Source organism: Corynebacterium sp. HMSC061H03, from assembly GCF_001838215.1.
Lineage (GTDB): Bacteria > Actinomycetota > Actinomycetes > Mycobacteriales > Mycobacteriaceae > Corynebacterium > Corynebacterium jeikeium_D.
In genome coordinates this window covers 1-56019 of record NZ_KV836051.1, presented here as the reverse complement: position 1 = coordinate 56019, position 56019 = coordinate 1, and the positions used below count along the sequence as shown (strand labels likewise).

At 58.5% G+C, this 56019-nt stretch carries 57 protein-coding genes and 1 tRNA gene; 29 read left to right on the top strand and 29 right to left on the bottom strand.

All coding sequences use genetic code 11. From position 1 onward, the window contains the following. The first annotated feature begins 142 nt into the window (after positions 1-142). A complete protein-coding gene (gene mscL, locus HMPREF2787_RS02615; RefSeq protein WP_038626335.1) occupies positions 143-559 on the top strand; it encodes a large-conductance mechanosensitive channel protein MscL in 417 nt (138 codons plus the stop codon). A gap of 298 nt (positions 560-857) precedes the next feature. Here mscL and HMPREF2787_RS02610 read toward each other — a convergent pair whose 3' ends face one another. From HMPREF2787_RS02610 to HMPREF2787_RS02585, 6 genes are all read right to left on the bottom strand, one after another. Then, positions 858-1355 (bottom strand): MogA/MoaB family molybdenum cofactor biosynthesis protein, encoded by a 498-nt coding sequence (locus tag HMPREF2787_RS02610; protein WP_224786613.1) that lies wholly within the window; start codon positions 1353-1355, stop codon positions 858-860. Positions 1356-1497: 142 nt separating this feature from the next. Next, positions 1498-2817, bottom strand: a complete 1320-nt coding sequence (locus tag HMPREF2787_RS02605; RefSeq protein WP_070858304.1) for a S1C family serine protease — start codon at positions 2815-2817, stop codon at positions 1498-1500. Between the two features lie 158 nt (positions 2818-2975). Then, positions 2976-4532: a sensor histidine kinase gene (locus HMPREF2787_RS02600; RefSeq protein ID WP_070858303.1), complete on the bottom strand. Its 1557-nt coding sequence runs from the start codon at positions 4530-4532 to the stop codon at positions 2976-2978. Then, positions 4532-5224, bottom strand: coding sequence for a response regulator transcription factor (locus HMPREF2787_RS02595; protein ID WP_005511429.1), 693 nt, complete (start codon positions 5222-5224; stop codon positions 4532-4534). The genes HMPREF2787_RS02600 and HMPREF2787_RS02595 overlap by 1 nt, the downstream gene beginning before the upstream one ends. Positions 5225-5464: 240 nt before the next feature. After that, positions 5465-5638 (bottom strand): 50S ribosomal protein L32, encoded by a 174-nt coding sequence (gene rpmF / locus HMPREF2787_RS02590; RefSeq protein WP_005511439.1) that lies wholly within the window; start codon positions 5636-5638, stop codon positions 5465-5467. A gap of 21 nt (positions 5639-5659) precedes the next feature. After that, positions 5660-5926 (bottom strand): type B 50S ribosomal protein L31, encoded by a 267-nt coding sequence (locus HMPREF2787_RS02585; protein ID WP_005511390.1) that lies wholly within the window; start codon positions 5924-5926, stop codon positions 5660-5662. Between the two features lie 474 nt (positions 5927-6400). Here HMPREF2787_RS02585 and rpmB point away from each other — a divergent pair, with 474 nt between their 5' ends. The 7 genes from rpmB (at position 6401) to HMPREF2787_RS02550 (ending at position 10925) form a co-directional block, all read left to right on the top strand. Next, entirely contained in the window at positions 6401-6637 is a 237-nt protein-coding gene (gene rpmB, locus HMPREF2787_RS02580) for a 50S ribosomal protein L28 (protein ID WP_016423274.1), read from the top strand. Positions 6638-6640: 3 nt separating this feature from the next. Then, positions 6641-6805: a 50S ribosomal protein L33 gene (gene rpmG / locus HMPREF2787_RS02575; protein ID WP_005511413.1), complete on the top strand. Its 165-nt coding sequence runs from the start codon at positions 6641-6643 to the stop codon at positions 6803-6805. Positions 6806-6808: 3 nt separating this feature from the next. After that, on the top strand, positions 6809-7114 hold the full coding sequence (gene rpsN / locus HMPREF2787_RS02570) for a 30S ribosomal protein S14 (RefSeq protein WP_005511414.1): 306 nt from the start codon (positions 6809-6811) through the stop codon (positions 7112-7114). 14 nt (positions 7115-7128) lie between these two features. Beyond that, the gene (gene rpsR / locus HMPREF2787_RS02565; protein ID WP_005511410.1) at positions 7129-7380 is read left to right on the top strand and encodes a 30S ribosomal protein S18; all 252 of its coding nucleotides are present in this window, start codon (positions 7129-7131) and stop codon (positions 7378-7380) included. A gap of 165 nt (positions 7381-7545) precedes the next feature. Continuing rightward, on the top strand, positions 7546-8481 hold the full coding sequence (locus HMPREF2787_RS02560; RefSeq protein WP_070858302.1) for an AEC family transporter: 936 nt from the start codon (positions 7546-7548) through the stop codon (positions 8479-8481). A 54-nt stretch (positions 8482-8535) separates the two neighbouring features. Beyond that, on the top strand, positions 8536-9261 hold the full coding sequence (locus tag HMPREF2787_RS02555; RefSeq protein WP_070858301.1) for a TIGR03089 family protein: 726 nt from the start codon (positions 8536-8538) through the stop codon (positions 9259-9261). A 53-nt stretch (positions 9262-9314) separates the two neighbouring features. Beyond that, on the top strand, positions 9315-10925 hold the full coding sequence (locus HMPREF2787_RS02550; RefSeq protein WP_070858300.1) for an FMN-binding glutamate synthase family protein: 1611 nt from the start codon (positions 9315-9317) through the stop codon (positions 10923-10925). Between the two features lie 24 nt (positions 10926-10949). Here the strand turns inward: HMPREF2787_RS02550 and purE are convergent, their stop codons facing one another. From purE to HMPREF2787_RS02530, 4 genes are all read right to left on the bottom strand, one after another. Then, complete coding sequence (gene purE / locus HMPREF2787_RS02545; protein WP_070858325.1) at positions 10950-11426, bottom strand: 5-(carboxyamino)imidazole ribonucleotide mutase; 477 nt, start codon at positions 11424-11426, stop codon at positions 10950-10952. Positions 11427-11557: 131 nt separating this feature from the next. Beyond that, positions 11558-12847: a 5-(carboxyamino)imidazole ribonucleotide synthase gene (locus HMPREF2787_RS02540; RefSeq protein ID WP_083326634.1), complete on the bottom strand. Its 1290-nt coding sequence runs from the start codon at positions 12845-12847 to the stop codon at positions 11558-11560. A 30-nt stretch (positions 12848-12877) separates the two neighbouring features. Beyond that, a complete protein-coding gene (locus tag HMPREF2787_RS02535; protein ID WP_070858299.1) occupies positions 12878-13339 on the bottom strand; it encodes a YdbT family protein in 462 nt (153 codons plus the stop codon). A 6-nt stretch (positions 13340-13345) separates the two neighbouring features. After that, on the bottom strand, positions 13346-14203 hold the full coding sequence (locus HMPREF2787_RS02530; RefSeq protein ID WP_070858298.1) for a biotin--[acetyl-CoA-carboxylase] ligase: 858 nt from the start codon (positions 14201-14203) through the stop codon (positions 13346-13348). A gap of 126 nt (positions 14204-14329) precedes the next feature. On the opposite strand from HMPREF2787_RS02530, the gene HMPREF2787_RS02525 reads away from it, so the two are divergent. The 3 genes from HMPREF2787_RS02525 (at position 14330) to HMPREF2787_RS02515 (ending at position 17961) form a co-directional block, all read left to right on the top strand. After that, on the top strand, positions 14330-15970 hold the full coding sequence (locus HMPREF2787_RS02525) for an acyl-CoA carboxylase subunit beta (RefSeq protein WP_070858297.1): 1641 nt from the start codon (positions 14330-14332) through the stop codon (positions 15968-15970). A gap of 105 nt (positions 15971-16075) precedes the next feature. Then, positions 16076-17704 (top strand): acyl-CoA carboxylase subunit beta, encoded by a 1629-nt coding sequence (locus tag HMPREF2787_RS02520; RefSeq protein ID WP_016423283.1) that lies wholly within the window; start codon positions 16076-16078, stop codon positions 17702-17704. Continuing rightward, complete coding sequence (locus tag HMPREF2787_RS02515; protein WP_048733631.1) at positions 17701-17961, top strand: acyl-CoA carboxylase epsilon subunit; 261 nt, start codon at positions 17701-17703, stop codon at positions 17959-17961. Before HMPREF2787_RS02520 ends, HMPREF2787_RS02515 begins: the two co-directional genes overlap by 4 nt. A gap of 142 nt (positions 17962-18103) precedes the next feature. Here the strand turns inward: HMPREF2787_RS02515 and HMPREF2787_RS02510 are convergent, their stop codons facing one another. Together HMPREF2787_RS02510 and HMPREF2787_RS02505 are read right to left on the bottom strand one after the other, a co-directional pair. Further along, positions 18104-18640 (bottom strand): hypothetical protein, encoded by a 537-nt coding sequence (locus tag HMPREF2787_RS02510; RefSeq protein WP_070858296.1) that lies wholly within the window; start codon positions 18638-18640, stop codon positions 18104-18106. 2 nt (positions 18641-18642) lie between these two features. Next, positions 18643-18855 carry a helix-turn-helix transcriptional regulator gene (locus HMPREF2787_RS02505; RefSeq protein WP_048733637.1) on the bottom strand — a complete coding sequence of 71 codons (213 nt, stop codon included), beginning with the start codon at positions 18853-18855 and terminating at the stop codon, positions 18643-18645. A 158-nt stretch (positions 18856-19013) separates the two neighbouring features. On the opposite strand from HMPREF2787_RS02505, the gene HMPREF2787_RS02500 reads away from it, so the two are divergent. Continuing rightward, a complete protein-coding gene (locus HMPREF2787_RS02500; protein ID WP_016423286.1) occupies positions 19014-19616 on the top strand; it encodes a Maf family protein in 603 nt (200 codons plus the stop codon). A 65-nt stretch (positions 19617-19681) separates the two neighbouring features. On the opposite strand, the gene HMPREF2787_RS02495 is transcribed toward HMPREF2787_RS02500, so the two are convergent. Then, positions 19682-20740, bottom strand: a complete 1059-nt coding sequence (locus HMPREF2787_RS02495) for a Cj0069 family protein (RefSeq protein WP_070858295.1) — start codon at positions 20738-20740, stop codon at positions 19682-19684. Between the two features lie 364 nt (positions 20741-21104). On the opposite strand from HMPREF2787_RS02495, the gene HMPREF2787_RS02490 reads away from it, so the two are divergent. The 3 genes from HMPREF2787_RS02490 (at position 21105) to HMPREF2787_RS02480 (ending at position 24715) form a co-directional block, all read left to right on the top strand. Continuing rightward, entirely contained in the window at positions 21105-21989 is an 885-nt protein-coding gene (locus tag HMPREF2787_RS02490) for a sulfurtransferase (protein ID WP_069359651.1), read from the top strand. 420 nt (positions 21990-22409) lie between these two features. Then, the gene (locus HMPREF2787_RS02485; protein WP_070602780.1) at positions 22410-24197 is read left to right on the top strand and encodes an acetyl/propionyl/methylcrotonyl-CoA carboxylase subunit alpha; all 1788 of its coding nucleotides are present in this window, start codon (positions 22410-22412) and stop codon (positions 24195-24197) included. A 116-nt stretch (positions 24198-24313) separates the two neighbouring features. After that, entirely contained in the window at positions 24314-24715 is a 402-nt protein-coding gene (locus tag HMPREF2787_RS02480; RefSeq protein WP_042388876.1) for a hypothetical protein, read from the top strand. 30 nt (positions 24716-24745) lie between these two features. Here HMPREF2787_RS02480 and cobF read toward each other — a convergent pair whose 3' ends face one another. Together cobF and HMPREF2787_RS02470 are read right to left on the bottom strand one after the other, a co-directional pair. Beyond that, on the bottom strand, positions 24746-25594 hold the full coding sequence (gene cobF / locus HMPREF2787_RS02475) for a precorrin-6A synthase (deacetylating) (RefSeq protein WP_016423291.1): 849 nt from the start codon (positions 25592-25594) through the stop codon (positions 24746-24748). After that, entirely contained in the window at positions 25545-25826 is a 282-nt protein-coding gene (locus HMPREF2787_RS02470) for a cg0963 family protein (RefSeq protein WP_016423292.1), read from the bottom strand. Before HMPREF2787_RS02470 ends, cobF begins: the two co-directional genes overlap by 50 nt. A gap of 275 nt (positions 25827-26101) precedes the next feature. Here HMPREF2787_RS02470 and HMPREF2787_RS02465 point away from each other — a divergent pair. Beyond that, positions 26102-26174, top strand: a tRNA-Arg gene (locus HMPREF2787_RS02465). A gap of 197 nt (positions 26175-26371) precedes the next feature. After that, entirely contained in the window at positions 26372-27232 is an 861-nt protein-coding gene (locus HMPREF2787_RS02460) for a siderophore-interacting protein (RefSeq protein WP_070602779.1), read from the top strand. Positions 27233-27246: 14 nt separating this feature from the next. On the opposite strand, the gene HMPREF2787_RS02455 is transcribed toward HMPREF2787_RS02460, so the two are convergent. Continuing rightward, positions 27247-27822, bottom strand: a complete 576-nt coding sequence (locus HMPREF2787_RS02455) for an RDD family protein (RefSeq protein WP_016423294.1) — start codon at positions 27820-27822, stop codon at positions 27247-27249. A gap of 281 nt (positions 27823-28103) precedes the next feature. Between HMPREF2787_RS02455 and HMPREF2787_RS02450 the strand changes: the two genes are divergently transcribed. Continuing rightward, entirely contained in the window at positions 28104-28739 is a 636-nt protein-coding gene (locus tag HMPREF2787_RS02450) for a hypothetical protein (protein WP_048733659.1), read from the top strand. 185 nt (positions 28740-28924) lie between these two features. Here HMPREF2787_RS02450 and gcvT read toward each other — a convergent pair whose 3' ends face one another. The 6 genes from gcvT to HMPREF2787_RS02420 all read right to left on the bottom strand — a co-directional run bounded on the left by gcvT (position 28925) and on the right by HMPREF2787_RS02420 (position 36811). Continuing rightward, positions 28925-30097: a glycine cleavage system aminomethyltransferase GcvT gene (gene gcvT, locus HMPREF2787_RS02445; protein WP_070858294.1), complete on the bottom strand. Its 1173-nt coding sequence runs from the start codon at positions 30095-30097 to the stop codon at positions 28925-28927. 279 nt (positions 30098-30376) lie between these two features. Continuing rightward, a complete protein-coding gene (locus tag HMPREF2787_RS02440) occupies positions 30377-32029 on the bottom strand; it encodes a solute symporter family protein (RefSeq protein ID WP_016423297.1) in 1653 nt (550 codons plus the stop codon). 2 nt (positions 32030-32031) lie between these two features. Next, positions 32032-32409: a DUF485 domain-containing protein gene (locus tag HMPREF2787_RS02435; RefSeq protein WP_070437585.1), complete on the bottom strand. Its 378-nt coding sequence runs from the start codon at positions 32407-32409 to the stop codon at positions 32032-32034. Positions 32410-32635: 226 nt separating this feature from the next. Further along, a complete protein-coding gene (locus tag HMPREF2787_RS02430; protein ID WP_070858293.1) occupies positions 32636-35089 on the bottom strand; it encodes an HAD-IC family P-type ATPase in 2454 nt (817 codons plus the stop codon). Positions 35090-35130: 41 nt separating this feature from the next. Next, positions 35131-35883, bottom strand: coding sequence for an enoyl-CoA hydratase (locus tag HMPREF2787_RS02425; protein ID WP_048733677.1), 753 nt, complete (start codon positions 35881-35883; stop codon positions 35131-35133). A gap of 61 nt (positions 35884-35944) precedes the next feature. Further along, positions 35945-36811: an aldo/keto reductase gene (locus tag HMPREF2787_RS02420; RefSeq protein ID WP_070858292.1), complete on the bottom strand. Its 867-nt coding sequence runs from the start codon at positions 36809-36811 to the stop codon at positions 35945-35947. A gap of 184 nt (positions 36812-36995) precedes the next feature. Here HMPREF2787_RS02420 and HMPREF2787_RS02415 point away from each other — a divergent pair, with 184 nt between their 5' ends. From HMPREF2787_RS02415 to HMPREF2787_RS02400, 4 genes are all read left to right on the top strand, one after another. Beyond that, positions 36996-37262 carry a helix-turn-helix transcriptional regulator gene (locus HMPREF2787_RS02415; protein WP_048733683.1) on the top strand — a complete coding sequence of 89 codons (267 nt, stop codon included), beginning with the start codon at positions 36996-36998 and terminating at the stop codon, positions 37260-37262. After that, positions 37262-37831, top strand: a complete 570-nt coding sequence (locus HMPREF2787_RS02410; protein WP_070858291.1) for a hypothetical protein — start codon at positions 37262-37264, stop codon at positions 37829-37831. Before HMPREF2787_RS02415 ends, HMPREF2787_RS02410 begins: the two co-directional genes overlap by 1 nt. 74 nt (positions 37832-37905) lie before the next feature. Continuing rightward, positions 37906-38811, top strand: coding sequence for an ABC transporter ATP-binding protein (locus HMPREF2787_RS02405; RefSeq protein ID WP_070858290.1), 906 nt, complete (start codon positions 37906-37908; stop codon positions 38809-38811). Further along, on the top strand, positions 38808-40073 hold the full coding sequence (locus HMPREF2787_RS02400) for an ABC transporter permease (protein WP_070858289.1): 1266 nt from the start codon (positions 38808-38810) through the stop codon (positions 40071-40073). The genes HMPREF2787_RS02405 and HMPREF2787_RS02400 overlap by 4 nt, the downstream gene beginning before the upstream one ends. A gap of 119 nt (positions 40074-40192) precedes the next feature. On the opposite strand, the gene HMPREF2787_RS02395 is transcribed toward HMPREF2787_RS02400, so the two are convergent. After that, positions 40193-41179: a ribokinase gene (locus HMPREF2787_RS02395; protein WP_070858288.1), complete on the bottom strand. Its 987-nt coding sequence runs from the start codon at positions 41177-41179 to the stop codon at positions 40193-40195. A 108-nt stretch (positions 41180-41287) separates the two neighbouring features. On the opposite strand from HMPREF2787_RS02395, the gene HMPREF2787_RS02390 reads away from it, so the two are divergent. After that, complete coding sequence (locus HMPREF2787_RS02390; protein WP_070858287.1) at positions 41288-42769, top strand: carboxyl transferase domain-containing protein; 1482 nt, start codon at positions 41288-41290, stop codon at positions 42767-42769. 56 nt (positions 42770-42825) lie between these two features. Here the strand turns inward: HMPREF2787_RS02390 and HMPREF2787_RS02385 are convergent, their stop codons facing one another. Both HMPREF2787_RS02385 and HMPREF2787_RS02380 read right to left on the bottom strand, forming a co-directional pair. After that, positions 42826-43185 (bottom strand): FKBP-type peptidyl-prolyl cis-trans isomerase, encoded by a 360-nt coding sequence (locus tag HMPREF2787_RS02385; protein WP_005511805.1) that lies wholly within the window; start codon positions 43183-43185, stop codon positions 42826-42828. A gap of 216 nt (positions 43186-43401) precedes the next feature. Next, entirely contained in the window at positions 43402-44697 is a 1296-nt protein-coding gene (locus tag HMPREF2787_RS02380; RefSeq protein ID WP_083326633.1) for a citrate synthase, read from the bottom strand. Positions 44698-45421: 724 nt separating this feature from the next. Here HMPREF2787_RS02380 and serC point away from each other — a divergent pair. The 3 genes from serC to HMPREF2787_RS02365 all read left to right on the top strand — a co-directional run bounded on the left by serC (position 45422) and on the right by HMPREF2787_RS02365 (position 48829). Continuing rightward, a complete protein-coding gene (serC, locus tag HMPREF2787_RS02375) occupies positions 45422-46558 on the top strand; it encodes a phosphoserine transaminase (RefSeq protein WP_048733705.1) in 1137 nt (378 codons plus the stop codon). A gap of 222 nt (positions 46559-46780) precedes the next feature. Next, entirely contained in the window at positions 46781-47908 is a 1128-nt protein-coding gene (sepH, locus tag HMPREF2787_RS02370; protein ID WP_083326632.1) for a septation protein SepH, read from the top strand. 24 nt (positions 47909-47932) lie between these two features. Then, positions 47933-48829 carry a DUF6928 family protein gene (locus tag HMPREF2787_RS02365; protein WP_246818292.1) on the top strand — a complete coding sequence of 299 codons (897 nt, stop codon included), beginning with the start codon at positions 47933-47935 and terminating at the stop codon, positions 48827-48829. Positions 48830-48832: 3 nt separating this feature from the next. Here HMPREF2787_RS02365 and HMPREF2787_RS02360 read toward each other — a convergent pair whose 3' ends face one another. The 3 genes from HMPREF2787_RS02360 to HMPREF2787_RS02350 all read right to left on the bottom strand — a co-directional run bounded on the left by HMPREF2787_RS02360 (position 48833) and on the right by HMPREF2787_RS02350 (position 52063). Continuing rightward, a complete protein-coding gene (locus HMPREF2787_RS02360) occupies positions 48833-49705 on the bottom strand; it encodes a TrmH family RNA methyltransferase (RefSeq protein ID WP_070858286.1) in 873 nt (290 codons plus the stop codon). A gap of 9 nt (positions 49706-49714) precedes the next feature. Next, positions 49715-51229, bottom strand: coding sequence for an NCS2 family permease (locus HMPREF2787_RS02355; protein WP_016423312.1), 1515 nt, complete (start codon positions 51227-51229; stop codon positions 49715-49717). 141 nt (positions 51230-51370) lie between these two features. Then, a complete protein-coding gene (locus tag HMPREF2787_RS02350) occupies positions 51371-52063 on the bottom strand; it encodes a DUF3027 domain-containing protein (protein ID WP_224433761.1) in 693 nt (230 codons plus the stop codon). Positions 52064-52086: 23 nt separating this feature from the next. Here HMPREF2787_RS02350 and HMPREF2787_RS02345 point away from each other — a divergent pair, with 23 nt between their 5' ends. Next, positions 52087-53247, top strand: a complete 1161-nt coding sequence (locus tag HMPREF2787_RS02345) for a glutaminyl-peptide cyclotransferase (RefSeq protein ID WP_070858285.1) — start codon at positions 52087-52089, stop codon at positions 53245-53247. Between the two features lie 122 nt (positions 53248-53369). Further along, the gene (locus HMPREF2787_RS02340; RefSeq protein ID WP_016423315.1) at positions 53370-53864 is read left to right on the top strand and encodes a DUF2771 family protein; all 495 of its coding nucleotides are present in this window, start codon (positions 53370-53372) and stop codon (positions 53862-53864) included. 72 nt (positions 53865-53936) lie between these two features. Here HMPREF2787_RS02340 and HMPREF2787_RS02335 read toward each other — a convergent pair whose 3' ends face one another. Next, positions 53937-54368, bottom strand: a complete 432-nt coding sequence (locus HMPREF2787_RS02335) for a cold-shock protein (protein WP_005511873.1) — start codon at positions 54366-54368, stop codon at positions 53937-53939. Between the two features lie 871 nt (positions 54369-55239). On the opposite strand from HMPREF2787_RS02335, the gene HMPREF2787_RS02330 reads away from it, so the two are divergent. Continuing rightward, positions 55240-55860: a transglycosylase family protein gene (locus HMPREF2787_RS02330; RefSeq protein ID WP_016423316.1), complete on the top strand. Its 621-nt coding sequence runs from the start codon at positions 55240-55242 to the stop codon at positions 55858-55860. Positions 55861-56019 lie beyond the last annotated feature (159 nt).

Sequence of the window (56019 nt, the reverse complement as noted above, 5' to 3'; positions counted from 1 at the left end):
AAATTACGATTAGAACTAAGAAGAGTGGCACTGCCGGACAGAGCACTGCCCTGTTTCTGAAATCGTATGGGCCTGCATTGAGCAACGCGATGACTCACAGGTCTCGTTTGGTTTGTTCCGTTTCTACAGAAGGAAATTTCCTATGCTTAAGGGCTTTAAAGAGTTCATCATGCGCGGCAACGTCATCGATCTGGCGGTCGGTGTTGTCATCGGTGCTGCGTTCACCGCAATCGTCACTGCTTTCACCGAAAGCCTGCTCGAGCCGCTGCTGAACACCATCGGTGGCGCTGAGGTCACTGGCCTTGGCTTCGAGATCATCAGCGGCAACCCGTCGACCTACCTTGACTTTGCAGCTGTCATCACCGCAGTAATCAACTTCCTGCTGGTCGCAGCGGTTGTCTACTTCGTCATCGTTGCTCCGATGAACAAGTTCAACTCGATGCGTGAGGCTCGCCTGGAGACCTCCGCTGAGCCGGAGGTCACCGAGGCTGACCTGCTGACCGAGATTCGTGACCTGCTGGCAGAACAGAACGGCAAGCCGAAGTCGGAACTGAACTAGCCTCGAGCTGTTAGTTGAGACCTTCCGACAAGAAGCTAACTAACGCCTTTGCACAGCGCTCATCCCCAATGGGGTGGGCGCTGTTTTGTCCAGTAGTCCGCGTCAAAACCACGAGCATCCTCCGGAGATTCATCGTGATAGCGCACTGTGCGCGCGGTTTTCGCACTGCGCGACTGGGCAAAGTTTTTCGCCGGTGCACCTGCGCGACGACGTTGCCTACGACTGCCACTGCGCGGCGCAGCTTGCTCGGGCTGATTGGGTTGATTGGGCTGATTGGGCTGATTGGCGTCGCCCATTCCTAGACGCTCCAGCGGCAGAGATCATCAAGCACATGAGAGACCAGCGGGAGAATTGTCGCCATGCCATCGCGCACTGCAGCGCGCGACTCCGCGAGATTGATAATCACCGTCTGACCGGACACACCAGCCAACCCGCGTGACAGCCCCGCATCCAAGGCGCCAGCTCCCATACCGGAGTTACGAATAGCCTGCTCAATGCCCTGCAGTCGTACATCGAGAACTTTGCGAGTGGCATCCGGGGTCTTCGCACGAGGCCCAACGCCAACGCCTCCCACCGTGACGACCAAATCCGCGCCACCAACAACAGCGGTATCAAGCGCCTTCCGGATCTCACGCTTCACAGCGCCGGTGCTGACCACGGCATCGACCGAGTAGCCGTCTTCTTCCAACAGCTCAACCATGAGCGAAGCCGCAGCATCCGGGTTCTCGAAATGATCGCCCACGAGGACTACAAACGCATTTCGGACCTGGCCGTCGTCGTTGATAAGACGCTCCATCTCAGCGAGGTTAACGTCACTTGGCTCAGTACTCACAGTTTCACTCATCTGCTCTAACTCGCTTTCTCCCACAGCTCTACGCTCGAAGTTTCACTCGAAAATCTTTTACAGATGGTGAGCTACTACTCCACCACGCTGCTTATCAATCCTGAGCTTCTGCCAAGGTGACATCGACTGTTCGCTCGTTGCCGCCTCGCTCATCTGTAACTGTAAGTGTGACAGAATCCCCGATCCGATGCGAGCGGATAGCCGCAATTAGCGCAACGCCGTTGTCAAGTGTGCGGTCATCAACCTTGGTAATCAGGTCACCGTCTTTCAGTCCCGCTTTGTCAGCTGGGCCGCCTGGCGTTACCTCCCGCACCAGTGCACCACGTGCAATCGGACGCGAATCAATCTGGGCACCAATGACAGGCATCCGGGCCTTACCGGAATCAATGAGGTCTTCCGCTATGCGACGAGCCTGATTAACCGGAATAGCGAAACCAAGGCCAATGCTGCCCGCTTGCTCCGATCCCGCACTGTTAGAGGCAATCACACTGGGCACACCGATAAGGTTGCCTTCCATATCCACTAGCGCTCCACCGGAATTACCCGGATTAATCGCCGCGTCGGTCTGGATTGCATCAATTACCGAAGACTGACCGTCTTCACCCGCGGCGGTGACCGGACGATTCTTGGCGGAGACAATGCCCTGTGTGACAGTGGAGGTCAGTCCCAGTGGCGAGCCAACGGCCACCACTTCCTGGCCAACCTGGACCTGCGAGGAATTGCCCAGTGAAATTGGGCGCAGCCCGTTAACACCTTCAATTCGAATAACGGCGATATCAGTAGCTGCATCCCCTGCAACCAGAGTTGCCGGGTGCGTCGTGCCGTCGGCCAGCAAGACTTCCATTTGTGCGTCCGGGCCAGCGCCTGCGACGACGTGATTATTCGTCAGGACCAGACCGTCGGACGACAGAATGGACCCTGAGCCCGACGCTGTGCCCCGCTCCGAGGCAGTGGTGATGGAGACGACACTGGGAAGGACCTTCTGCGCGACCTTCTCCACGGACCCCTCAGCTGCTGCTACCTGGCGGGTTTCCGCAGGCTTATCCAGCGCATTGTCCGCGGGGGCCGACGACTGCGAGTTGTGAACTACCCATGCGCCGACACCGCCGCCAATACCGGCCGAGCACAGCATTAGGGCAGCGACTGCCAGCGCCCCCATGCCCTTAGCCCCCTGGGCACCCTTCGTCTTCTGCTGATTGGCCGCAACGTCCCACTCTGAACCGCCTCCGTAAGCGCCGTTCGGCTGAGACGGGATGGTGTTGTAGTGGGAATTCTCCCAGCCGCGCTCATTGACAGAAAACTGGCTTGTCTCACCAGCATCCCCCATGGCACGGTTCTCGCTGAAGGTGTGAGATTGCGAGGAGTAGTGTCCCCGCTCATCTCCTCGCGAGGAATCGTTGAAAGAGTTGCTCATACGTAATACCTTGCACTGTCTGTCTAACAATTGGCTGAGAGCAGTCTGCGGTCTCGCCGATAATTCCCCGAATGAAACACCTAATCCCCGCCACGCACTTCCTTAAAAGGCCGCACGCAGCGGGGATTACATCGACTTTGACGTGGGGCTATGCGTTTCTAGCTAGGCTCTTGAGCTGAATCGGAGTCTTCATCTCTTCCGCTGTACGGGCTGCCCGGCAGCGTCACCCGCATCAAAGCACCGCCATCTTCGGATTCATCGGCAGTAATTGTGCCCCCGTGTCGGACGATGACTGACTTCACAATGGCCAACCCCAGGCCGGATCCAGGCATAGACCGTGACTGAATGGAACGGTAGAAACGCTCGAAGACCTTGTGACGATCTTCCTTCGGGATTCCCGGCCCCGAGTCCGCCACCGTGAACTCAGCGACAACCTCGCTGAGGGGCGTCAGACGAACCCGCACGGTGCCATTTTCTGGCGACCATTTTGCAGCGTTGTCCATCAAGTTCAAAACTGCGCGGCCAAGCCCCGCCGGATCCCCGTAGACATACCACGGAGTAGTCTGCACGTCGAAAGTGATATCCGGCCGACGACGTTCAACACGCGCCAACGACGTGGAAATGATCTCATCGACATCGACATGCTCAATAACCTGTTGCGGGCCATCTTCGCGTGCCAAATCAACGAGGTCACCAACCAATGTCGACAACTCTTCCAGCTGTGCGATGACGTCAGCTTCCAAATCCGCGCGATCCGCATCCGAGATTGCCGCTCCCGAGCGGGAGGCCATCATCAGCAGCTCAATATTTGTTCGCAACGACGTCAGCGGAGTCTTCAACTCATGACCAGCATCTGCGACCAGCTCCGCCTGCTTAATGCGCGATGCTTGAAGTGCAGCCAACATCTCGTTGAAACTGCGAGTAAAGCGTGCAAGCTCATCGTCCCCCTCCACGGGGATTGGGCGCAGCTCATCGGTCTCCGTTACTCGCTCCGCGGCAATGCGCAACCGAGTGACCGGACGCAGACCAGTTGTTGCCACAGTAATACCTGATCCGATGGCGAAGAGAATTCCGATAGCAGAAATACTCAGCAGCACTGCACCGAGCGATTTCAAGACTGACTGCGTCGAGTTCAAGTCCTGCGAGAGAATCAGCGTCGCACCATCTTCGGCGCGGACGGCATATACACGACGGCCGTTGTACTCATCGGTACGAATCGATTCCTGTCGATTCCCTCGCAACACTGCGAGTTCCGGGCCACCAATAGAGATTGAGCCGCCGCCCTTACCCGCCACACTGCCGTGAGCAAAGTACACCGCGTCCAAATCGGGGTTCAGAATCCTGTTTGAGTCCGCCTCAAAAGAGGGACCAATGGCAAACTCCGACGCATACGGGGACATAAGCAGTTTTTCCGCCTGGCTACGGAGGTTACTATCCACTTCGCGGTACAGCGTTGCCTGCACAGTAAAAAACGCAGCCAACGTCATCAGCCCCACAGACATCGCCACAATGAGCGCCGTCAAAATGGTCAGCCGCCAACGCAGTGAAGGGATACGCGAACTCCGGGGCAGATCAACGAGGGGCTCCCTTACCGTCCTCTCAGCATCCGCGGACTTCTCTTGCTTTTCACCGGCACCTTGTCCAGGAGTGACCTCGGTGGCGGAACGCTGATCTGATTGCACGCCACCGCCGGTCGAACGACGACGGCGCAACATCACGGTGCGGTCTCCCGCATCACATAACCGACACCACGCACGGTGTGAATCAGACGCGGCTCTCCCTCTGCCTCAGTCTTGCGACGCAGGTAGCCAATGTAGACCTCAAGCGCATTGCCGGACGTCGGGAAGTCATATCCCCAGACGTCCTCCAAAATGGCGGTACGGGAGAGTACACGCCGAGGGTTGCTCATCAGCAATTCCAGCAGCGCAAATTCTGTACGAGTGAGACTAATGCGGCGTTCACCGCGGAAGACCTCACGAGTTTCCGGGTCAAGGGAGAGATCCTCAAACTGCAGAGTTGCGGCATCCTCCATCGCAGGCACTTCCAAAGCAGAACGACGAAGGAGTGAACGCACACGAGCGAGTAGCTCTTCCAATGCGAAAGGCTTAGGCAGGTAGTCGTCTGCGCCGGCATCAAGACCAGCTACGCGCTCGGAGACCGAATCACGTGCAGTCAACATCATGACCGGCAAATCATCGCCTTCGCTGCGAAGCCGACGGCAAACATCGAGGCCGTCGAGCTTCGGCATCATGACATCCAGAATGGCTAAATCCGGACGATCCTTGGCAATCTTTTCCAAGGCCTCTGCGCCATCCTCGGCGAGCTCGACCGTGTAGCCATTAAAAGTCAACGATCGCCGCAACGCTTCGCGTACCGCTTGATCGTCATCAACTACCAAAATCTTCATACTGCCCATTGTGCCTTGAAAATATAAGGTAAGTGTAAATGTGACACAGATTCTTCGTGAGAGAGCTCGCAAAAACTGGGCATAGAAATCAAAAACCTCACCCCATCGCCAAGTACAAGCGATGGGGTGAGGTTTAAAGAGCTCTTTATCAACTGTTCCTTACACACTGAACGCGCTCTGGGCGCTCGAGGCGCTCCGCGGTTCAGCGAGGAACGTTGTCAGCATCCTTAAAGATGCGCGTTAGAACTTCTCGACGTCAACCAGGCCGAGCTGAACAGCCTTGGCGATGCGACGAGGAACGTTGTAGACGCGGCCGTTTACCTTGACTTCCTGGAGAGCGACGTTGTTGCTCTTCCACTGGGAACGGCGAGCGCGGGTGTTAGCACGCGACATGCGACGCTTTGGTACTGCCATTTTCTTATTCCCCTCCTATTCTTAGTTCTTCTTCGCGCGGCGAATGCGGTTACCGTAACGACGCTGGAACTTCTCGACGCGACCAGCGGTGTCCATGACACGCTGAGCACCGGTCCAGAACGGGTGCGACTCGCTGGTGACGTCAACGACGATCAGCGGGTACTCGTTACCGTCTTCCCACTCGACAGTGCGGTCGGAGGTGGCGGTGGAACGGGTAAGGAAAGAGTGACCCGTGCCTGCGTCCTTGAAAACCACCGGGTGGTAATCAGGATGGATGTCCTTCTTCATTAATTCTCGTTTCCCTCAGGATTGAACTTCAGGTCGCTTTCACCCAGCTAACAGCGGGAGAATCGTGCCTGAGTTGGGTACGAACACGACTTACAATGACACGCACCAGGTCAATATTTCTACAAACCGGCGTGTGACACTCGATGGAATATTACAGGCTCTAGCCCGAAAATTAAAAAAGGCCCCTGCACTAACGCCCGTCGTCAAGCGGGAGCCCGTCAACAAGCACGAACTTTATGACGGCATTAGAGAGTTGCGCCACGAAAACCACAGTGGAACAGCGATTAGGTTATCCCGCAACTCGTGTGTAAACTGTTCTCTCGCTGTTGTCTAGTTATTCGTTTACGCGCTCAGCGTCGAGTGTCAATGGGCAGCGCCCCGGAAAAGGCCAGGTGGAATCCTCGGTTACTCAATAATCCGGCGTGGCGCACCAGTGATGTCGGCATTGGGCGGCAAGGAAGCAAAGGAATCCCTATGTCGGCGATTTGCCAGGTTACGGGACGCAAGCCGTCTTTCGGCAAGACCGTGTCCCACTCCCACCGGCGCACGTCGCGCCGTTGGAACCCCAACGTGCAGCGTAAGAAGTTCTACCTCGCCTCTGAGGGGCGTCACATCACTCTGAATGTGTCCCCGAAGGGTCTGAAGACCATCGACAAGTACGGTATCGAGGCTGTTGTTGCTCAGATTCGTGCACGTGGGGAGAAGATCTAAAAAATGGCACGTAATGACATTCGTCCAATCATCAAGCTGAAGTCCACTGCGGGCACCGGTTACACCTACGTGACCCGTAAGAACAAGCGCAACACCCCGGACCGTATCACCATTAAGAAGTACGATCCGGTTGTCCGCAAGCACGTCGAATTCCGCGAGGAGCGCTAATTCATGGCTAAGAAGTCCAAGATTGCCAAGAACGAGCAGCGCAAGGAAATCGTCGCTCGTTATGCAGAACGTCGCGCTGAACTGAAGCGCATCATCAAGTCCCCGCACTCCACTGACGAAGAGCGCATGGACGCACAGTACGAGCTGAACCGTCAGCCGCGTGACGCGTCCCCGATTCGCGTCCGCAACCGTGACGCTGCAGATGGTCGCCCGCGCGGCTACCTCCGCAAGTTCGGTCTGTCCCGTGTCCGCGTTCGTGAGATGGCCCACCGTGGCGAACTCCCGGGCGTCCGTAAGTCCAGCTGGTAAGTCGAGGAGCACCAATGAAGCGCAATCACTCTAACAAGAAGGCGCGGATGGAGCAGTCCCGCCGCCCGAAGAAGAACCCACTCAAGGCCGCAGGCGTTGAGAAGGTTGATTACAAGGACATTAACCTGCTCCGCCAGTTCATCTCTGACCGTGGCAAGATTCGTTCTCGCCGCGTCACCGGTCTGACTCCGCAGCAGCAGCGCCAGGTCGCTACCGCTGTGAAGAACGCCCGCGAGATGGCACTCCTGCCGTTCACCAGCCGCTAAAGATGGCTGGTCGGCGGGAGCCGATCATTCGAATACCCGCCGAAAGGCCTTATTTACGCGCTGGCCGCATGACGATACATGCGATAACAGCGTAAAACGGACTCAGTCCTTCCCCACCGAGGGGATTGGATTGGGTTCGTTTTTTATTGTCTAAAATATGCACTTATGCCCGCTCTCACCGAAATATTCACCGGCTTTGGTTCCGTCGCAGTACTGATCATTGTTGGCTGGCTGTTTGGGCGCAGTGAGATCGTCGATAAGCGGGCATCTTTCACCCTGAACATGGTCGTGTTCTGGATCGCGATGCCGTGCATGCTCGCGCACACGCTCGCGACGGCGGATTCGGCGAACATCCTCGGTTCGGCGTTTGGTGTCGCGGCACTGTCTGCCTTGACCACGGCGGCGTGCTACCGAATCTTTGTGGCACCCATGTTCAAACAGCGCGGCGCTGATGCTGTGGTCGGCGCGATGTCGTCAAGTTACAACAACGTCGCTAATCTCGGTGTGCCCATCGCGGTCGCAGTACTTCACGACGCTACCGCCGTCGTCCCGGCCCTTATTTTTCAGATTGCTTTTTATGCGCCCGCTTCCATGACGGTGCTGGAGATCCTCACTAACCGCGGTCGCTTTCGACCGCGCAATGTCATCATGGCTCCGCTGAAAAATCCTATTTTTCTGGCAGCGATGGTGGGGCTTGCGATTAATGCGTTTGATATCGAAGTACCTCAGTTCGTGGCGCATCCGGTGGGGCTATTGGGGCAGGCGGCGGTGCCTATGGCACTTCTGGCCTTCGGTATCAGCCTGCATGGTATGCCGTTCATGGAGGCAGGCCACTCCCCTCGTCGCGCCGTCGTAGTGGCGTCGACTCTGAAGCTTTTCCTCCATCCAGCGCTCGCTCTGCTGTTCGGCCATTTCGTCTTTAGACTCAGCGGGCATGCGCTACTGGCAGCCGTGATTATCGCCGGTTTGCCGACTGCTCAAAATGTCTACACATTCGCATCCCGCTTCGGCCGGAACCTTGAGCAGGCACGCGATTGCGGCGTCATTACGACAATCGCCTGCTTGCCGACGGTTCTGCTGTTCACCCTGCTGTTGAGTTAGGTGGCTAGGTCTTTACGCCGACGGCATCGCGCAATTCTCGTTACCCTTGGAGACGTGGAGATTCTGAAGACACTTCTCGAGGCCGACCCATCGGTGCCTCGTTTGACCTGTTATGACGAAACTACTGGCGGTCGTACCGATTTGTCGGCGCAGACCCTGGACAATTGGGCCTGCAAGATTGCCAACATGTTGCACGATGAGTTCGACCTCGTCGCCGGGGACCAGGCATGGATTGATCTACCACTAATCTGGCAGTCCGCCTGTATCATTCTTGGCTGTGAGCGCGCTGGTGTCACCGTTAGTGATGAGGAACCGCTGGTTGTTTTTACCACCGTCACTAACGTCAGCACGTGGGAAGAGAAGTTCCCAGACGCCTATATCGCAGTGCTTACCGACGACCCCTTTGGCCGAGGTGTCGTGGAATGCGGTGATGATATTCCACCGGGAGTCATTGACTTCGGTCCGGAAGTCCGTTTCCACCCTGATGCGTACCTGGGTTCCGGACCCGATTCCGATCAAACCCCCGTTATTGGGGAAAAGTCTGCTGCAGAACTGCTTTCGTTAGCTGGTGGCTACGCTGAAGAGATGCAGCTCACACCCGGTTCCCGCATTGTTTCCGAGGGCTGGCTGGACTCCAATTCTTCGCAGGTCAGCGGAGATAGATGGGCACGTAATGTGCTGTCGATTTGGGGTCAGGGAGGTGCTGCTGTCGTCGTGCGCGAGGGCGATAGCGAGCGTGTCGCTGCTATCGCTACGGCCGAAAAAGCCCGTGTGATTTAGTCGCGGCTGTCCCGCCGAGAAGCGCTCTAGGTAGTCGCGATAACCTGGAAACCGTGATTACCCGACCATATATTCTTGCGATTCTCGCCCTCATCAACGTCTTGGGCGCACTGGCTGTATGGGATTTGAGCCCATGGTGGTGGATTCTGATGGCCTTCATCCTCTTCCTGGATGTTGTGGCTATCTATGACATGCTTCAAAAGAAGCACTCCATCTTGCGGAACTTCCCGGTCATCGGCCATCTGCGCTACTTGGGCGAGACCATTCGCCCCGAGATGCAGCAGTACTTTATCGAGCGCAACTTCGACGGCGCACCATTCGACCGCGATACTCGTACCGTGGTCTACGAGCGTGCGAAGGGGCTGTCATCAAAAAAGTCCTTCGGTACTGAACGCAAAATTAACGCCCCCGGCTACGAATACGTCCGCCACTCCATGGCACCGAGCCAGCACGTCATCGAAGATCCCCGCGTAGATATTGGCGGTCCGGACTGCACCCAGCCATACTCCGCGTCTATCTTCAATATTTCAGCCATGAGTTTTGGCTCGCTGTCCCCTAACGCTGTCATGGCAATGAATAAGGGCGCGAAACTGGGCAATTTCGTGCAGGACACTGGCGAGGGCGCTATCAGCCCTTATCACCTGAAGTACGGTGCGGACATCTACTGGCAGCTGGGTTCCGGCTACTTCGGGGCGCGTACGGAGGATGGCGACTTCGATCCGGAGCTGTTCCGCGAAAAGGCTAAGATTCCGCAGGTCAAGGCTACCTATCTGAAAGTTAGCCAGGGGGCAAAGCCAGGACTCGGTGGCATGCTGCCAGGCCACAAGGTCAATGAGGAGATTGCCGCTACTCGCCACGTGCCAGTTGGCAAGGGCGTCATGAGCCCGCCGTACCACCGTGTCTACTCCACCCCGCGTGAACTTGTTCGATTTATGGGCACCATGCGTGAGCTCAATGGTGGCAAGCCGGTCGGTTTCAAGCTGTGTGTTGGCTCCCAGCTCGAGTTCCTTGCCGTGTGCAAGGCCATGCTGGAAGAGAACATCACACCGGACTTCATCATCGTCGACGGCGCTGAAGGCGGCACCGGTGCCGCGCCGCTGGAATACTCCGACCGCGTTGGCCTGCCGCTTACCGACGGCCTGATTCTCGTCCATAACGCGCTCGTAGGTGCCGGTCTCCGCGATCGGATCAAGCTCGGTGCATCCGGCAAGGTCATTACTGGCTTCGACATTGTTAAGCGCATGTGTATTGGCGCTGACTTTGTGAACTCAGCTCGCGGCATGATGATGGCCACCGGCTGTATTCAATCTCAGCTATGTCACACCAACACCTGCCCGGTGGGTGTGGCTACCCAGGATCCGAGTCTGTGGAAGGCTCTGGATGTCGACGACAAGGGTCAGCGTGTGGCCAACTATCACAATGCCACGGTCGCAGAAGCGGCTAGCCTGTTGGCATCGATGGGTCTCAATAGCTTCTCTGAGCTGGGGCCGTCCCACCTGCTGCGGCGTACAAATGAGCAGGTTGGTGAGACCTACGCGGAGCTCTACAACTGGCTGCAGCCGGGCGAGTTGCTCAGCGGCACCCGTTTCCACAACTGGGCCGAGGCCTGGGAGACCGCCGACCCGGACACGTTCCACTACCCTGCAGTTCATATGCGTGGATAGTTCGCGGCGAGCTGGCTGGACGCACTACTCGCCCATCAACTTCTTGCGCAGGCGCTCGTCCTTTGCCAGGACTTCATCACGCATCTTGGCCTGGTAGTTCTCCATCGCCACAATGAGCTCCGGGTAACCAGCCGAGAGAATACGCACAGCCAGCAAGCCAGCATTCTTAGCGCCGCCCACGCCGACGGTTGCCACCGGAACGCCGCCCGGCATCTGAACAATCGACAGCAGCGAGTCGACGCCCTCCAGGTTCTCGAGTGCACGTGGCACACCAATCACTGGCAGCGGAGTGGCTGAGGCAACCATGCCCGGCAGGTGCGCAGCGCCACCGGCGCCAGCAATGATGCAGCGCAAGCCCTTGTCAGCGGCGGACTTTGCGTAATCAATCATGCGTTCCGGAGTGCGGTGTGCAGAGACCACGCCTACCTCAAACGGAATTCCGAACTCAGCCAAGACCTGAGCGGCCGGCTCCATGGTCGGCCAATCCGAGTCCGATCCCATAATCAGACCGACCAGCGGACCGGTTGCGTTTGCCAGTTTCGGGCTTGGCACCTGGTTTGCTTCAGCCAATGTTGTCTCCTTGAGATAGCAATCTAGTTTTTAACAGCGCTGGTTCTTATGAAGCGCTAGATTTATGCCGTGTAGCCGTCGGCCCACACGCCATCCACGATGTAACCAGCGGCAAGGTTGGCAATTCGACGAGTCTCCGTGATGCCCTCCGAGCTTGCGTCATAACCACACAGGTTGACGTGACCCAGCTTACGTCCTGGGCGCCAATCCTTGCCGTACCAGTGAATCTTCACCGATGGGAAGCGGCGCCATACCTCAGCAAAGCGCTGCGAAATCGGCACATCCGAGGCCTCATCGCCACCAAGCGTATTGACCATCACCGTCACCGGCGCAGTCGGGCGAGTGGAGCCCAGCGGCATGTCAGCAACTGCACGCAGATGCTGCTCAAACTGGCTGGTCTCGCAGCCGTCCTGTGACCAGTGACCAGTGTTGTGCGGCCGCATGGCCAACTCGTTGACGTAGATCTCCGGGTTGCCATGGTCATCGACGGTCTCGAACAGCTCAACTGCTAGTGCGCCGGTGACGCCCAATTCGGAAGCGATTTTCACACTGAGCTGTTCGGCCGCGCTCGCAAGCTCGCCGGAAAGCCCCGGCGCCGGGCAGATTGCCTCAACACAGATGCCGTCACGCTGCACAGACTCGAGGACCGGCCAGGCCTTGACCTCACCCGAAGGCGTGCGCGCACACATGGCCGACAGCTCGCGAACCAGCGCGACCTTCCGCTCGGCCATCAGCGGCACGCCCTTGCCCAACAGTTCGTCGACAAGCGTGCGCAAATCCTCGTGCCCCTTCGGGAACCACACGCCGTGACCGTCGTAACCGCCACGGCGGGCCTTCAGGCAGACGGCACCGTCAACGCGGTCAAAGAAGGCCTCGGCATCCTCAACGGACTCGATGGCGGCGTAGGCCGGAACCGGAGCGCCCAGTTCCTCCAAGCGCTGGCGCATCAGCAGCTTATCCTGCGCGTACAGCAACGCCGACGGCTGAGGCTGAACCGAGTAGCCCATCTCGGTCAGCTTGTTGAGGAATTCGGTGGGAACGTGCTCATGGTCGAAAGTCACGGCCTGCGCACCAGCGACAGCGCGTTCAACGTCCTCCCAGACGTGGTAGTCGCCGATGATAACGTCCGCACACACCTGCGCTGCGGAAGCATCCGGGGAACCGGCGAGCAAACGGATGGACTGTCCCAGCTCAATGGCCTCAGTCTGCATCATGCGAGCCAGCTGACCGTCACCAATCACCGCCACAACCGGCACGCCATCAGCATGCGCGGGATGCTGCGCAGCAGTTAGCGCTGCAGCGGAATCAGAAGTGGAATTAGTGGAGTTTTCAGGGGTATCCGAAGCAATCACACCCCTGATTGTAGGTTATGACCCAAGATTCTAAGTCAACCGGGAGACCAACTTAGCCACCTTGCGGGAGCTGGGAATATCTTCCACAGCCAGTGGCGGGCCGAAACTGCGGGTCTGCAGATACAGCACGCCGCCCTTGCGATTGACCGCGCGCACCGAACGTAGATCAATCGAGACCACCTGCGGGCGCAGAATTCCACGTCGCAGAATAATTCGCCTATCAGTCAGTACAAACCGCTCCCCCAGCCAACTTAGTACCGGACGAACAACACGCCAGAGAATAAGCCCCAGCCACGCGAAGAGCAGCAGCTGACGCACACCTTGCAGATCTCCCGGGGCAATCGCAGGGCCGTCGATAAAACCGATCAGCAACCAGCAGACGCCAGTGATAACCATGAGCTCCAAGAGCGGCCACACCAGCCGACCAAAAGTTGGATTGGTGTCCAGCAGAATTGCCTCGCGCGTGTCCAACTCATCATCGGGAAAGGCCATCCAGCACTACCTCCGCTCCGAATCAGTCTGCGGGGACGCATAGCCGCCATCAGTGGCACGAACATGGAACACGTCACCGGCCGCAACAAAGTGACTTGTGCCAGCTTCATCGGTGACGATCAATTCGCCGTCGGCACGCACGCCAACCGCCTTGCCCACCAGCACACGATCCCCCGGCAACTCCACGCGCACGTTCGAACCGATGGTCGCGCACACCGCTTCGTAGTCCCGCAGCAGCTCAGCATCGCCCTTTCGCCACTGTGCTTGACGACGTCCCAGCGCACGCAGCACACCAGCTGAGATGTCATCGCGGTCGAGGTTTTCCGCTCCCGCCAGGTATAGCGAAATGGCGTGCGGCACAGGCAACTCATCTTCCTGCAGAGAAACGTTGATGCCAATCCCCGGAATGAGCGCTGGTGGTGCCAGCGAAGCAGCCTCCACCAGAATTCCGCAGAGCTTACGACCGTCAACCAGGACATCGTTCGGCCACTTCAGGGAAACGCGTTCAGGCGCAAGACCCGCAACGTCCACAACCGCATCGACAACTGCGAGGCCCGCGACTAACGGCAACAGACCCAGTTGCTCCGGCGCGAGGCCTTCCGGGCGCAGCAGCGCGCTGAGTGCAATGGACGCACCCTTCGGGGCCGTCCAACTACGACTCAGTCGACCGCGACCTGCGGTCTGCTCTGAGGCGATGAGCGCACTTAAATCTGCCGCCTGCCCCAGTGCCGTCTGTTTCCGAAGATCGGCGTTGGTCGAACCAGTGGTTTCGACAACCTCAATGGAGCTCCAGCCCGGCGCGGCTGCGCGCACACGCGTGGCGTCAAGAGACTTGCGGGAAGCAACAATTCTGGGGTCGGTCATGCACAGCAGTCTAGCGCCATGGCCGGATTCACTGAGTCGTGACCTTTCTCAAGGGCTCGACAGCGTGAGAATCATCACAGCTCGCCTGCTTTACTATTTTCCTTCTCAAACACTACATTCCATAACATGACTATTTCCTCACGTTTGGCGGTGGAACAACACACCACCGCTTTTCTCAATGAAGACCTTCTACGCCGACGCACTGCTGCACTGACTCCAATGGGGTCGCGAGGCTACGACAAGCTCAAACTGACTGAGCGTATGAATGCCCGCGAACGCATTGACTACCTGCTGGACGAAGGGTCTTTTGTCGAATTCGATGCGCTAGCCCGCCACCGCACTACCGCATTTGGAATGGAAGCCAAACGCCCCGTGACTGACGGAATTATCACCGGCTGGGGAACCATAGACGGCCGTGAGGTCTGCATCTTCTCTCAGGACGGCACAATCTTCGGTGGTGCACTCGGAGAGGTCTACGGCGAAAAAATGGTCAAGATTCAGGAGCTTGCCATCACTACCGGCCGCCCCCTTATCGGCATGTACGAAGGTGCCGGCGCCCGCATCCAAGATGGCGCAGTGTCACTGGATTTTATTGCCCAGACGTTCCACCACAACGTTCGCGCCAGCGGCGTCATTCCGCAGATTTCAGTCATTTTTGGTGCCTGTGCGGGCGGAAATGCCTACTCCCCAGCGCTGACGGACTTCGTTGTCATGGTGGAGGAAAACTCCCGTATGTTCGTCACCGGCCCTGACGTAATTGAAACAGTCACTGGCGAAAAAATCAGCCAGCACGAGCTTGGCGGCGCCGACACCCATATGGAGATCGCCGGAAACTCCCACTACACCGCCACTAGCGAGCAGGATGGACTCGACTGGGTCTGCGATCTGCTCGACTACCTCCCCAACAACACAACCTCCCCCGCGCCCAGCTGGGATTCCGATGCCAGTGACGAGATCACCGACACCGATTGCACCCTCGACAGTCTCATTCCCGACAGCCCATCCACGCCGTACGACGTGCATGAAGTCATCTACGCGCTTTGCGACGATGCGGAGTTCCTGGAAATCCAGGAAAACCGGGCAGCCAATGTCGTGATTGGCCTTGGCCGTCTCAATGGTCAATCTGTCGGGTTTGTCGCTAATCAGCCCATGGAATTCGCGGGCTGCCTAGATATCGATGCAGCGGAGAAGGCCGCGCGATTCGTCCGTACCTGCGATTGTTTCAACATTCCACTCGTCTTTCTCGTAGACGTACCCGGCTTTCTCCCCGGTTCAAATCAAGAACACCAGGGAATTCTGCGCCGTGGCGCCAAATTACTCTATGCGTATGCAGAGGCAACCGTTCCTAAAATCACCGTCACCATGCGCAAAGCCTATGGCGGCGCGTATTGCGTGATGGGATCAAAGGGACTCGGCGCGGATGTAAATCTGGCTTGGCCGACGGCACAGATCGCCGTGATGGGCGCCTCTGGCGCAGTACGCTTCCTCCATCGTGCCGAGATTCGAACCGCCACCGAAACAGCTCTCGCAGCAGACCCAGCGGCCGATAGATTTGGCACTCCCGAGAGTGTGAAAGAACTCATTGCTGAACTGGAAATGGGATACGAGCAACACATGCTCACGCCTTATCGTGCCGCCGAACGGGGGTTAATTGATGAAGTCATCCTCCCCTCCGAGACACGAACTCGGGTGATAAAAAATCTGCGCCTTCTAACTTCAAAGAAAGTACCGTGGCCTGCGCGCAAGCACGGCAATATTCCACTGTAAGAGCAGGCTTTTTGCTGTACAACGAGCTAGCCATTACCCCTACTTTTGTTAACAGCGATTGCCCCCAACTACCTCCCCCCGTTTTCGAAACGTAAACTAGTTGGCATGACGACTGCCGCAAATACATCAACCGGTGAAACCCCGGATTTGACCACTACTGCTGGAAAACTGGCCGATCTGCGAGCCCGTCTCGCAGAGACCCAGGCTCCAATGGGCCAGGCCAGTATTGACCGCGTCCACGACAAGGGCAAGATGACCGCTCGTGAGCGCATCGAGTTCCTCTTGGACGAGGGCTCGTTCGTGGAGGTTGACGCTCTCGCACGTCACCGCTCCAAGAACTTCGGCCTCGACGCCAAGCGCCCCGTCACTGATGGTGTTGTGACAGGCTACGGCACCATCGATGGCCGCCAGGTCTGTGTCTTCTCACAGGACGGCGCCATCTTCGGTGGCGCGCTCGGTGAAGTCTACGGTGAAAAGATTGTCAAGATCATGGATCTGGCCATCAAGACCGGTGTCCCAATTATCGGCATCAACGAGGGTGCGGGCGCCCGCATCCAGGAGGGCGTTGTTTCCCTCGGCCTCTACTCCCAGATCTTCTTCCGGAACACCCAGGCATCGGGCGTCATCCCACAGATTTCCCTGATCATGGGCGCCTGTGCTGGTGGCCACGTCTACTCCCCGGCTCTGACCGACTTCATTGTCATGGTCGATGGCACTTCCAAGATGTTCATCACTGGCCCGGACGTTATTAAGACCGTCACTGGCGAAGAGGTCACACAGGAAGAGCTGGGTGGCGCTGGTACCCACATGAGTACCTCCGGTACTTCGCACTACACCGCCGCTGATGACGAAGACGCTCTGACTTTCGTTCAGGAATTGGTCAGCTACCTGCCTTCCAACAACCGAGCTGAGGCTCCGCGCATGGAGGCTGAGCCTTTCGAGGGCTCCATCGCTGACAACATCACTGAGACTGACCTCGAGCTCGACACGCTGATTCCGGACTCCCCCAACCAGCCGTACGACATCAAGGACGTCATCACCCGTCTGGTCGACGACGAGGACTTCCTGGAGATTCAGGAGGACTACGCACAGAACGTGGTCATCGGCTTCGGTCGCGTGGAGGGGCGCTCGGTCGGTTTCGTCGCCAACCAGCCGATTCAGTTCGCTGGCTGCCTCGACATCAAGGCATCCGAGAAGGCGGCTCGCTTCGTCCGCACCTGCGACGCCTTCAACATTCCAATCATCATGCTGGTTGACGTTCCAGGCTTCCTGCCGGGCACCAACCAAGAGTTCGACGGCATCATCCGCCGTGGCGCCAAGCTGCTGTACGCGTACGCTGAGGCCACCGTTCCGAAGATCACGGTCATCACCCGTAAGGCTTACGGCGGAGCTTACTGCGTGATGGGCTCTAAGGACATGGGCGCTGACATCAACCTGGCATGGCCGACCGCTCAGATTGCGGTCATGGGTGCTTCCGGCGCTGTCGGCTTCATCTACCGCAAGGAGCTCAAGGCTGCTGCGGCCGAGGGCAAGGATGTCGTCGCACTGCAGAAGGAGTACGAGGCAGAGTACGAAGCCACTCTGGTCAACCCGTACATGGCTGCTGAGCGCGGCTTCATCGACGCCGTTATCCCGCCGAGCGAGACCCGCGGCCAGATCATCGAAGGTCTGCGTCTGTTGGATCGCAAGGTTGTTAACGTACCCGCCAAGAAGCATGGGAACATTCCGCTGTGACCGATTCCAAAAACACCCCAGCAACCGAAGACAAGGACGCCGCTGCAGCCCCGGCTGCACCGTTCATGTCCGTCCTCAAGGGCAACCCGTCTGACGCTGAAACCGCCACGCTCGCTCTTTTGTTCGCAGGTATGGCAGCAGCCGGCGGTGCCCCAGAGGATCGCGGCCCGCGTAACAACTGGGGCCGGCTGGAAGAGGGGTTCCACCAGCCGCACCAGCACGTACCGGGCACGTTCCGCAACGTCCATTTCTACTAGTACAGCTACCGCTTACCGCGTAGTCGTTACCGCACGCTAGCTGCGTCGATTCGCTAGTACAAAGCGCCACCATCGGGTTTTCCGATGGTGGCGCTTTGGTTTTTGTTACTGCCTTGATCTTGGCTACTGCCTGTTACTGGCGCTACTCACCCGGCGACTCGCCATCAAACTCATCATCGAGCTCCCGGTCCAGCCGGCGCTGATCGCGGTTGCGAACTACCGGCCACACCACCTTGAACAGGAAATACACAAACGCCAGACCGATGGCAGCCCCCACCACAGCTCCAGCAATGGATCCCCACGATTCCGATAGCGCCCCACCAACGCTTGCCTCAGAGAGCATTTGCACTCTGATAAAACCAATCAGCCACAGCCCAATGACGACTATGACCGCTGCAATCTCCCCTTTTGTAAGGCCATTAACCTTCGGCATTGGCACCTGACGGCGCAACCATCGCTGCGAGAACAGAAGCCCCACCAGCGGCATCAAGATGATTGCCACTGTCACGCCCACCATCTTCGGCTCTGGAATGAGCCAAATCAGTACCGTTGCAAGCACGTAGTTAGCCCACATCATCATTGTGAACCCGTACGTGTAGGACTTATGCAGCAACATCTGCTGATATTCATCGTCCACCGTGGCACTGTTGCGTTCAATCACGACATCCGCATAGGACATTGTCAGTATCCTTCCTCACCAAAAATTTCTTCGACTGTTTTTCCCAGGACCTTGCAGATACGCAACGCCAAATACACCGAAGGCGAGTAATTTCCCCGCTCGATATTTGCAATGGTTTGCCGCGAGACCTCCACCTTCGCGGCTAAATCCGCTTGGCTCAGCTCCAACCAGCGTCGGTATCTCCTGACCTGGTTCGAACGTTCTTCCCCACTCATCTGTGTACTTTCTTTAACTTGATGTCCACTTTACTTTACATCACTAGAAGGCAGCTGCCATCTAAAAAATCTGCCTGTTCTTACAATCGGGCCAACCCCACGCATGTTTGCCACAAAAATTAGGCTTTACGATTCCGCCCTCACTAAAATCACTAACTATGAGCAGCCCCCGAATCGTCTTGGCTTCCACTTCCCCTTCGCGACTGCACATTCTCCGCTCTGCAGGCATCGAGCCCATCACAGTAGCGCCCAACGTCGACGAGGATGCCGTAATCACAGCCCTTCCGGACGCATCGCCGGTACGCATCGTCGAGGAACTCGCGCAGGCCAAGGCACACGCTGCCTCTCCGGCCTACCCCAATGACATTGTCATTGGCGGGGATTCAATGCTGCTTCTCGACGGGCAGTTGCAGGGCAAGCCCCACACGGAAGAAAAGACCATTGAGCGTTGGCACCAACAGAGCGGCCGGACGGCTGAGCTGATTACTGGTCACTGTGTCGTGACACCAAAGGGCGAGCACCTTGAGGTGGCGATTACTTCCCTCGATTTCGCTGAAGTCCCAGAAGAGGACATCCGTGCCTACGCTGCGACGGGCGAGCCACTGAAGTGCGCTGGCGCGTTTACCTTGGAGGCTCTAGGCGGCTGGTTTGTCGATGGCATCAATGGCGACTCATCCAGTGTGATCGGACTGTCGCTACCTGTCGTGCGCCGAGCTCTGTATCGCTACGGCTATTCGGTCTCCCAGTTCTGGAATCGGTAGGCATCGCAAGGACGTCGTAAAGCAAAAACCGCACCAAATTGGTGCGGTTTTCCTAGCTGTTGAGACTACTTGTTAGCAGCCTCAACGCGCTTGATGGCCTCCTGAGCAACAAGCTCCTGGATACCCATATCCAGCTCGGAGGTGAAGCCAACACAGGAGCAGTTGATCTCGCCGAGAACGTAGGTGTCCTCGCCGTTCTCGCCGTCTGCCAGCATGAAATCAGCGGTCCAGATCAGCGGGATATTGTCGCCACCGAGGTTCTCGGCAATGCCCGGGCGAGCCTCAGCAAACATGTCGATGAGGTCCTGCCATTCTTCCGGCTTGTTGTAGGTGTACTTCGCGCCAGAGAACAAGGTTGCGGAGAAAGCGTCGCCGCCCTCGGCCGGCTTCTTGTGAACCACGAAGACCGGGTGCGGACCGACCAGCAGAATGCGAATTTCGCCTTCGGTGATGCGCGGCATGAAGCGCATGTCCACGAGCATGCCGTTATCGCCGATGATGTACTGGTCGCAGAAATCCATGAACTCGCCGAGCTCGCGAGTCTCGGTGTGATTGTCCACGGCCTCGGTGCACTTCAGCTTGGTGTTTAGCGGCAGCGGGGTGCCCGGCTCAACGTTCTTAGCAACCTCTTCGTCAGCGATGCGCACGCGCCAGATGCCGGATCCGGTGGAGCCACGGTTCTGCTTAAGGACGCGCTCGCCGTAGGACAGGGAGGTCGGGAAAGTGCTGTGGAATGCCTCGACGTCGTAGTAAGCAGCGGTGTCAGACGGAACCAGGTCAGTGTCCTTGAGCTTGACCAGTGCGTCCTTTGCGCCGTAGGCCATCATCTCGCCCGGGGTGGACATACCAACCAAACCAGCGACCGAGAGACTGGTCAGAAGCTCGAAGTAGCCCCTCTCGCCACCCGGGATGTTGCCCGGGTTTACGCGGGAGATGTAGCCGTCGAAGTTCTGAGAGACATAGTCGTACAGGTCGTCCTTCCACTCCGGTCGGTAGTAGACGACCTCAGCGGACCAACCGGCTTCGCGGATAGCGTTGACGATTGGCATGGTGTCCTTGCGGTGTCCGTCGAAGTACTTGTCCGAGCCGCCCTCGATCTCGAATACAACAATGTTCTTGTGCACAGGCACTCCTTTTAAGAAAATACATGGACTTCCGGCACTCAATTGTCTCCGTAACGCAGCGAATACCCAGGCAGATAGCCTATTTCAGCCCATTTTCCGGTGATACGAATCAACACAGTTTTTGCGCTAACTCTCAGCTAAATTTTAGGGCACTACCTGGACTCCAAGCGCGCTGAAAACACTCCTTTTACCCCCAACTGTGAGGCGTATCCCAGGGGTGGCCGCGGACGCAATTGTGACCGTCGGAAAGCGCTCACACCGGGGACTATTCCGCCGTTCGCCACGCGACCCGTAAACTAGATATGCAATTGACGATAAACGTCAGAAAGTCCCACCCACCCAACTTGCGCCAAGGGAGTATCCGATGGCTGTTCCGCACGACCCGCACCCCCAGTTCCAGCAGTACGCCCACCCTGAGCGCCTCGTCTCTAGCTCCTGGCTTGCTGCCCGACTGGGCTCTCCCGGTCTGCGCGTTGTTGAATCCGATGAGGACTCACTGCTCTACGACATTGGACATATTCCGGGCGCGGTTCGCATCGACTGGCATCACGACCTTAACGATTCCGTGCGCCGCGACTATATCGACGCCGAAGGCTTTGCCGAGCTCATGCGCGAGAAGGGCATCTCGCGCGATGACACCGTCGTAATCTACGGCGACAAGTCCAACTGGTGGGCCGCCTACACACTCTGGGTCTTCGAGCTTTTTGGGCATCCCGACGTGCGCCTGCTTAACGGTGGCCGCGATGCCTGGATGACTGAAGAACGAGACACGAGCTTCGAGGTCCCCAATTACCCACGCACTGACTACCCTGTCGTCGAGCGCGACGACAAGACACTGCGCGCCTACTTCAGCGATACACGTGAGCTCATTGGAAAGGCTCCGATTATCGACGTGCGCACTCCGGAGGAGTATGCCGGTGCACGAACCCACATGGTCGATTACCCACAGGAAGGCGTCCTGCGTGGTGGCCACATTCCAACCGCGGTAAACATTCCATGGAATCAGTCCGTTCACCCGAACTCGCGTTTCCGCGATCGCGAAGAGCTCGAGCAGATTTACGCGCACGTCCAATTTGAAGATGAGGCGATTGTCTACTGCCGCATCGGCGAGCGCTCCGCGCACACCTGGTTTGTACTGCACCACCTGCTCGGCCACGAGAATGTTCGCAACTACGACGGCTCGTGGGTTGAGTGGGGCAATATGATTGGCATGCCCATTGCCCACGGTTCGGAGCCGGGAAGCCTGTAGGCGATCGACGCAACCGGTGGGCGCTTCCCCCACCGTTTTTCCAGCGTCAGCGGCTGACGCTACACCGGAGATTTAGTTTCCCCCTGCCGCCCCCAATCAAGGGGGCGGCTCTTGCACTCTTGGGTGATAATTTTAACCACAAACCTAGGTTTTTGGGCGGAAAATAGCCACTTCAGCTGCCCCCATGACCACTTGAACGCTGCTCAAGACCACAATCCCTACCCCCTTATGTAGCGAGCAAAAAGAGGTTGCTTACCGCACCTGTGACACAATGGAGACATTGGGTCACACGCTGTTAGCTACCGCGTGGTGAACCGCATTGCGGTTCACCACGCAGTTAACTGCAGTGCTGCTTGTGATTCCTACAAATGACTGTCGCAACCTTGCCCCGAGGGCCAATTCTCGGGGTGCCCACGAAAAATGGAGGATTTCGTGTCCGAGCAGACCACTGAAAAAATCACGAAGGTTCTCGTCGCCAACCGTGGCGAGATTGCCGTTCGCGTTATTCGCGCTGCGAAGGACGCCGGCATTCCTTCCGTCGCCGTTTACGCTGAGCCGGATGCGGACGCTCCTTTCGTGACCATGGCGGATGAGGCTTTTGCTCTCGGTGGCACCACTTCCGCTGAGTCCTACCTAGTTTTCGACAAGATTCTGGACGCCGCAAAGAAGTCCGGCGCTAATGCCATCCACCCGGGATACGGCTTCCTGTCGGAGAACGGCGACTTCGCTGAGGCTGTTGAGAACGCTGGCCTGATTTGGATTGGCCCGTCACCAGAGTCCATCCGCGCCCTGGGAGACAAGGTCACCGCTCGTCACATCGCGCTGAAGGCTGACGCTCCGATGGCTCCAGGCACCAAGGAGCCGGTTAAGGATGCAGACGAGGTTGTCGCATTCGCTAAGGAGCACGGTCTGCCAATCGCCATTAAGGCCGCTTTCGGTGGCGGAGGCCGCGGCATGAAGGTCGCACACAAGATGGAAGAGGTCGCTGACCTCTACGAGTCCGCTACCCGCGAGGCCGTTGCCGCCTTCGGTCGCGGTGAGTGCTTCGTAGAGCGCTACCTGGACAAGGCACGCCACGTCGAGTGCCAGGTTCTCGCTGATAAGCACGGCAACGTCGTCGTCGCCTCCACCCGTGACTGCTCGCTACAGCGTCGTTTCCAGAAGCTCGTCGAGGAAGCACCTGCTCCGTTCCTGACCCCGGAGCAGGATGAGCGCCTGCGCCAGTCCGCTAAGGACATCTGCCGCGAGGCTGGCTACTACGGTGCCGGCACCGTTGAGTACCTGGTTGGCGCTGACGGCCTGATCAACTTCCTCGAGGTCAACACCCGTCTGCAGGTGGAGCACCCGGTCACCGAGGAAATTACCGGCCTCGACCTGGTCCGCGAGCAGTTCCGCATTGCTGAAGGCAAGGAACTGTCCATCAAGGAAGACCCGGAGATGCACGGTCACGCTTTCGAGTTCCGCATCAACGGCGAGGACGCCGGCAGCAACTTCATGCCGGCTCCGGGCACCATCACCAAGTACGTCGAACCATCCGGCCCGGGTGTCCGCATGGACACCGGCATCAAGGAGGGCGACGTCATCGGCGGCCAGTTCGACTCCATGCTGGCCAAGCTGATTGTTTGGGGCGAGACCCGCGAAGAGGCTCTGCGTCGCTCCGCTCGTGCCCTGTCCGAGTACCAGGTTGAAGGTCTGGCAACGGTCATTCCGTTCCACCGCCACATTGTGGAGAACCCGGCGTTTGTCGGCGATGGCGAGAAGTTTGACGTCTACACCAAGTGGATTGAAGAGGAATGGGATAACCCAATTGCTCCGTACGACGGTGACTCCGACGCTGACACCGACACCGTCCCGGCTCAGAAGGTTGTCGTCGAGATCGACGGTCGCCGCGTCGAGGTAGCCCTGCCGGGCGACCTGGCTCTGGGTGGCGGCAACGCTGGTGCCAAGAAGAAGAGTAAGAAGAAGCGCGCTGGCGGTTCCAAGAAGGCTGCTTCCGGTGACGCTGTGGTTGCTCCGATGCAGGGCACCGTCATTAAGGTCAACGTCGAAGAAGGCCAGGAAGTCTCCGAGGGTGACACCGTGGTTGTCCTTGAGGCCATGAAGATGGAAAACCCAGTCAAGGCTCACAAGGACGGCGTTGTCACGGGTCTGGCTACCGAGGCTGGCTCGGGTGTCGGCAAGGGCGATGTCCTGATGGAACTGAAGTAGTTCTAAAGCTCTAAGCGGGGCTGGTTGCGATGGGATTCGCAGCCGCCCCGCTTGATTCTTTTCAGCCCCTCCCCCGGCGCCCTTAAACGCTGTTCAGGACGTCTAGAGTGGACGGTATGGAACCCATGGAAGTAAATGCCGGCCGCTTCTACTGCCGTCCCCTGCGCCACGATTCCCGCGTCGATGACGCCCCGGTCGCAACCCAATTACTCACAGAATTGGCCCCTGACTCCGTCGCCGAGTTCCTTCGGAACTCCACCACCGAGTGGGAAAACGACACCGCCTACCGCTTTGCGGTTGCTGAGCAGACGAACGTCGAGATGCTCGCACTAGCAACCGTCGAGGTCATCAATGCCGACCACGTCAGCATCACCGTCCGTCCCGCAGGCGATCCCGCACGCGTGTTGCCTAACGACGATCAGGTCCTCACCAAGGTAACCGTCGCCGACGGCGTCGAAGCCGCCGAAAAAGCCCTCCACCGATGGGCAGAGGGCTTCTTGGGCAAGAAAGTCAGCTAGCCGAACTGGCACCGCTGCGACTGCTCAGTCCTAGGCGCCGGAACGCAGCAGGTAGATATCCATAATCCAACCGTGCTCCGCACGGAGCTTCTTTTTCAGCTCCGCAATCTCTTCGCCGACGTCGCCAACGCGACCACGGCGGAGCGTCTCCAGCTCCGTTCCCAGGAATGCACCCCAGAGAATCTCTTCCTCCGGGTCCGCGTGCTCGAGCCAGGCTGCACCGCCATCGAGCATCACCACCGCATCCATGCCAGGCGCACGCTCCCCCAGGCGCCGACCAGTGGTAATCAATACCGGCTTACCAATCTGGTTCAGGCACTCTCCATGCGCTGCGGTCAGCGCGGAAATCGCCGTCACACTGGGGATAACTCGCGAGCGCACGTCCAGCCCAAGGTCGCGGACGCGCTGCAAAATCCGCAATGTTGAGTCATACAAGGAGGGGTCACCCCAGACCAAGAACGCACCGCGGCGCTTGCCCTCTCGTCCGAGGTGAGCGACGAAGGCGTCGGCAAGCAGCTCTGCACGGCGCTGATGCCAGTCACGGACGACTGCGCCGTAGTTATCGGGCGTGCGGTCACGTGGCGGGTCGGGAACGGTAACGAGTTCGACATGCGGCGCATGCTTATCGACGATCGCCTGTCGCGCAGCCAACAAGTCCGCTTTGGCATCACCCTTGTCGAGAGCAAAAACTACGTCGACATCAGCAAGAGCGCCGATAGCCTCGAGCGTAATGTGGCTCGGACTACCGGCGCCGATTCCGATGACGTCTACATCGACATATCCGCTGTATACAGGGCTCTCGGCCTGAGTGCGGGCGGCGTCGTTTCGACTAGTGATTGGTCGGATCTCCCTCGTAACCGAACTGTTCAGCCATCTCATCTGGAGACAGGCCAGCCATCGAACCCTGGAGGTTAGCCGAAGCGGCCTGCTTCAAGTAAATCTCGCAAGCGTTGGCCATGTACTTGGAGTCGTACACGTTCATCTCCAGAATCGGAGTCAAAGAGCCATCATCTTCCATGCGCGAAACCAAAAGGTGCGGCTTGTCCGAGTCCGTGGTCATGGAGCACTTAATCTTGACACCGTTGACATCCGTGAAAGTTGGCTTAATCATATTGTCATCCTCCTCCAAAACAGCGACCGGAAAATAAGTAGCGCTGTTGCGACCGCAAGCGCAAGAAAGTCGCTCGTTATAAACCATGTTAGCCAGATTCCGGGCGGCACCGCCGAGCACAAAAGCACATGGGGGTAATAGCGAGCTTCCTGCATGTTTGCGTGTCAGGTCGAGGACCCAATTGCCACTAGAGCTCGCAGATGCGTTAAAGTGATGAAGTAATTTTCCGGCCGCCGAGAATGTGTTTTCACGGCTGTTTTACCCGGAAGATGATTGCCCTAGTAGCTCAGTGGATAGAGCACGGCTCTCCTAAAGCCGGTGTCGGAGGTTCGATTCCTCTCTGGGGCACAAATACCCTCGTGACCTTTTACATATAGGGCGCGAGGGTTCTTTGTTTTTCTCACGACCGGCCACTACGCCCCCTCCTGAGAACGCATCACCCAGCAATTTCCAGAAACACTTGTGTTAGGCTTACCTAATCACGTGGCGTGTAGACTTCCGCCAGTACAAAACAGCCCAAGACTTGTTGAAGGACAGTGACAACTATGGCTGGCCTAGCTAAAGCAGCAGCACCGAAGCGTAAGCCCCGTAAGGCACACGAGGCAACAGTTACTGGACGTCGCCAGATTTCCCCAGACCTTGTTCGTTTGAGCATGAACTCGCCTGCATTTGTGGGCAAGGAGCTGGAGTTTACCGACCATTACATCAAATTATTGTTTGTGCCAGAGGACGCTGATTACTCCTGGCCGTTCGATATTGCGAAAATTCGCGCCGAACAGCCGCGAGACAAACTGCCAATCACCCGCACCTACACTCTGATTAATGTGGACTCCGAAACCGGCGACTTTGACGTCGACTTCGTCACCCACGGCGATTCCGGCCTGGCTGGACCGTGGGCACGCGTAGCCGAAATCGGAGACAAGCGTGGCTTCTTAGGGCCAGGAGGCGCATGGGGACCTGCAGCAGAATATGAACACTTTGTACTCGCCGGAGACGAGTCCGCAGCGCCAGCTATCAGCGCCGGACTGAAGCACCTCCCAGCAGGCACGACCGCAACCGCATACATCGAAATCGAGTCCGAAGATCGGAAGTTTGAGCTCCCAACCCGAGAGGGTGTGGAAGTCCATTGGGTCCTCCGCAACGGCGCAACCCACGGCACAGAGCTATCCCGCGCAGTGCACGAGGCGGGCATTCCAGAAGGTAAGAAAACTAGCTGGTTCATCCACGGTGTCGCCGAGATGATCAAGGAATTGCGCCGCTTCCTCTTCGTCGAATCTGAGATCCCGAAGAAAGACGTTTCCATTTCTGGCTACTGGCGTATCGGTATGACCGAAGACCAGTGGCAGTCTTCTAAACGAGAATTCAACGCTGAGGTTGAGGCCGAGGAGGAAAGAGCCAGGGCCTGACGTTTGCTCGAACGTTAGCGCTCGCTACGCCTTTCAACAACGACGCGTTTTCCTGCCAACCAGTCGAATGGGTGCCAGCGGCAAACAGCAACCCAAATCATCAGGACACCAAAAAACAGTTCAACGTTTGGCTCAAAACCCGTAGGCAAGAAAATCAGCGACAATAGGTAACAATTACGTACCGCTGCCCGCCAACCTCTGTGCCAAGAATCGTCTCCTGATTCGAGCTCCGATGTTCCCTCTGGCTGAGCGACTTCGAACGGAGTTGCCCCAGAGTCTGCTTTCCGCGCTGGAACAACGTGTAGCAAAAATGCGCTTTTACCAAACGTCTGTTCACCGCGAGCCTCTGCAACCACGCGCACAAAGAAAAAGACAGCTGGGAATATGACACCATACAAAATCCTGAACTCTGGCGGACTCGGCAGCGCCCAGTTCGCCATGGCTGCTTCCCACGCAAGTTTGCCAAGTGCCACAATGATGGCAACAAAGATTCCTACAAGGAACGAATCCAGTATCCACGCGCCACTGCGCCGAGCGAACAAATCCGCATTACTCTTTACGGGGAATCGATTCGGGGTGCGCCGATACATGGGACACACGCTATCAAAACCACTTATGACTTCACAGACGAATTGCCTTTCCCTACCGCACCCGTTCTGCCACGATTAGAAGCATCCAGTATGCAAATCGAAAAGTTGACTGTATAGTTGCCGGTTGAATCAACCTATCTATTGGGTGTCAGCAACTACCTTGCCAATAACTCGGCAAGTTCCCCTATAGCTGGCACCCCCAGTGGTTTTTCAGGAGACGCCGCCCCAGAAAGCCGAGAATTAAACCACGCGACGCAGGCCCGAGAAGCCCAGAAAGTGAGATGGATGTGAATACGCGAACTCAGCTGTCAGCCGTACAGCACCCTAAACTCACTGCCGTCCGGCGCAAGAACCGCCGGCAGCTGGCGCTGGCCTGCTGCTTCCTCACCTTCGCAGCCACGGCCACCAGCTGCGCCAACAGCGAAAGCGAGGAGGTTGCCGCGACGCAAACCTCGTCGTCAAGCCAACTTACTACGGTGTCGACGACGAGTTCGCCGACAACGACGGGACCAAAGGTTCGAGAAGGCGGTACGCCGCGCATCGGGCAGCTGTGCCCGAACCAGACCGGGGAAATACGAATGAGCGCCAACGGCCAGAATCTTGAATGCGCACAAGTCGGCGAGCAGGAAGTGTGGACGGTGCTGCAGCAAACCCCCGCGAACCCGACATCGCAGCAAATGTGGATTTCCACTACTCCGACGACCACTGAGCCACTGCCTCAGGAACCTGAGCCGACGACTCCGAGCGAGAGCACAACGGAGACAAGTGAGACGGAGAGCTCGACGACCTCTGATACTTCCACGCCGCCCGATACTTCAACGACTCCGACAACCTCCGGCGAGCCGACAGAATCGGAATCGGAGCAGGAAGAGCAGCCAAGCGAAGATAATCATGGGCTCACCGGCCTGTTCCGCTAGGTTCGTCTCTGGCTGCGAGGTTCGTCGGCTCGGGACTTAGTTAGGTAAGGTGCGCTAGCTCGCCCTAAAAACCAAAATCCGCTGCAACAATACTGCAGCGGATTTTTTATTTACCCAACAGATACGAAGAGACGAACCTGAACAGATCTGAGCCCGCCACAATGCGGCGGAGCACCCGCGCTCCCCTACTTGCGGTGACGGCGGTTGTAGAACGGCGTCGGAACGATGGTGGCGGTAATGTCGGCGCCTTCAACGGTCAGCTCCGTGCCAGTGGAGGACTGCCAACGCTGAACGTATGCAAAACCGATGGGGTGACCCAAAGTCGGCGACACCTTGGCGGAAGTCAGCACGCCAACCTCGTTACCTTCCGCATCAATGAGCTTGGTGCCACGCTTCGGAGCTTCATCACCGGAGAAACGCAGACCAACCAGTAGCTCCTTCGACTGCGGACGATTAATCAGTGCGTTGCGACCAATAAACTGCCCCTTGGTCGGCCCCATGATGGACTTCAGGCCGGCCTCCAGCGGAGTGCGGTCGCGAGTCAGCTCGTAGCCATAGAGCGGCATACCGGCCTCAAGACGCAGGGTGTCGCGGCAGGCCAGACCACACGGCAGCAGGCCGAGGTCAGCGCCGTTGTCAGCCGGATCCTCCGGGTTTTCCACCTTGCCACCTGCTGCAATGATTGCACGCCAGACCTCGACGGCGCGGTCAGCCGGCGGGAAGATCTCGAAGCCGTCCTCACCGGTGTAGCCAGTTCGGGCAACAATCATTTCCACACCTGCGACCTCGAGCAGGGTGCAAGAGTAGTAGTTCATGCCATCGAGAGTCGCGTGCAGATCCTGCGGCAGCAGACGGCGCAGAAGCTTCGCAGCCTTCGGCCCCTGAATGGCCAGGAGCACATTCTTGTCATTCATGCTCTCAACCTGGACGTTGTAGCCACCAACGCGCTCGCGCAGCGTCGAGTACACATCTTCAGCGGCTGCGGCATTCTGCACCAGCATGAATTCGTGACTACCGAGGCGGTAAATGATGAGGTCATCAATAATGCCGCCGTCTTCCTGCACAATCATGGTGTACTTGGCACGGCCCAACGCCAGCGGCTTGATTGCCGAAATCAGGGAGTGTGCAAGGAACGCCGCCGCATCCTCACCAGTGACGCGGATGATACCCATCAGCGACAGGTCGAAAATACCAACGGCCTCACGCACTGCGTTGTGCTCTGCAATTTCCGAAGAGTAGCGGAACGGCACTTCGTAGCCACCAACATTGCGCATTTCTGCGCCAAGGCTTACGTGCTCATCATGCAGGGCGCTACGGAAAGAATTGTTGTTCTCAGAAGCGCCAGAATTGTCAGTCATACACACTCCAATTATTGCGGTGGGGCAAACCAGATTGTTACCTTCCCACCTTATATCTAAGACTCCGTGCTCGCTTCCGCGAGCCCCTGCGGATCCAGGGCAACAGGCCCGTCCATTAACTATCATGCACTGATTCGCACATGCTTGACGACGACCCCGCGCCCACCACAAAGGCCCCGCTACCAGTGACGATAACGGGGCCTTTGCATTTGTCTATTCAGTTAATTGCGATTGGCTGAGCTGTTCGGGCAGCGTTGCCAGCCAAGGACGCAGTGGTTATTAGTGATCAACCGCAGCCTCGGTGCCAACACCGGTCAGGGAGCGAACTTCCATCTCAGCTGCCAGGTCATCGAAGTTATCCGGCTTGCCCATGTAGGTGGCGATGATGCCAGCCAGGAACGCCAGCGGGATTGCGAGCAGACCCGGCGAGGTCAGCGGGAACCAGGAGAAGTCAACCGACGGAATCATCGAGGACTCGCTGCCGGAAACTGCCGGGGAGAAGATAATCAGAACCAGCGAGGCGATGACACCGGTGTACATGGAGGCAACTGCGCCTGCGGTGTTGAAGCGCTTCCAGAACAGGGACATCAGGATGGTTGGTACGTTTGCGGATGCTGCCACTGCGAAGGCCAGCGACACCAAGAAGGCGACGTTCTGCCCCATGGCCAGGATGCCGAGGATAATGGCGACAACGCCCAGCACGATTACGGTAATGCGGGAGACACGAACCTGCTCGGCTTCCGTGGCCTGTCCCTTGCGGATCACGGCCTGGTAGAGGTCCTGGCCGACAGACGCGGAAGCGGTAATTGCCAGACCAGCGACCACGGCCAGCACGGTAGCGAACGCCACTGCGGAAATCACTGCCATGAAGATGGAGCCACCGATTTCGAAGGCCAGCAGCGGAGCTGCAGCGTTGGCTCCGCCCGGGGCGGCGTTGATTCGGTCCGGACCAACAAGTGCGGCGGCGCCATAACCGAGTACCAGGGTCAACAGGTAGAAACCACCGATGAGGATGATTGCCCAGGTCACGGACTTACGAGCTTCCTTTGCAGTCGGCACCGTGTAGAAGCGCATGAGCACGTGCGGCAGACCAGCAACACCGAGGACCAGTGCCAGGCCCAGAGAGACGAAGTCCAGCTGCTGAACGAAGGAGCCGCCGTACTTCAGACCCGGCTCAAGAATGGCGGAGGCTTCGTAGCCCTTCTCGGCGATGTGATCCGAGCTCGCGTGCATGTCCACTGCGTCCTGCAGGAGCTGGGAGAAGTTACCCTTAACGCCAACCAGGATGATCAGAGTCATGATGATGACAGCACCGACCAGCAGGACGGCCTTAATCATCTGCACGTAAGTCGTGCCCTTCATACCACCGATGAGAACGTAAGCAACCATGATGATGCCGACGACCGCGACAACGATGGACTGCTGAGTGGAGTCGTGAATGTTGAGCAGCACGGCGACCAGGGAACCTGCACCGGCCATCTGCGCGATGAGGTAGAACAGGGTCACCGCGAGGGTCGAGATAGCAGCCGCAGTACGTACCGGGCGCTGCTTAAGACGGAAGGACAGCACGTCGGCCATGGTGAACTTACCGACGTTACGCAGCGGCTCTGCAACCAACAGCAGCGCGACCAGCCAGGCTACGAAGAAGCCGATGGAGTAAAGGAATCCGTCGTAACCAGTCAGCGCAATGGCGCCGACGATACCGAGGAAGGAAGCCGCCGAGAGGTAGTCACCCGCAATGGCAAGACCGTTTTGGGTACCGGAGAACTGTGCGCCACCGGTGTAAAAGTCTGATGCTCCCTTGTTTCCGCCCTTGCCCACTCGAGTAACGATGAACATGGTCGCAACAATGAAGGCGACGAAGACCGCGATGTTGAGAATCGGGTTACCTGCTGCTGCAGTGTCATCTGCAGCAAAGAAACTAGTCAGCATGCCTATGCCTCCTTCTTTGCGACGATTTCAGCGATTTCTCCGCTTTCCAGTGCCTCGCGCAGCTCTGCCTGCATCGGCTCAAGCTTCTTGTTGGCGAAGTTGATGTACACCCAGGTGATGGCGAAGGTGGTCACGAACTGGAGCAGACCAAGGACGATGCCCAGGTTGATATTGCCCAGTACGGGAGTCGCCATGAGATCCGGCGCGAACGTCGCAAGCAAAACGAATGCGATGTACCACACCAGACCTGCGACGGTCATCGGGATGGCGAAAGAACGGAATGTAGAGCGGAGCTCTTGGAACTGCGCTGAGTTTTGCACGTAGCGGTACTCGGCCGCCTGTGGCTTATGCCGGTCTGTCGGCAAGGGAGTTGCGGACACGGGCTAATCCTTTCCAGGAAGTTATGCAGGTGTTCGTAATGAGGTTCAGCACAGCCACCCCGAGGGTGTGCCATGCACCACATTTTTCATTATGTGTGGAAACAAAGTTACCTGGAACACAGTTAGCAAAGAAGTTAAATGCGGCTAACTACTTCTCAGCGAGCCTTAAGGCACCCCCAAAAACGCCATTACCTGCATACTTAGGCGCCGTTTTTACTACCCCCATTTACGCCGTTGTACTCGTGTTCTCCGCTTCTTCCGGCAATGGCTTACTCTGACGCCACCACCACAGCGCTTCGATAATGACCGCGCCGATGGCCCCCACGATCAGCGCGGGAATCAACAGCTCCCGCCCTACCCAGTACAGATTAAGCACTGTGGCCACTGAACGAACCGAGAAGATGAACAGGTAGGCTCCTGCCGATACCGCCAGCAACAGAACCTTCCACCAGGTGTATGGCCTAGCCACGACCACCAAAACCCAAAATGCCGAAACAATCAGCACAATGAGGGTCGCAGTAGACGCCTCCCCTCGTGCCGCATCGCTGGCGTCGACTCCCGGGTTTGCCCACAACCAAAACATGAAGGTCAACAACCCCACCGTGATGCCCGCCGGTATCGCTAAGCGCAACACGCGCCGCACGAAACCATCGCGCGCACGCTCCAAGTTAGGAGCCAACGACAGCACGAACGCCGGGATTCCAATTGTGAACCAACCCGTAATCGTCACGTGAATCGGCTCGAATGGATAATCCATCCCCCACAGCCCCACAGCCAGCGCCAGCACCACCGAGTAGATGGTCTTCGTCAAAAAGAGGTTGGCCACACGCTCGATATTGCCAATGACGCGACGCCCCTCCGCCACAATCATCGGCATCACGGCGAAGCGATTATCCAACAGCACCAACTGCGCAACCGAACGTGTCGCCGGCGCCCCATCGCCCATAGCCACGCCCAGGTTCGCCGCTTTTAGCGCCAGCACATCATTGACACCATCACCGGTCATCGCCACATGATGCCCCCGCGACTGCAGCGCATGAACCATATCGCGCTTATTCTCCGCCGTGACACGGCCGAAGATCTGCCGCGACTCCACAATGCCTGCGAACTCGTTGCGGATCTCGGTGGGCTTGGCTTCGCTATTCTCATCGCGGCTGACCGGAAGCTCAGACGCATCGACAGGATTGTTAGCCCCCTCCATTTCCAGCTCACGTGCAACAGCCCCCACGGAGCGGTCATTGTCACCAGAAATGACCTTGACCTCGACGCCTTCTTCATAGAAGTAGGCCACCGTGTCCGCCGCATCTGAACGCACCTTCTGCCCCAGCACGACAAGTGCGACTGGCTCCAACTCCACCTCGCCACTCTTCCGCAGCGCACCGCCGGGCAGGTCATCTGCCCCAACTGAGGTCCGCGCGAGCAGGAGCACACGAAGTCCTTCCTCCATAAGCTCCCGAGCTTTCTGCATGCCGACCGCGGAGTCGTCGACAAGCACATCGGGCGCGCCGAAAACCCACGTCGCACCGCCGTGATATGTCAGCGCCGACCACTTATTCGCCGAGGTAAAGGGGCGGGTCTCGGTCTGCTCATGCTTTACGACGTCCCCTGCGTCCGCAAGCCCATCGAGCAGTGCGCGAGCCGTTGCGTTGGGGCGATCGTCGAGCTTGCACAGATCGATGAGTGCCGAGTCGACCTCCTCGCGGGAGGTACCGTCACCCGATACGATGTCGACTTCCACTAGCTGCATCGCGTTTTCGGTAAGTGTGCCGGTTTTGTCGACGCACACGGTGTCAACGCGCGCGAGCCCCTCAATGGCGGGTAGTTCGTTAACCAGCACGCGATGTTGCCCCAAACGCACCACGCCAAGGGCAAACGCGATGGTGGTCATGAGAACAAGCCCCTCGGGAACCATGGGCACCAGCGTGGCGACCATTGCCAACAGCGCATCATTGAGATCATCGCCGGCGACGAAGAGCTGCGTATAGATTGCCAGGGCGCCGACGGGAATGAGAATCCAGGAAATGTAGGTCAGAATCTTGTTGATGCCGCGGAAGAGCTGGGAATCAGTCAGCGTGAACTTGTTGGCCTCAGCTGCGAGCTTGGCGGCGTAAGCCTCCTTGCCCACTTTGGTGGCCTGATATCGCGCCGACCCCACCACGACCGAGGAACCCGAGTAGACCATGTCCCCAACGCTCTTATCGACGGCATCGGATTCACCAGTGAGAGAGGACTCATCGACAGCCACGTCAGAGGCATAGCGGAGAATACCGTCAACGACGATTTGGTCACCGGGGCCGACCTCGATGAGATCGTCGAGGACGACGGACTCGCGGTCAATCTCGCGAGCCGGCTCACCGTCGCGAATGACCATGGGCTTTGCACGGCCGACAATGGAAAGCTTGTCCAGTGTGCGCTTCGCACGCAGTTCTTGGATGATGCCGACGATAGAGTTAGCGATAATCAGCAGGCCAAAGGCACCGTTGACGATTGAGCCGGTATAGAGCACGACCGCAAATAACACAGCGAGAATACCGTTAATCCGGGTAAACACATTGGCACGGATGATGTCCCACACACTGCGCCCGGATGTTGGCGGCAGCTCGTTGACGTGCCCCAATTTAATGCGTTGCTGGACCTGCTGTTGAGTAAGACCGCTGTCGGGGGTTTCCCACGAGCCCATGACTGCCTACCCTATTCGCCTAGTTGCTGAACCTATTCGACCTATTTGCCAATAAAATTCGGTTCGCGCTTTTCAGCTCGCGCCTTCGATGCCTCCGCAGCATCCTCGGAAGCCCAAACCGTGTCGTAGAGCTCCTGCTGGTAGTCCTTCAACGGGCTATGTGTCTCATCGTCGTTGAGCACAGCCTTGTGGTAGGCCAGTGACAGTGGCGCGTAGGTGGCGATACGGAGCGCTACCTCCTCTGCCTTGTCCGGCCCACCGAGGTAGGAAGCCAGACCGCAACCGCGGGCGGCTTCCTGATCCATGCGCTCAGCCGCCAACAAAATAGTGCGGGCACGGGCACCGCCAACGAGTACACGTACGCGGCGAATTGTCCAGGCATCGACAGCGATACCCAGCTTGACCGGTGGAATCATAAACCAACCGCGCTCACCCACGACACGCAAATCAGCTGCCATCGCCAGCTGCATGCCAGCGCCGACGGCCGGCCCCTGCACATCCGCAATAACCACCAGACGGCTGGCCTCGATTGTGCGCAGCATTCGACGTAGCTGTTCATGAAAGGAATCTTCATGGTGCTGACCACTCAGGTCGGCACCGGCGCAGAAAGCGCGACCTTCGCCGCGCAGCAGGATAACGCGCTGCTCTGGAACCTCAGCGGCAGCTTCCACCGCATCGGCGATGTCACGACACACGTCGGCAGTCAGGGAGTTGCGCTTGTGATCTCGGTCAATGGTGATAGTGACAATCGCGCCGTCGGCTTCGACACGGATTTCAGATGCTGGGTTCGTCATAGCACTTAGGCTACCCGCGAAACACCAATAGTGATGGGGCTATAAGCAAATCTAAATTCGCTTATTCGTTGCCAAATACCCGCGGGTCTCCGCTCATTCGCCCGTCGGCACGCGCCATCGACGCAATCGTCTCCATTTCTTCGTCAGTGAGCTCAAAGTCGGTGACCTGAAAGTTCTCCTTGATGCGCGACGGAGTGCCCGACTTCGGGATGGCAACAATGCCACGCTGGAGGTGCCAGCGGATAGCAACTTGGGCGGGAGTTTTACCCAGGCGATCTGCGATTTCAGCAATCGGCGAGCCCTCAAAGTACTTGGCGCGCCCCAGCGGCGACCAAGCCTGCGTGACAATACCGCGACGACGATCGTCTTCAACCTGCTCATTCTGCGGGAACTGCGGATGCAGCTCAATCTGGTTGACCACCGGAGTCTCCGAGAGCTGGTCGAGCACCTCTGGGTAGAAGTTCGCCACACCAACCGAGCGAATTAGCCCCTCCCGCTTGAGCTCTAGCAGCGTATCGAAACACTGCCCAAACGTTCCTTGCTTCTCCACCGGCCAGTGCACAAGCACCAGGTCGACATAGTCAAGACCGAGCCGATCCAGAGACGCCCGCACAGACTCGCGCGTCGCCGCCGGCTCCTGCGCATCGTTCCAGACCTTTGTTGTCACGAAGATATCTTCACGCTTTACGACGTTCGCAGCGACCGCATCAGCAATTCCCTGCCCAACTCCACGCTCATTTCCATAGAGCGAAGCGGTGTCAATGTGGCGGTATCCGAGCTCCAGGGCGTAGCGCACGGATACGCGCGCCTGTTCATCATCAAGCTTGTAGGTGCCAAATCCCAGAATCGGGATGGCGTTGCCATCGGCCAATTCGAGGTTGGCAATTCCGGTTGTCGCTGCATCGTATTTCAGCTCGAGTGTGGTCATACCAACCGAGTGTACGGACGGAAACTCAACGGCGCTGGTACCCCTGGGCGGTCGACTCTTGCAAGTTTGCGGAGATTTTTTTAGGTTTTTTCTTCCCCTCTGACCTGCGGTTTAAAAAAGTGATCACCATTCATTTTGTTGCGAGAAGTTGACGCGGTGTTGTGTTTATACAACACTTTAGGGTGTGTCCCCAAAGATTAAACCCAAAGAACCGATATTCAACAGAATCTCAGTGCTCCGGGCAGAACACGGACTCAGCCGAGCAGAACTAGCCAAGAAGGTTGAGGTCAATCCTCAAACGATTGGCGCATTGGAGCGAGGTGACCACTACCCCAGCTTGGATCTGGCATTTCGCATCTGCGCGGTGTTCGACCTTCCCGTTGAGGCAGTGTTCTCTCGCGAGGAATTCAAGCCCATGTCCTCTGCCCTATACCGAAAGGAAAGCAACTGATGCCGCCTATTCAGACTGATATCGAAATACCGACTTTCCTCGAAAAGCTGGAGGCCCGGCGCGAGGCTAAGTACGTTAAGCGCGTCGAGCAGATGTCGACCTGGCTGCCCAGGTGGCGCAACCAATCAGCGCGACGGAAGCTCGTCATCGCGCTTGAAGTGTGCCTGGTACTGATGCTGATTAGTGGCATCGCGCTTCTCGGCGCTCTGACCGACGTTTTCCCGTCCTGGCCTTCTCTGCTCTGGCCCGCGACTTCCCTCGTCATGATCTTCGTCTGGACCGGCCTCAACATCACCGTCGACATGGTCGACAGTGCGCCCATCGCACTGCTGGACGAGTACCAGCAGGAGCAAATTTTGAACCTGCGAGGACTCACTTACCGCTGCTTCACCTACTTCGGCCTGGTGTCCTTCCTCGCTCTAGTTCTGGTGGGCACCTATGTTCTAAACGCACAACCTGACTGGGGACACTACATTCCGTACAGCTTCGGAATCTTCGGCATCGTCATCTTCCTCTTCATTTCCACGCTGCCGACCGTCGTCTACGCCTGGAATCTGCGAGACGAATAGCCCACGTAGCTCACAGCAGCTCCCTCTTGGAGCCCCACAACTCACGACTACAACAAAACTCACAAAGGATCACCATGAACAGCCTCATTATTGATGGGCTTGAGAAGTCCTACGGAGAACTGCAGGTTCTCCGTGGCATGAGCTTCCAAGTTCACCCTGGAGAAATCTACGGCTTCGTCGGCTCTAACGGTGCCGGCAAGACCACCACCATGCGCATTGCCCTCGGCGTACTGGCCACCGACAAAGGCGAAGTACGCATCGGCGATACCCCGATGAATGACTCGCTGCGCCGCACGATTGGCTACATGCCAGAAGAACGCGGTCTCTACCCCAAGGCCGAGGTTCGCAAGCAGCTGATTTACTTTGCTCGCCTACACGGTGTGCCCACCAAGCGCGCGGAGTCCAACGCCGACAACTTGTTGGATCGCCTCGGTCTCACCGAGCGCGCTAACGACAAGGTCGATACGCTCTCGCTCGGCAATCAGCAGCGCGTGCAGCTGGCCGCCTCCCTCATCCACGACCCAGAAATCCTCGTCCTCGACGAGCCCTTCTCTGGTCTCGACCCAGTTGCGGTCAAGGTAATGAGCTCCGTACTCAAGGAGTACGCCGACCGCAGCACCCCGATTGTGTTCTCTTCCCACCAGCTCGACCTTGTCGAGCGCATGTGTGACCGCGTCGGCATCATCCGCGACGGCCGCATGCTCGTGGAAGGCACTGTTGATGAGCTGCGAGCACGGGGCCCACGGGCTTTCGTCGTCAAGCTCGATGGTGCGCCCCAGGATTGGGCGACCTCCGTCGAGGGCGTGACAAGCGTGGAGCGTGATACCCATGGTGCCACCGTCGTTCACCTCGATTCCAACGCCCCCGCCGACACCGACCAGAAGCTGCTACACAGCGCGATGGCAGCGGGCACAGTCCGTTCATTTGGACCTCTGCAAATTCCACTTACCGAGCTCTACCAGGAGGCCGTACAGCAATGAGCACCAACACCTACAACGCCTCAACAGCCATCAAGACTGTTTTCGCCCGCGAGCTCCGTGAGCACCTGCTGAAGAAAAGCTCGCTAATTACGCTCATCATCATGGCGGTGGCGGCCGTCGGCGGTATCTTCGTAGCCGACTACATGACCTCCAAATCCGACAATGAAACCGTCAAGATTGCGGTCGTCGGTGAAGCTCCATTCGCAGACTCCCTCGCCGACGCCACCGCCGAAATAAAGAATGCTGACGGCGCGGATGCCGCAGCCGGCGCATTCGCCACAGCATCGCTCTCACCGTTGGATATCACGTCCGCAGCAGACGACAAGGCCGCCCGCGCCGCTGTTACCGACGGCGATGCCGACGCCGCTCTCGTACCCGACACGGCAGCAGGCAAGGAAGGTTCGTGGAAGCTGCTTGCCGACGATGCCCCATCCTGGCTGGCTCCAATGCTGCAGGAGTCGCTGCAGAAACAAAACGAAGCCATGCTGCTCAGCGAGAACGGAATCAACCCCAGCGAGTTTTTCTCCAAGACTCAAAGAGCAGCCGTGTCGGTGGAGTCCCTGGATGAAGCCAAAGACGAGAAGATGCCCGCGATGGTCATCACACTGATTGGTGTGATGGTCATGATGACCGCCATCCTCGTCTTCGGCGGCGCAGTTGCCACCAGCGTCATTGAGGAGAAGTCCTCCCGCGTCATCGAGATCATTCTCTCGACCGTTCGCCCATCGCACCTGTTGGCCGGCAAGATCCTCGGCGCCGGTCTGGCTGGCATCATCATGATGAGCGTGCTGACCGCCAGCGCCGCAGTTGCCCTCACGATTACCGGATTGGCGGAGAGCTTCGATGTCCCGTGGTCCGCAGTCTGGCTACTGGTGCCGTGCTTCATCCTCGGTTACTTCTTCTTCGCCGCACTGTACGCGGCCTCCGCATCCTTGGTCAGCCGTATGGAAGATTTCCAGGGCGCACAGATGCCGGTACTGGTGTTCTCGCTGATCACGATGTATGTTCCGCTGTTTGGCTGGAGCAAGCTGGACTCGACCGTCATGCAGATTGCCTCGTGGATTCCGCCAGTTTCCATCACTACCGCCCCGTTGCAGTACGCCGTTGGCAACTTCTCCGCACTCCAGTTGGCGGCTTCGCTGCTGATCATGGTTGTGGGAGTAGCCGCAGTCATCGCCCTCGCCGCCTGGATCTACCCGCGCAATGTCCTGCGCACCGGTGCCGCGGTCAGCTGGAAGAAGGCCCTGACGGCCAAGAGCTAGCCCCCCCCCAGCCCGGCCCAAAAGGAGCGTGGCCCCTTCAGCCACAGTCACCTAAAACCGAATAGTCGTCAATCGCGTAGTTTGCTCAGCGCACCTTATAGGCCTTTGCGCAGCGCACCTTATAGACCATGGTCCGCCGCAAACTGCGCGATTTTTCCTGTCTCGCCATAGGAGGTCTGCGCCCCCACGCCTGTCGCCGCATGAGCCGAGACCACCGCCGCAAGACGAGCTGCCGTCACCACATCATCGCCCGCGGCCAACGCGGTGAGGACCGTACCCATGTACGCATCACCACAGCCGGTGGTGTCCACGACCTCGATGGGCAGCGCCGGAATACGCGTGACTGCCACCTCGCTTTCCGACGTCTTCAGGACCGCAGACCCCTCCCCGCCAAGTGTGACAATGGCGGTGGAAATCCCGTGTTCGTCGGCAAGCGCGCGCCCAACCGCATCCCACTGACCGTGCTCGCAACCGGCGACCGCGCGCTCGGAGCCGATAATGGCTGCGAGTTCGTGCTCGTTAACAATGAGGACATCGACCAACGCGAGCAGGTCCTCGCTGACCGCACGGATTGGAGACAGGTTGAAAACCACCGACACACCCGCATCGTGGGCAACCTGTGCGGCGGCCAGGACTGCCTCATCACAAATCTCCAGACACAGACCAAGGCAACCCGCCCGCTGAATCTTGTCCGTATGACTGCGCACCATCTCGGCATCGACTTCACCATTGGCGCCAGCGGAGATAACAATGAAATTCTCCGCTGCATCATCAACGACGATCATGGCCGTACCAGTGGCAGAGTCGACGGTCTCAACTGCAGAGATGTCCACGTGAGCGTCGGTAAGCGCGTCGCGCAGCAACTGTGCGTTGGGATCCGAACCCACCGCGCCGACCAACTCCACCGTCGCTCCCAGCCTTCCAGCCGTCGCCGCCTGATTCGCCGACTTACCTCCCGGCAGAATGCGCAAAGGACTGCCCTCGATAGTCTCACCACCATGCGGAAGGCGCTTCACAGTTACAGTCAAGTCTGCGTTGATGGAACCGACGACGCATACGTTTGGCCTCTGTTCGGCCAGCTCGGTGAGGCGCTCAGTAATCGGCATTGGTTCGACTCCTCGGTAGTGCGGACACGTTTTTTCCGACAATAGCGCTACCCCTTTCCGCCCACCATCAACTAAGCCGGTTTACCCCTTGTTTATTACCGTGGAGGTATGGCTAGAATCAGCGCCCAACAAGTAATAGATACCGTCCTCGACCACGGAAGTTTCACATCCTGGGACGGCGCTCCCGAGCACGGCGACATCGACGAGGCTTACCGCGGCACACTGTCCCGAGCCTCTGCTAAAACAGGTCTCGATGAGGCCGTCATTACCGGCGAGGGCACCGTCGGCGGCAAGCGCGTCGCGGTCATCTGTTCTGAGTTCGGCTTCCTCGGCGGTTCTATCGGCGCCGCTACCGCTCGTCGGATTATTCGCAGCATCGAACGCGCGACCGCGGAGCAGCTGCCGCTGTTGCTCTCCCCGACCTCGGGCGGCACTCGCATGCAGGAAGGTACCGCGGCGTTCGCGCTCATGATCTCTATCACCACCGCAGTGGCGCGCCACAAGGATTCTCACCTGCCATTCCTGGTGTACCTGCGCAATCCCACCACCGGCGGCGTCATGGCGTCGTGGGGGTCGGCCGGTCACTTCACCTTCGCAGAGCCCGGCGCGCTTCTCGGCTTCCTCGGCCCGCGCGTCGTCGAGCTCGCTACCGGCGAACCCATGCCCGAAGGCGTTCAAACGTCCGAGAACCTGTTCAAGCAGGGCATTATCGACGGCATCATTCCGCTCGAGGGTCTGCGCGGTGCTGTCCGCCGCACCATCGACGTGCTTGCCGACGGAGACCCCAGCGAGCCCACCCCACCGCCAGCAGCAACCATTGATGGTCGCGACACCTGGCAGGCCATCCTTCGCACCCGCGATACTTCTCGTCCAGGTGGCGGCGATATTATCGATGCCCTTGTCGACTGCTCCGTGCCAATCTCCGGCACTGGCGATGGCCACAAATCGCTGTCGGTCCGGGCTCGCCTGGCGCGGATTGGTGAGCGGCCGGTGATTCTGGTCGCGCAGGATCGCCATAACCAACCGCCCCTGGGCACGCATCCAATGGGTCCGGGTTCGCTGCGTTTTGCCCGCCGTGCGATGCGCATCGCGGAGAGCCTGAACATTCCGCTGGTCACGGTCATTGATACCCCCGGCGCTGAGTTGACCAAGGACGCCGAGGAAAATGCCATGGCCGGCGAGATTGCCCGCACCTTGACCACACTGGTGAACTTGAAGGTTCCGACCGTGTCACTCATTCTCGGCCAGGGCTGCGGTGGTGGTGCGCTGGCCATGCTGCCCTCTGACCGCGTGCTGGCAATGCACGATGCCTGGATGTCCCCGTTGCCGCCGGAGGGCGCTTCGGCGATTATTTACCGAGACACCGAGCATGCCCCAGAAATGATGGAGGAGCAGGGCGTTGGCGCCGAGGCCATGCTGAAGACCGGGGTCATCGACGAGATTGTGGACGAACCTGAGGATCCGTCAGACCTGCCCCGCCGTGCCCTGAGCGCTATCGAGCACGCCCTCTGGGAACTGGAGAAAAATCCAGCGCGCGTTGGCCGAGAGCAGCGTTTCGACCACTACCGTCGCTTCGCACTGGGCGAATAAAGGGGCAGGAAGCACGAAGCGAAGTTCAGCCGACCAACGGAGCCAGCGAAGACCTTTTACTTAACGTCCAACAGGTCAATGACGAAGACCAGGGTCTTACCGGACAGGAAGTGTCCTGCACCAGCCGGGCCGTAAGCCTTCTCCGGCGGGCAAATCAGCTCGCGGCGACCGCCGACCTTCATGCCCGGAATGCCTTCCTGCCAACCGGCAATCAGGCCGTTCAGCGGGAACTCGATGGACTGGCCACGGTTCCAGGAAGAGTCGAACTCTTCACCGGTTTCGTAGTCAACACCCACGTAGTGGACCTCGACACGAGCACCCGGGGTAGCCTCCTTGCCGTCACCGACAGTGAGGTCGTTGATGACGAGCTCCGTCGGAGCCGGACCGGACTTAGCAGTGAGTTCTGGCTTGGACAAGACAATCTCCTATCACAGTTGGCTTTTATCAAAGTTGGCAATTATCCCAACTCAAATGGACCCAACTTAAATGGGGTTTCTTAAAATTCTAGGAAAAATAAAAGGCGCGTACCAACCTTTCGAAGGCTAGTACGCGCCTTTTCGCGTTTTTCAACGCTGGACTTTTCTATGCTGAGTTACCTGCGAGGAACCCCTACGCTGTCATCGCTAGAAACCTTAGCGCTGGTCGCGCGGAACGAAGTCACGCTCGGTCTCGCCGGTGTAAATCTGGCGAGGACGGTTGATCTTCGATGCCGGGTCAGTGACCTGCTCGTTGAACTGAGCGATCCAACCCGGGAGGCGGCCGATGGCGAACAGGACGGTGAAGAAGTCCGTCGGGAAGCCCATGGCGCGGTAAATCAGACCGGTGTAGAAGTCAACGTTCGGGTAGAGCTTGCGGGAGACGAAGTAGTCATCAGCCAGTGCAATCTCTTCCAGCTTCATGGCCAGATCCAGCAGCTCGTCACCGCCGAGGTGCTCGAGCACCTCGTGAGCGGTCTTCTTAGCGATAGCTGCACGCGGGTCGTAGGACTTGTAGACGCGGTGACCGAAGCCCATCAGGCGGACGCCCGGCTCCTTGTTCTTCACGCGGTTCATGAACTCGGTAGCGTCGCCACCGTGGTTCTGCTGGATGTCCTCGAGCATCTCCAGAACAGCCTGGTTAGCGCCACCGTGCAGCGGGCCAGACAGAGCGTTGATACCAGCAGCGATGGAGACGAACATGGAAGCGCCGGAGGAAGCGACCATGCGGACGGTGGAGGTGGAGCAGTTCTGCTCGTGGTCAGCGTGCAGGATGAGCAGCTTGTCCAGAGCATCAACCACTACCGGGTCAACCTCGTAGTCAGCGGTCGGGTAACCGAACATCATGCGCAAGAAGTTCTCGCGAGCGTTCAGGCTGTTGTCCGGGTACATGTACGGCTCACCCTTGGATGCACGGTAAGCGTATGCAGCCAGCATCGGGACCTTAGCCATCAGGCGAACCGCAGCCAGGTTGCGCTGCTCTTCGTTCAGCGGATCCAGCTCGTCCTGGTAGTAGGAAGCCAGAATGTTGACCGAGGAAGCCAGGGTCTGCATCGGGTGTGCGCCACGCGGGAAGATGCTGAATGCGCGACGGAAGTCCTCGTCCAGCAGGGTGTGGTGACGAATGTCGTGGTTGAACTGCGCAAGCTCTTCCTCAGACGGAAGGTGGCCGTGAATCAGCAGGTAGGAAACCTCGTTGAAGGTAGCCTTCTCAGCCAGCTGCTCAATCGGGTAACCGCGGTAGCGCAGGATGCCGTTACCGCCGTCGATGTAAGTGATCTTGGACTCGGTAGAACCGGTTGCGGTGTAGCCCGGGTCAAAGGTGGTCAGTCCAGTTTCCTGGAGCATCTTGCCCAGTGCAATACCGTCGTTACCCTCGGTTGCCTTGACGATGTCCATCTCGAACTCGCCGCCCGGGTAGTGGAGTACAGCCTTGCCGTCTTTAGTAGCCACAACTTCCCTTTCACAGAAAAATTCTTCTTAACGACTCCAGAGTGCGGGGGAAGCAGGCACAGCGGAAAACAGCATGCTGCCTCCCAACTCCACGCCACCCCTTCGAGGTCGCATTGTTTCCAATGATTCAATTATGCGCGACATTTGCGTTCCATTGCATCTTGCCCTGTGAAAAAAGTTTGCTTAGTTCACATCGACCGTGCCGTAACCATAAAGAACCGACACCTGCAGTGGATTAGAACACACAATATCAAAGAGTGTGAGCAGTGCAACACCCTCTACCCCATTCGGGCAGCCTGGGCTTACCCAATCTTGACCCCTCTTCACCCCGAAATGCAAATGGAAAAACGGGTTTATTACGTTGTCACTGCTCATTTACTAATCAGGAGGTCAGGAGCCCATTCAACAGCCGATGTCTTGAAAAGTTCAAAAACCATCGAGCCAACGCCCGAAAACACATCAACTAAATCCACAGTAATTCACCTCTCTCCACCCGCCCGAGGCCCCACATCGCTAAGTTTTCAGCGCCAACAAAACTGGAAAAAATTCTTCGCAAACTTTGCAAATACGCCAATCCACCCTGTTTTGTTATGCAAAGTACGCAACCGGGGGCAATTGAACCCCACCCTTTTGCTATAAGTACCCCCGATTACCGCTAGAGTTTGAAGACAACGGCTGTATATCAAGCTTCACTTTGAATGCACTTTGAAAGGTTGCGCCTCATATGAGCGATCAATTCCCAGTCCTCCCTGAAGAGTTCCAGCCCGGCGACGGCCGCTTTGGCTGCGGCCCGTCGAAGGTTCGCCCGGCACAGATTCAGGCAATCGTTGACGGCGGTACCTCTATCATGGGTACCTCCCACCGTCAGCCGGCAGTGAAGAACGTTGTTGGTGAGGTTCGCGAGGGTCTGGCTGAGCTCTTCCAGCTTCCGGAAGGCTACGAGATAGTCCTGTCCCTCGGCGGCGCAACCGCTTTCTGGGATGCTGCCACCTTTGGGCTCATCGAGAAGAAGTCGGCTCACCTGACTTACGGTGAGTTCTCCTCCAAGTTTGCCAAGGCCTCCAAGATGGCTCCGTGGCTCGACGCTCCGCAGATCATCGAAGCAGAGCCGGGTTCCGCACCTGAGGTTGTCGCTGGTGAAGAGGGCGTTGACCTCATTGGTTGGGCTCACAACGAGACCTCCACCGGCACCATGGTTCCGGTCACCCGCCCGGCAGGTTCCGAGGGCCAGCTCGTCGCCATCGATGCCACCTCCGGCGCCGGCGGCCTCCCCGTCGACATGTCCCAGGCTGACGTCTACTACTTCTCCCCGCAGAAGTGCTTCGCTTCCGACGGCGGCATCTGGTTGGCTGCGATGTCCCCGGCCGCCATCGAGCGTATTGAGAAGATCAATTCTTCCGACCGCTTCATCCCGGCCTTCCTGAACCTACAGACTGCCGTTGACAACTCCCGCAAGAACCAGACCTACAACACCCCGGCCGTCAGCACCTTGCTGATGCTGGCTGATCAGGTCAAGTGGATGAACGCCAACGGCGGCCTCGACGGCATGGTCGCTCGCACCACCGAGTCCTCCTCCCACCTCTACAACTGGGCTGAGAACCGCGCGGAGGCAACTCCGTTCGTCACCGATGCTGCGAAGCGCTCGCTGGTCGTCGGCACCATCGATTTCGAGGACAACATCGACGCCGCACAGATTGCCAAGGTTTTGCGCGCCAACGGCATCCTCGACATCGAGCCGTACCGCAAGCTGGGCCGCAACCAGCTGCGCATCGGTATGTTCCCGGCCATCGACCCGGAGGACATCCGTCGTCTGACTGGCGCTATCGACTGGGTTCTGGACAACGGCTACGCTGCCAAGTAATAGCAGGGCAGCTAGCAGCAAGGCAGCTGCCAAGTAGCAGTATGGCCGCTGCAACGCAAGGCCAAATTGGTCGCAGAGCAGTCGCCGTTTACCGGCCTCATCCGCTTAACTCCCGCGCCACGCGCAAGGGCATTGCCCCATTTGTCCGTGACGCGGGAGTTTTGTCGTTTACCATGATTAGTGAGCATTACTTATAACGTCGACCAACAAGGAGGTTCTCGCATGAGGGAGCTGAAGCCCGTTCTGGACGGCGATGTGACCGATTCACTGATTCTCGTTCCCGCTGATATCACCGAGCAGGAACGGCAGGAGGGACTTCGCTTCACGCTGCCTCTCGACGAGAACCTGCGCACTTTCCTGGTCGAGCACTTCGAGCTCGCCGATGCCGCTGGTTCCCCTGCTGCAGCTGATTCCGCATCGCTTGCCGACGGATCCAGCGCCACCACCGCCACTGCCAGCGGTAGCTTTGGGGAGAGTGCTACCGCAGAGAGCGGCTCCTCCGACGGAAATTCCACTAGTGACAGCACAGCGGAAGCCACCACCGCAGGCGGCGACTCGGCCGAAGGCAGCGAGGCGGCCGGCAACTCCACTGCGGCAGGCGGGGCACCGAAGAAGACTCCAACTGCGCCGAAGCCAGTTCTGGAAGAGCCCCGGGTCGTTTTGTCGCCGCGCGAGATTCAGGATCGCATTCGCGGTGGCCAAACGGTCGAGGAGCTCATTGAATACAGTGGCATGCAGCCGCGCAAGATTGAGTCCTTCGCCTACCCGGTGCTTGCAGAGCGCGCACGTATTGCGGAGCTCGGCAAGCAGTCGAAGCCGCGTCGCATTGATGGGCCGGCCAAGTTGTCCCTGTGGGAGATTCTCGCCACCGCTTTTGCCGCCCGTGGCCAGGAACTCGCCGATGCCTCGTGGGATGCCTACCGCGACCCAAGTGGGCAGTGGATTGTGACGGTTACTTGGAATGTCGGCCACACCACCAACGTGGCCGAGTGGAGTTACCAGGCGGAGGGACTTTCCGCGCTCACCATTGCTCGCAATGAGCTGGCAGCAGAGCTGATCGACCCCGACTTTGCCCGCCGCAACCGAGACTTGGCTCCGCAGGCCAATCGAGCTGCTGATACCGCGGATACCTCTGAGATGCCAGCCGCATGGCAGTCTTCGGCGGAGCCGCAGCGAGGCCACGGGGAGCAGGACGTTCCGTCGCAAAGCGATGACGCCGACGACGATATTGACGAGACGGAGTTCTTGCAGCACCCGGACGCGGAGCAGCCGAAGCGCAAGAAGAAGACTGTCATGCCGTCGTGGGAGGATGTGCTTCTCGGCGTACGTCCGAACGGCCCGAAGAAGTAGGAGTTTCCCTCGACAATGAGCTCCATGACCAGTGGCAACGCTTCTGATTTCGAATTCTCCGCGATTCGCCGCGGTGTAGTCACAATTTGGTTTATCAGCACCAATGACCCTGCTGCGGCCCTGGAGACAGGTGTTCAGCACGACCGCGGTTTCGGGCGTCGTTTCCTAGCTCTCTATGACTCAACGCTGCCGGTAACACCGATTGGTGATTTCCCGCTCAACCGCTCGGCGGAAACCGGTGACGGTGAATACTACATCGGTGGCTTTGAGGGCGTTGCCGTACTGCAGACGGTTCTCGATGATGTCTCGCAGCTGTCCAAGCTGTCGCCTCGTCTGCGGCAGGAGATTGCCGCCACGGACGTCTTCGCGAGTGTGTCGAATAAATCCACGGGCTTCGGTGCCTTTGCGCATTGGCACGATGGTGAGCTCAAGCGCGCTTTCTCCGCTACTCGCTACCGCACACTGGAAGACATCGGTCTTCCCTGCCCCGCAGAGGGCAGTTTCTGGGCGGGCAAGCACCGCCCGCTGCCCGACGCTTTCGAAGATACGGGTTCACGTCCACGCGAGGGGGTCGGTTTGCCGTTCGTTCCGGCAGAGCTTGCCGACGCCGTCATCACCGACTGGCTCGGATTCGACCCGCATTCGCCCGCTACAGACATCCCTGTTAGTGGTTTTGCGGTGGATGGCCGTCGTGCGGCTCCCGGAGCTTCGTATTCGACGTCTCGTAGTCCACGCGGGCTAATGGGTGAGCCGGGTTCGTCCGAGTCTGGCGCAGAGCTTGACCGCGCCTACGACGACTACGAAGTTCACAACGCAGAGCCGAACCGAGACTTTCTGGAGGAGCTCAGTCGCTTTGGGGCTAAGGCCAAGAACTTCGCTGGCCGCACCTGGCGGCGGGCGCGAGGCAAGTTCGGGAAATAGTTTCTACCGCCCTGCGCGCTGCGACTGAACGCGCAGTCGCTCGTAGAACGCGATCGCCGCGGAGGTAGCCACATTCAGGCTGTCAGTTCCCGGTGACATGGGAATGCGAGCACGCACATCGGTGGCTGCCATCGCGTGCTCGGTAAGCCCCTGCCCCTCAGCGCCAACGAGAATCGCGACCTTGTCCGTGTCCATGGCATCCCACAGGTCCACCGTGCCCGCAGGGGTCATCGACACCACGCGGAAGCCCTGCTCTTTGAGCTGGTCCAAGCTTCGCTGCCAGGTGGTCGTAGTACCGGGCAGAGTCGCAAATGGGACTGTCAGCACATGCCCCATGGAAACGCGCACGCTGCGGCGATACAGCGGATCGGCGCAGGCCGCGCCGAAGACGACCCCATCCACGCCCATGCCCGCCGCGTTACGGAACAGGGCTCCGATGTTCTCGTGGCCGCCGACGCCCTCCATCACGGCCAAGGTGGTGGCTCCGCTCAGAACTTGGTCCACCGATAGCTCCGGCGCGCGGTCAGCGGTGGCCAGAAGGCCGCGGTGAAGATCAAATCCGGCCGCTGCGGCCAGAACCTCGCGGTCGAGTTCAAACCAGGGCACCGTTTCCGCAATAGCGGCCTCGCTCGCGGTCAGTCCGTCGGCAAGCGATGCGAGCTTCTGGCGAGTACCAAAGACTGCGCGGAGCGGAAAGCGTGAGCGCACTAACCGCGGCACAATGAGCGTGCCTTCGGCGATGACCAGCCCCTTCCCACCGGGCAAATCGGGGCGGGAATCGGACTTGTTGAGGTTGCGGATGTCATCGAGACGGCTGTCGGCGGGATCGTCGACGACGATGGGCGCAAAGCGTTCGAGGGATGTGGTGGTACTCATGGAAACTCTTTAGCCGCCCAGCAGAGCGGTGAACGGATCGGCGGCGAAGTAGATGATGAACAGGCCGGAGACAATCCACATCAGCGGATGCACGGACTTGGCACGACCCGAGAAGATAGCCATCGCAGCAAAGGTGATGAAACCGATGCCGATACCATTTGCAATCGAGTAGGTAAACGGCATGGTGACAATAGTCAAAAATGCCGGCAGTGCGATGTCGAAACGGGTGAAATCAATCTCGGTAATCTGCCCGATCATCATGGCACCGACGATGACCAGCACTGGCGCGGCAGCCTCGATGGGCACGATTTCATAGAGCGGGGTGAAAAACATCGCCGCCAGAAAGAGGATGCCGGTGACAATGTTGGCAAGGCCAGTCCGTGCACCATCGGCGATGCCCGCTGCGGAGTCCACAAAGACGGTGTTCGACGAGGAGCTGACTGCACCACCGACAATGGCACCGGTGCCTTCGACAACCAGTGCGCGCTTCATGTCCGGCAGCACACCGTCTTCATCGACAAGTGCGGCCTGCTTGCCCAGACCAGTCATCGTGCCCATGGCATCGAAGAAGTTCGCCAGGACCAAGGTAAACAGCAGCATGGTGGCGCTGAGGGCACCGACGCGGGCAAAGGAACCGAAAAGATCCACAGCTCCAACGAGGGACAAGTCCGGCATGCCGCCTACGCGGTCCGGCAGAGTCGGTACCGCAAGATTCCAACCGGTCGGCACTGGCTTGCCATCAGCGAAGGAGGGGCCCGCATCCGTCAAGGCCTCGACTGCGAGCGCAATGATGGTATTCAGCACGATGCCGATGAACAGGCCACCTGGAATATTGCGGACAACCATGATGCCGCAGATAATCAGCCCGAGGACGAACACGGCGGTCGGCCACGAGGCAATCTGACCATTGATGCCGAGCTGCACCGGAACAGTCGTGTCAGCGGCATCGGGAATACGGCGAACCAGGCCACCGTCGACCAGACCAATCATGGCAATGAATAGGCCGATACCCACACTCATCGCGGCCTTCATATCGGACGGAATCGCGTGGAAGACAGCTGTGCGGAATCCGGTCAGCGCCAGCAGCACGATAATCACGCCGTCCAGCACGACCAGGCCCATCGCTTCTTCCCAGGCCAGCCCCTCGTTAGCAACGAATGTCACGGCAACCAGGGTGTTGATGCCCAGGCCCGTCGCAATGCCGAAGGGGTACTTGGCAAAGAGACCAAAAGTAATGGTCATGACACCCGCGGCGAGCGCGGTGACAGCGGCGACCTGTGGTATCCCCAGGCTATTGCCGTTGACATCCTCGATATTGCCGAGGATCAGCGGGTTGAGCAGAATGATGTAGGCCATCGCGAAGAAGGTCACTACGCCACCGCGAATCTCGGTCACGGTCGTCGAACCGCGCTCCGTGATGTGAAAATAGCGGTCCACTGCCGAAAGATGGCTCCCCTTCCGTGCAGGCTTGGAGTCCTTCGCCTCATCTGAGGATGTTGCAGAGGTGGACGTACCTTTGTCCATTTTTTATGCCTCTCTAGAGTCTCTTTACTATCCGTGTCAGAGCGGAATTTTTGTGCCGAAAGCCGTAACGGTGCAGTCTCTGGGGCCACGGTGACGTCGAAACTGCACCTTCTTCGTCATCGCGTTTGCCTAGGTGGAAAGCTACAGGTGGGAATCCTGGTAGGGTTCCGCCACCGGTGCGCCCTGCCCCGTTACTTCCGGGATAGCTGAGTGAGCACCGCAGCCGTGGTCAAAGCTTACGGCCGTGGCATCGAATGTCCATTCGTTGACGCACACACCCCAGTTCTTACCGAGCGGCCCGGTCAACGGAACCATAAAGGCGCAAGTTCGGCAGCGGTGCAATGCTTCCCGAGCAAAGTCACTCTCGGGGCCGGTATCGCCCTCTTCCCAACGCTGCTCGGTATCTTCCACACCACGCGCCGACAAGGTGCGGGTCTGCAAGTCATCGCCGTCGAGTCGCTCATCTCCCACTGCAGCCGGCAACAGATCGCGCGGACCGAGGTCACCGGGGCGCAGCCGCTCCTCGTAGGGCACCCATTCAGGCGCCTGCAGCGCGGTTTCGCCAGGAACAAGAGCTACTTCACTGACCGTCGCCTGTTGAGTACCCGGCGCGCACGCGACCACCACATGCCACTCCCAGCCCCTGTATCCGGGCAGGTCAGCCGCAAAACGATGCACCGCAACGCCCTCGCCTACGACACTTACACCGGTGTGCGCGCCGGCAGGCCCCTCCCCGAGCTCTTCAATCGCGGTACGGGCAGTGTCGACCGCCTGGTGATTCATCACCTTCCCCCGTCGGCGGCTGTTTCGGGAACGTCGTCGATTTTCAGTCACGTTTCCTATCCTAGAGTGAAGCTATGGACAGATTCCCGTCGGGCGACGCAAAACTCGCCCGCCCCTTCCACTCATCACGCTTTACGACGGCCCGAGCTGCCATCCTCTCCGTGACAACTGCCGCCCTATTGGCCGGCTGTGCGGCTGAAACTGGTTCAGGTGGCGATCCCTCAGGCGAGGCCCCTTCTAGTGGCGCTAGTGCGGACTCGAACTCCGGCACCGCCCCAAGGTCGACTTCGGCATCGGTTAATCCCTCCGAGCTGGTCGGTGCCGATAAGGTGCCGGGGCTCGGTGACGTTCCGACACTGAAACTGGCCATCGAGCAGTCCTATCCTGTCTTGGCTCCACCACTTCCCACGGAGAAGAATGTCGCTGCGCCTTTTGTCCAGGGCCTTGAGTTCGAACCCGATGGCTCTTTGTTGATGGGCACCGGCCTCTACGGCGAGTCCCAGATTTACCGATTACCGCAGTGGCTCGACAACTCTGCAGCCGAGCCGACCAACGTGGAAGATTTACAGCCTGAACTCTTCGGCGAGGGGATTACCCGTCATGGAGATACCGTGTGGCAGCTGACGTGGAAGGAAGGACGCGCCATTGAACGCGACGCGGCTACTCTCAAGCAGCGTCGCGAGGTTCCCTTCGACACCGAGGGCTGGGGCGCGTGCTCCTTCGATGACACCATCGTGACCTCCGACGGCAGTGGCACCCTCACTTTCCGCGCCCCCGATGACCTCTCTTCCCAGCGTCAACTGGCGGTCACTGCAGCAGGTACAGAGACAACGTGGCTCAACGAACTCGAGTGCGTCACTGTCAACGGCGACGCAGCTCTGGACGAAGTGCCGGACGAAGTACCAGCGGACACGAGCGATTCAAACAACCAGAGCAACGCGGACGGACCAAACTCCCCGCAATCGCACCGCGAGATTTGGGCCAACGTCTGGCAGAGTCCATTCATCTACCGCATCAACCCGGAAGACGGAAAGGTCACAGGCATCGTCGATGCCACCGAACTCTTCCGCGACTTGTACGCGCAGCTCTCCCCGGCAGAGCAAAACAGTATTGATGTGCTCAACGGCATTGCTCTAATGCCGGATTCTTCCTCTACCCCCCCCAATGGCCCCCGCCAGTTCCTGCTCACAGGGAAGAAATGGCCCACGGCCTACCGTGTTACCGTGAGTGAATAGCAGTATCTGGCCCGAAAACGGCTAGTGTGACTGAACGTAGCTTCAATTCCGTTACGAATGTCGGGAAGTGAGAGTTGATGGGATCGAGTAGGCGCCGCTGGCAACAGAATAGTAAGGCGTTCATGGTTGTCGGCGCTATTGTCGTGGTGGGTCTTGTCGTCACCGGCATTGTCCTTGCTGTCAATAAGTGGACCAACCAGGCAATCGACGACCCGCACGCGCTGTCCATCGAGGTCATTCAGGACGGCGAAACCACAGAGGTTCTTCCCTACCGCGTCTGCGACCTCTTTGAGAAGAATGCCTGCACCACGACTGAGGCCAACGCCGCCAAGATTTCTCTGGGCGAGCAGGAGACAGCTGAGGTTAACGTCGGCTCCACTGTTGGCTCTAACTCTTGGACTCTGCAGCGTTTCTTCTCCGACGATGCGGTCAACTCCACCTCTCGCAAGGATCCGGGCGAAGCCACGACCGAGACCATCGCCGGCTCCGCAGCTGTTGCCGGAAAACGCACCCCACTCGGGGTCGTGGAGGTTTCCACCGCGCTCATCGGAAAGAACTCCGAGGGCGAAGAGACCACCTACGGTATTACTTGGTCGATCGTCAACGAACCGTCGTAAAGCACAGCAAAACGCCCGCTCACTGAGGTTATCCACCTTCGTGAGCGGGCGTTTTTCACATCTTCTACCGACTTACGAGTCCAGCTCGCGCGCGACCGCACGCAGGACTTCAGCCATCTGGTGGCCGTCCTTACGCTCCGGGTAACGCCCGGCGCGCAGGTCACGCTGCACCGTCGACTCCAGCATGGAAATCATGTCCGAAATCATGCCGTTGAGATCGCTGGGGCTGTGCTTCTTTGCTTGACGACGGGCTCCTGCGCCCCCACCTGCCCCGCCACGGCGGTGACGGGCACCGCGCGGTCCCTCGTCGAGCACCTTGATCCGGAGAGCCTGCGGGCCTGGGCGGCCGTCAGCGTAGTCGTACTCCAGGCGCTGACCAGTTACGAGTTCTTCCACACCTTTCGGCAGCACGTTCTTGCCGATGTAGACATCTTCACCGTCCGGATTCGAAACGAAGCCAAAACCGCGATCCTTGTCGTACCACCTGACCTTACCGATGGGCACTTTCCACCTAACCTTCCCGTGCCCTGTGACTGGGGGCACTCAACCTCGTTCCCCCTTGTGCAGCGGTGACTGCCCTTCGGGGTCTTCGGATCGGAGATGCAATTCTTCCGCATTTGCCACCGTCCTCGCACGCACAAACGGCCAGAGTTAGAGGCTCGCTCGCGGCGAGCCTGGCCAGACAGGATCGCGAGGATATGCCGGGCCGGGCGCTGTCTTAATGGTGTTCCTTTAATTAAGGTGCGACCAAAACAGGACGCACTCCAACGGGGAACACATTATTTATTACTGCTTACTAGTGCGAAGTGGCGGCAGCGGTAGCGGCGTGCATGTGCACGTCACCTCCGATTACCTAAAGAACTCAATTATACCCATAGATGGAGACATAAAGGGAAGACGGATTTGAGTGAAGCGAGCACGCTCGCGGATTGACACACCGAGACGGCAACTAACTGCCAGCGTTGGTTCTTTATGGCTATCTCTTATGGCCATCCTTCTCAGTGCATGCGGCGCGCCAAAACCGGAAAAATAACAAGACGATAACGTGAGCTTTATCACATTTTGAAGTTTTAACTTACACAACACCAATAACAGTCACATCTCTTACCTGCAGTTTCACCTACTTTTATGCATATTTCCCACCTGCGCTCAAAATTAAGAATCCGGCGATTCGCGTGACTATTTCGTTATCAACCGCTACGGTGTGCAATCGACGCGTTTAACGGACGAAGTCGCATAGATCGCCTTCATCTCACTCCAGTGCGATGACATCGGCCCGTTATCAATAACGTGAAGAACTTTCCATAAGAGTGAGATGGGGTTGCATTAGCCCCACTGGCGCCACAAAGAAAATCGACGAAAAGGAAATTTTCATATGGCTCGCCACGCAGCTAAGACCAACACCTTCGCTTCCACTTCGGCAAAGGTTGCACTGACCGGCGCAATCCTCGGTGCCGGTGCCGCTATCTTCGCACCGACCGCTTCTGCAGCTCCGGACTCCGACTGGGACCGCCTGGCACAGTGTGAGTCCGGCGGCAACTGGCACATCAACACCGGAAACGGCTACTACGGCGGTCTGCAGTTCTCCGCAAGCACCTGGAACGCTTTCGGTGGTAACGAGTTCGCTTCGACCGCTGATCAGGCTTCCCGCGAGCAGCAGATTTACGTTGCTGAGAAGGTCCTGGCTCAGCAGGGTTGGGGCGCATGGCCGGCTTGCTCCGCAAGCCTGGGTCTCTCCTCCGGCCCGACCGATCGTCCGCACCCGAGCCAGGGCTCCGCTCCTGTTCGCGCACAGGCCGCTCCGGCAGCTGCTGCTTCCGACTCCAAGACTGACCTGGTCCAGCAGTTCGCTGACCGCCTGTCCAACGTCGACAGCCTGTCCGACGCTCAGGCACTCATCGCTGAGTTCCGTGCACTGACCGGCGAGGTTGAGCTCCCGCAGGAACTGGTCGCAGCCATTCCGTTCGACCTGTCGAAGCTGCAGGGTCTGATTTAAGACTTTCGAGCTAGCCAGCTCATCACAGTAGCCCCGAGGGTAATCCCCCTCGGGGCTACTTTTTGCCTTCCGCAGATTGGCGGTGCCGACCCAACGCGAGTTAGTGACTGCGTTTATGACAAAAATGGCCCGGTAGGTTCAGGCGGTGAATGCATCACC

Bases quoted from the DNA above. Each gene is read 5' to 3' on its own strand.
- HMPREF2787_RS02595 (WP_005511429.1), bottom strand. From the start codon at position 5,224: ATGAAGATTTTGGTAGTTGATGACGATCAAGCGGTACGCGAAGCGTTG.
- HMPREF2787_RS02330 (WP_016423316.1), top strand. From the start codon at position 55,240: ATGGCTCGCCACGCAGCTAAGACCAACACCTTCGCTTCCACTTCGGCA.
- HMPREF2787_RS02410 (WP_070858291.1), top strand. From the start codon at position 37,262: ATGCCGCCTATTCAGACTGATATCGAAATACCGACTTTCCTCGAAAAG.
- HMPREF2787_RS02480 (WP_042388876.1), top strand. From the start codon at position 24,314: ATGGAACCCATGGAAGTAAATGCCGGCCGCTTCTACTGCCGTCCCCTG.
- HMPREF2787_RS02585 (WP_005511390.1), bottom strand. From the start codon at position 5,926: ATGAAGAAGGACATCCATCCTGATTACCACCCGGTGGTTTTCAAGGAC.
- HMPREF2787_RS02485 (WP_070602780.1), top strand. From the start codon at position 22,410: ATGGAGGATTTCGTGTCCGAGCAGACCACTGAAAAAATCACGAAGGTT.
- HMPREF2787_RS02505 (WP_048733637.1), bottom strand. From the start codon at position 18,855: ATGAGTGGGGAAGAACGTTCGAACCAGGTCAGGAGATACCGACGCTGG.
- HMPREF2787_RS02455 (WP_016423294.1), bottom strand. From the start codon at position 27,822: ATGTATCGGCGCACCCCGAATCGATTCCCCGTAAAGAGTAATGCGGAT.
- HMPREF2787_RS02560 (WP_070858302.1), top strand. From the start codon at position 7,546: ATGCCCGCTCTCACCGAAATATTCACCGGCTTTGGTTCCGTCGCAGTA.
- HMPREF2787_RS02535 (WP_070858299.1), bottom strand. From the start codon at position 13,339: ATGGCCTTTCCCGATGATGAGTTGGACACGCGCGAGGCAATTCTGCTG.
- HMPREF2787_RS02420 (WP_070858292.1), bottom strand. From the start codon at position 36,811: ATGACCACACTCGAGCTGAAATACGATGCAGCGACAACCGGAATTGCC.
- HMPREF2787_RS02460 (WP_070602779.1), top strand. From the start codon at position 26,372: ATGGCTGGCCTAGCTAAAGCAGCAGCACCGAAGCGTAAGCCCCGTAAG.
- HMPREF2787_RS02525 (WP_070858297.1), top strand. From the start codon at position 14,330: ATGACTATTTCCTCACGTTTGGCGGTGGAACAACACACCACCGCTTTT.
- HMPREF2787_RS02360 (WP_070858286.1), bottom strand. From the start codon at position 49,705: ATGAGTACCACCACATCCCTCGAACGCTTTGCGCCCATCGTCGTCGAC.
- cobF (WP_016423291.1), bottom strand. From the start codon at position 25,594: ATGAGATGGCTGAACAGTTCGGTTACGAGGGAGATCCGACCAATCACT.
- sepH (WP_083326632.1), top strand. From the start codon at position 46,781: ATGAGGGAGCTGAAGCCCGTTCTGGACGGCGATGTGACCGATTCACTG.
- HMPREF2787_RS02425 (WP_048733677.1), bottom strand. From the start codon at position 35,883: ATGACGAACCCAGCATCTGAAATCCGTGTCGAAGCCGACGGCGCGATT.
- gcvT (WP_070858294.1), bottom strand. From the start codon at position 30,097: ATGACTGACAATTCTGGCGCTTCTGAGAACAACAATTCTTTCCGTAGC.
- rpsN (WP_005511414.1), top strand. From the start codon at position 6,809: ATGGCTAAGAAGTCCAAGATTGCCAAGAACGAGCAGCGCAAGGAAATC.
- rpsR (WP_005511410.1), top strand. From the start codon at position 7,129: ATGAAGCGCAATCACTCTAACAAGAAGGCGCGGATGGAGCAGTCCCGC.
- HMPREF2787_RS02390 (WP_070858287.1), top strand. From the start codon at position 41,288: ATGGCTAGAATCAGCGCCCAACAAGTAATAGATACCGTCCTCGACCAC.
- HMPREF2787_RS02610 (WP_224786613.1), bottom strand. From the start codon at position 1,355: ATGGAGCGTCTTATCAACGACGACGGCCAGGTCCGAAATGCGTTTGTA.
- rpmB (WP_016423274.1), top strand. From the start codon at position 6,401: ATGTCGGCGATTTGCCAGGTTACGGGACGCAAGCCGTCTTTCGGCAAG.
- HMPREF2787_RS02405 (WP_070858290.1), top strand. From the start codon at position 37,906: ATGAACAGCCTCATTATTGATGGGCTTGAGAAGTCCTACGGAGAACTG.
- HMPREF2787_RS02355 (WP_016423312.1), bottom strand. From the start codon at position 51,229: ATGGACAAAGGTACGTCCACCTCTGCAACATCCTCAGATGAGGCGAAG.
- mscL (WP_038626335.1), top strand. From the start codon at position 143: ATGCTTAAGGGCTTTAAAGAGTTCATCATGCGCGGCAACGTCATCGAT.
- HMPREF2787_RS02520 (WP_016423283.1), top strand. From the start codon at position 16,076: ATGACGACTGCCGCAAATACATCAACCGGTGAAACCCCGGATTTGACC.
- HMPREF2787_RS02450 (WP_048733659.1), top strand. From the start codon at position 28,104: ATGGATGTGAATACGCGAACTCAGCTGTCAGCCGTACAGCACCCTAAA.
- purE (WP_070858325.1), bottom strand. From the start codon at position 11,426: ATGGGATCGGACTCGGATTGGCCGACCATGGAGCCGGCCGCTCAGGTC.
- HMPREF2787_RS02340 (WP_016423315.1), top strand. From the start codon at position 53,370: ATGGTTGTCGGCGCTATTGTCGTGGTGGGTCTTGTCGTCACCGGCATT.
- HMPREF2787_RS02600 (WP_070858303.1), bottom strand. From the start codon at position 4,532: ATGTTGCGCCGTCGTCGTTCGACCGGCGGTGGCGTGCAATCAGATCAG.
- HMPREF2787_RS02395 (WP_070858288.1), bottom strand. From the start codon at position 41,179: ATGCCGATTACTGAGCGCCTCACCGAGCTGGCCGAACAGAGGCCAAAC.
- HMPREF2787_RS02440 (WP_016423297.1), bottom strand. From the start codon at position 32,029: ATGCTGACTAGTTTCTTTGCTGCAGATGACACTGCAGCAGCAGGTAAC.
- serC (WP_048733705.1), top strand. From the start codon at position 45,422: ATGAGCGATCAATTCCCAGTCCTCCCTGAAGAGTTCCAGCCCGGCGAC.
- HMPREF2787_RS02430 (WP_070858293.1), bottom strand. From the start codon at position 35,089: ATGGGCTCGTGGGAAACCCCCGACAGCGGTCTTACTCAACAGCAGGTC.
- rpmF (WP_005511439.1), bottom strand. From the start codon at position 5,638: ATGGCAGTACCAAAGCGTCGCATGTCGCGTGCTAACACCCGCGCTCGC.
- HMPREF2787_RS02470 (WP_016423292.1), bottom strand. From the start codon at position 25,826: ATGATTAAGCCAACTTTCACGGATGTCAACGGTGTCAAGATTAAGTGC.
- HMPREF2787_RS02530 (WP_070858298.1), bottom strand. From the start codon at position 14,203: ATGACCGACCCCAGAATTGTTGCTTCCCGCAAGTCTCTTGACGCCACG.
- HMPREF2787_RS02490 (WP_069359651.1), top strand. From the start codon at position 21,105: ATGGCTGTTCCGCACGACCCGCACCCCCAGTTCCAGCAGTACGCCCAC.
- HMPREF2787_RS02510 (WP_070858296.1), bottom strand. From the start codon at position 18,640: ATGTCCTATGCGGATGTCGTGATTGAACGCAACAGTGCCACGGTGGAC.
- HMPREF2787_RS02400 (WP_070858289.1), top strand. From the start codon at position 38,808: ATGAGCACCAACACCTACAACGCCTCAACAGCCATCAAGACTGTTTTC.
- HMPREF2787_RS02500 (WP_016423286.1), top strand. From the start codon at position 19,014: ATGAGCAGCCCCCGAATCGTCTTGGCTTCCACTTCCCCTTCGCGACTG.
- HMPREF2787_RS02365 (WP_246818292.1), top strand. From the start codon at position 47,933: ATGACCAGTGGCAACGCTTCTGATTTCGAATTCTCCGCGATTCGCCGC.
- rpmG (WP_005511413.1), top strand. From the start codon at position 6,641: ATGGCACGTAATGACATTCGTCCAATCATCAAGCTGAAGTCCACTGCG.
- HMPREF2787_RS02605 (WP_070858304.1), bottom strand. From the start codon at position 2,817: ATGAGCAACTCTTTCAACGATTCCTCGCGAGGAGATGAGCGGGGACAC.
- HMPREF2787_RS02345 (WP_070858285.1), top strand. From the start codon at position 52,087: ATGGACAGATTCCCGTCGGGCGACGCAAAACTCGCCCGCCCCTTCCAC.